This window comes from Frondihabitans australicus, assembly GCF_003634555.1.
GTDB classification, from domain to species: domain Bacteria; phylum Actinomycetota; class Actinomycetes; order Actinomycetales; family Microbacteriaceae; genus Frondihabitans; species Frondihabitans australicus.
On sequence record NZ_RBKS01000001.1, the window covers coordinates 2155859 to 2209318 of the forward strand.

At 70.8% G+C, this 53460-nt stretch carries 61 protein-coding genes and 1 riboswitch (2 of these 62 only partly in view); of the genes, 26 read left to right on the forward strand and 35 right to left on the reverse strand.

Going from position 1 to position 53460, the window contains the following annotated elements; all coding sequences use genetic code 11:
- Together gcvH and gcvT are read right to left on the reverse strand one after the other, a co-directional pair.
- A protein-coding gene (gene gcvH / locus C8E83_RS10060; RefSeq protein WP_121369770.1) for a glycine cleavage system protein GcvH crosses the window boundary here: on the reverse strand, nt 1–359 show its 5' portion. Its footprint begins 16 nt before the window's first position; 359 of the gene's 375 nt are visible here — the first part of the coding sequence; its start codon is at nt 357–359; its stop codon lies beyond the left edge, outside the window.
- A 21-nt stretch (nt 360–380) separates the two neighbouring features.
- Nucleotides 381–1547 carry a glycine cleavage system aminomethyltransferase GcvT gene (gcvT, locus tag C8E83_RS10065; protein ID WP_121369771.1) on the reverse strand — a complete coding sequence of 389 codons (1167 nt, stop codon included), beginning with the start codon at nt 1545–1547 and terminating at the stop codon, nt 381–383.
- 153 nt (nt 1548–1700) lie between these two features.
- Nucleotides 1701–1813: riboswitch (glycine riboswitch) on the reverse strand.
- Nucleotides 1814–1948: 135 nt separating this feature from the next.
- Here gcvT and C8E83_RS10070 point away from each other — a divergent pair.
- Nucleotides 1949–2845, forward strand: coding sequence for a beta-1,6-N-acetylglucosaminyltransferase (locus C8E83_RS10070; RefSeq protein WP_121369772.1), 897 nt, complete (start codon nt 1949–1951; stop codon nt 2843–2845).
- A gap of 7 nt (nt 2846–2852) precedes the next feature.
- On the opposite strand, the gene C8E83_RS10075 is transcribed toward C8E83_RS10070, so the two are convergent.
- Together C8E83_RS10075 and C8E83_RS10080 are read right to left on the reverse strand one after the other, a co-directional pair.
- The gene (locus tag C8E83_RS10075; RefSeq protein WP_121369773.1) at nt 2853–3374 is read right to left on the reverse strand and encodes an SseB family protein; all 522 of its coding nucleotides are present in this window, start codon (nt 3372–3374) and stop codon (nt 2853–2855) included.
- Between the two features lie 34 nt (nt 3375–3408).
- The gene (locus C8E83_RS10080) at nt 3409–4596 is read right to left on the reverse strand and encodes a Gfo/Idh/MocA family protein (protein WP_121369774.1); all 1188 of its coding nucleotides are present in this window, start codon (nt 4594–4596) and stop codon (nt 3409–3411) included.
- 125 nt (nt 4597–4721) lie between these two features.
- Here C8E83_RS10080 and C8E83_RS10085 point away from each other — a divergent pair, with 125 nt between their 5' ends.
- Nucleotides 4722–6458, forward strand: a complete 1737-nt coding sequence (locus tag C8E83_RS10085; RefSeq protein ID WP_121369775.1) for a peroxidase family protein — start codon at nt 4722–4724, stop codon at nt 6456–6458.
- Nucleotides 6455–7516 (forward strand): patatin-like phospholipase family protein, encoded by a 1062-nt coding sequence (locus C8E83_RS10090; RefSeq protein ID WP_211331684.1) that lies wholly within the window; start codon nt 6455–6457, stop codon nt 7514–7516. Before C8E83_RS10085 ends, C8E83_RS10090 begins: the two co-directional genes overlap by 4 nt.
- Here the strand turns inward: C8E83_RS10090 and C8E83_RS10095 are convergent.
- Together C8E83_RS10095 and C8E83_RS10100 are read right to left on the reverse strand one after the other, a co-directional pair.
- Nucleotides 7513–8307, reverse strand: a complete 795-nt coding sequence (locus C8E83_RS10095; protein WP_121369776.1) for a class I SAM-dependent methyltransferase — start codon at nt 8305–8307, stop codon at nt 7513–7515. The genes C8E83_RS10090 and C8E83_RS10095 overlap by 4 nt on opposite strands.
- 94 nt (nt 8308–8401) lie before the next feature.
- Nucleotides 8402–8674: a winged helix-turn-helix domain-containing protein gene (locus C8E83_RS10100; protein WP_121369777.1), complete on the reverse strand. Its 273-nt coding sequence runs from the start codon at nt 8672–8674 to the stop codon at nt 8402–8404.
- Between the two features lie 136 nt (nt 8675–8810).
- Between C8E83_RS10100 and C8E83_RS10105 the strand changes: the two genes are divergently transcribed.
- From C8E83_RS10105 to C8E83_RS10130, 6 genes are all read left to right on the forward strand, one after another.
- A complete protein-coding gene (locus C8E83_RS10105) occupies nt 8811–9884 on the forward strand; it encodes an alkene reductase (RefSeq protein ID WP_121369778.1) in 1074 nt (357 codons plus the stop codon).
- Between the two features lie 10 nt (nt 9885–9894).
- Nucleotides 9895–10377 (forward strand): FBP domain-containing protein, encoded by a 483-nt coding sequence (locus C8E83_RS10110; RefSeq protein ID WP_121369779.1) that lies wholly within the window; start codon nt 9895–9897, stop codon nt 10375–10377.
- Between the two features lie 130 nt (nt 10378–10507).
- A complete protein-coding gene (locus C8E83_RS10115; RefSeq protein ID WP_121369780.1) occupies nt 10508–11689 on the forward strand; it encodes a LolA family protein in 1182 nt (393 codons plus the stop codon).
- Nucleotides 11686–12651 carry an ABC transporter ATP-binding protein gene (locus C8E83_RS10120; protein WP_121369781.1) on the forward strand — a complete coding sequence of 322 codons (966 nt, stop codon included), beginning with the start codon at nt 11686–11688 and terminating at the stop codon, nt 12649–12651. Before C8E83_RS10115 ends, C8E83_RS10120 begins: the two co-directional genes overlap by 4 nt.
- Complete coding sequence (locus C8E83_RS10125; protein WP_121369782.1) at nt 12638–13537, forward strand: ABC transporter permease; 900 nt, start codon at nt 12638–12640, stop codon at nt 13535–13537. The genes C8E83_RS10120 and C8E83_RS10125 overlap by 14 nt, the downstream gene beginning before the upstream one ends.
- Before the next feature lie 92 nt (nt 13538–13629).
- Nucleotides 13630–14559, forward strand: a complete 930-nt coding sequence (locus C8E83_RS10130) for a glycerophosphodiester phosphodiesterase family protein (protein WP_121369783.1) — start codon at nt 13630–13632, stop codon at nt 14557–14559.
- Nucleotides 14560–14589: 30 nt separating this feature from the next.
- Here C8E83_RS10130 and deoC read toward each other — a convergent pair whose 3' ends face one another.
- Nucleotides 14590–15279 carry a deoxyribose-phosphate aldolase gene (deoC, locus tag C8E83_RS10135; RefSeq protein WP_121371847.1) on the reverse strand — a complete coding sequence of 230 codons (690 nt, stop codon included), beginning with the start codon at nt 15277–15279 and terminating at the stop codon, nt 14590–14592.
- A 134-nt stretch (nt 15280–15413) separates the two neighbouring features.
- On the opposite strand from deoC, the gene C8E83_RS10140 reads away from it, so the two are divergent.
- On the forward strand, nt 15414–16196 hold the full coding sequence (locus C8E83_RS10140) for a hypothetical protein (protein WP_121369784.1): 783 nt from the start codon (nt 15414–15416) through the stop codon (nt 16194–16196).
- A gap of 30 nt (nt 16197–16226) precedes the next feature.
- Here the strand turns inward: C8E83_RS10140 and C8E83_RS10145 are convergent, their stop codons facing one another.
- Both C8E83_RS10145 and C8E83_RS10150 read right to left on the reverse strand, forming a co-directional pair.
- Nucleotides 16227–17132, reverse strand: a complete 906-nt coding sequence (locus C8E83_RS10145) for a LysR family transcriptional regulator (RefSeq protein ID WP_121369785.1) — start codon at nt 17130–17132, stop codon at nt 16227–16229.
- 19 nt (nt 17133–17151) lie between these two features.
- On the reverse strand, nt 17152–17985 hold the full coding sequence (locus C8E83_RS10150) for an aldo/keto reductase (protein ID WP_121369786.1): 834 nt from the start codon (nt 17983–17985) through the stop codon (nt 17152–17154).
- 138 nt (nt 17986–18123) lie between these two features.
- Between C8E83_RS10150 and C8E83_RS10155 the strand changes: the two genes are divergently transcribed.
- Nucleotides 18124–18969: an NAD-dependent epimerase/dehydratase family protein gene (locus tag C8E83_RS10155; protein WP_121369787.1), complete on the forward strand. Its 846-nt coding sequence runs from the start codon at nt 18124–18126 to the stop codon at nt 18967–18969.
- A gap of 34 nt (nt 18970–19003) precedes the next feature.
- On the opposite strand, the gene C8E83_RS10160 is transcribed toward C8E83_RS10155, so the two are convergent.
- The 7 genes from C8E83_RS10160 to C8E83_RS10190 all read right to left on the reverse strand — a co-directional run bounded on the left by C8E83_RS10160 (nt 19004) and on the right by C8E83_RS10190 (nt 24955).
- The gene (locus tag C8E83_RS10160) at nt 19004–19879 is read right to left on the reverse strand and encodes an NAD-dependent epimerase/dehydratase family protein (RefSeq protein ID WP_245981582.1); all 876 of its coding nucleotides are present in this window, start codon (nt 19877–19879) and stop codon (nt 19004–19006) included.
- Between the two features lie 40 nt (nt 19880–19919).
- Nucleotides 19920–22487, reverse strand: coding sequence for an MMPL family transporter (locus tag C8E83_RS10165; RefSeq protein WP_121369788.1), 2568 nt, complete (start codon nt 22485–22487; stop codon nt 19920–19922).
- Nucleotides 22488–22553: 66 nt separating this feature from the next.
- Nucleotides 22554–23225 carry a TetR/AcrR family transcriptional regulator gene (locus C8E83_RS10170; RefSeq protein ID WP_121369789.1) on the reverse strand — a complete coding sequence of 224 codons (672 nt, stop codon included), beginning with the start codon at nt 23223–23225 and terminating at the stop codon, nt 22554–22556.
- A gap of 50 nt (nt 23226–23275) precedes the next feature.
- Nucleotides 23276–23794, reverse strand: coding sequence for a GNAT family N-acetyltransferase (locus C8E83_RS10175; protein ID WP_121369790.1), 519 nt, complete (start codon nt 23792–23794; stop codon nt 23276–23278).
- The gene (locus C8E83_RS10180; RefSeq protein WP_147430143.1) at nt 23791–24072 is read right to left on the reverse strand and encodes a type II toxin-antitoxin system TacA family antitoxin; all 282 of its coding nucleotides are present in this window, start codon (nt 24070–24072) and stop codon (nt 23791–23793) included. The genes C8E83_RS10175 and C8E83_RS10180 overlap by 4 nt, the downstream gene beginning before the upstream one ends.
- A 72-nt stretch (nt 24073–24144) precedes the next feature.
- Nucleotides 24145–24435, reverse strand: coding sequence for a hypothetical protein (locus C8E83_RS10185; protein ID WP_121369792.1), 291 nt, complete (start codon nt 24433–24435; stop codon nt 24145–24147).
- A gap of 55 nt (nt 24436–24490) precedes the next feature.
- Nucleotides 24491–24955, reverse strand: coding sequence for a phage tail protein (locus C8E83_RS10190; RefSeq protein WP_121369793.1), 465 nt, complete (start codon nt 24953–24955; stop codon nt 24491–24493).
- A gap of 181 nt (nt 24956–25136) precedes the next feature.
- Here C8E83_RS10190 and C8E83_RS10195 point away from each other — a divergent pair, with 181 nt between their 5' ends.
- Entirely contained in the window at nt 25137–25511 is a 375-nt protein-coding gene (locus C8E83_RS10195; protein ID WP_147430144.1) for a hypothetical protein, read from the forward strand.
- Nucleotides 25508–25669, forward strand: coding sequence for a hypothetical protein (locus C8E83_RS19510; protein WP_170159909.1), 162 nt, complete (start codon nt 25508–25510; stop codon nt 25667–25669). Before C8E83_RS10195 ends, C8E83_RS19510 begins: the two co-directional genes overlap by 4 nt.
- On the opposite strand, the gene C8E83_RS10200 is transcribed toward C8E83_RS19510, so the two are convergent.
- The 5 genes from C8E83_RS10200 to C8E83_RS10220 form a co-directional block, all read right to left on the reverse strand.
- The gene (locus C8E83_RS10200) at nt 25659–26573 is read right to left on the reverse strand and encodes an aminoglycoside phosphotransferase family protein (RefSeq protein WP_121369795.1); all 915 of its coding nucleotides are present in this window, start codon (nt 26571–26573) and stop codon (nt 25659–25661) included. The genes C8E83_RS19510 and C8E83_RS10200 overlap by 11 nt on opposite strands.
- 108 nt (nt 26574–26681) lie before the next feature.
- Nucleotides 26682–27851 (reverse strand): Fic family protein, encoded by a 1170-nt coding sequence (locus C8E83_RS10205; protein WP_245981584.1) that lies wholly within the window; start codon nt 27849–27851, stop codon nt 26682–26684.
- A gap of 156 nt (nt 27852–28007) precedes the next feature.
- Nucleotides 28008–28658, reverse strand: a complete 651-nt coding sequence (locus tag C8E83_RS10210; RefSeq protein ID WP_121369797.1) for a Pr6Pr family membrane protein — start codon at nt 28656–28658, stop codon at nt 28008–28010.
- 9 nt (nt 28659–28667) lie between these two features.
- Nucleotides 28668–29765, reverse strand: a complete 1098-nt coding sequence (locus tag C8E83_RS10215) for a TDT family transporter (protein ID WP_121369798.1) — start codon at nt 29763–29765, stop codon at nt 28668–28670.
- A 50-nt stretch (nt 29766–29815) separates the two neighbouring features.
- Nucleotides 29816–30760: a LysR family transcriptional regulator gene (locus tag C8E83_RS10220; protein WP_147430145.1), complete on the reverse strand. Its 945-nt coding sequence runs from the start codon at nt 30758–30760 to the stop codon at nt 29816–29818.
- A 119-nt stretch (nt 30761–30879) separates the two neighbouring features.
- On the opposite strand from C8E83_RS10220, the gene C8E83_RS10225 reads away from it, so the two are divergent.
- The gene (locus C8E83_RS10225) at nt 30880–32397 is read left to right on the forward strand and encodes an FAD-dependent monooxygenase (protein WP_121369800.1); all 1518 of its coding nucleotides are present in this window, start codon (nt 30880–30882) and stop codon (nt 32395–32397) included.
- Nucleotides 32398–32477: 80 nt separating this feature from the next.
- On the opposite strand, the gene C8E83_RS10230 is transcribed toward C8E83_RS10225, so the two are convergent.
- Nucleotides 32478–33032, reverse strand: coding sequence for a TetR/AcrR family transcriptional regulator (locus C8E83_RS10230; RefSeq protein ID WP_121369801.1), 555 nt, complete (start codon nt 33030–33032; stop codon nt 32478–32480).
- 105 nt (nt 33033–33137) lie between these two features.
- On the opposite strand from C8E83_RS10230, the gene C8E83_RS10235 reads away from it, so the two are divergent.
- Entirely contained in the window at nt 33138–34181 is a 1044-nt protein-coding gene (locus C8E83_RS10235) for an aldo/keto reductase (RefSeq protein WP_121369802.1), read from the forward strand.
- Here C8E83_RS10235 and C8E83_RS10240 read toward each other — a convergent pair.
- The 6 genes from C8E83_RS10240 to C8E83_RS10265 all read right to left on the reverse strand — a co-directional run bounded on the left by C8E83_RS10240 (nt 34160) and on the right by C8E83_RS10265 (nt 41078).
- Nucleotides 34160–35746 carry a GMC family oxidoreductase gene (locus C8E83_RS10240; protein ID WP_121369803.1) on the reverse strand — a complete coding sequence of 529 codons (1587 nt, stop codon included), beginning with the start codon at nt 35744–35746 and terminating at the stop codon, nt 34160–34162. The two genes, C8E83_RS10235 and C8E83_RS10240, sit on opposite strands and share 22 nt — an antisense overlap.
- Nucleotides 35746–36414, reverse strand: a complete 669-nt coding sequence (locus C8E83_RS10245) for a thiamine pyrophosphate-dependent enzyme (protein WP_121369804.1) — start codon at nt 36412–36414, stop codon at nt 35746–35748. Before C8E83_RS10245 ends, C8E83_RS10240 begins: the two co-directional genes overlap by 1 nt.
- Nucleotides 36411–36911, reverse strand: a complete 501-nt coding sequence (locus C8E83_RS10250; RefSeq protein ID WP_121369805.1) for a thiamine pyrophosphate-binding protein — start codon at nt 36909–36911, stop codon at nt 36411–36413. Before C8E83_RS10250 ends, C8E83_RS10245 begins: the two co-directional genes overlap by 4 nt.
- Nucleotides 36912–36979: 68 nt before the next feature.
- On the reverse strand, nt 36980–38377 hold the full coding sequence (locus C8E83_RS10255; RefSeq protein ID WP_121369806.1) for an NtaA/DmoA family FMN-dependent monooxygenase: 1398 nt from the start codon (nt 38375–38377) through the stop codon (nt 36980–36982).
- A 1-nt stretch (nt 38378) separates the two neighbouring features.
- A complete protein-coding gene (locus C8E83_RS10260; protein WP_121369807.1) occupies nt 38379–39905 on the reverse strand; it encodes an aldehyde dehydrogenase family protein in 1527 nt (508 codons plus the stop codon).
- A gap of 123 nt (nt 39906–40028) precedes the next feature.
- On the reverse strand, nt 40029–41078 hold the full coding sequence (locus C8E83_RS10265) for an adenosine deaminase family protein (protein ID WP_121369808.1): 1050 nt from the start codon (nt 41076–41078) through the stop codon (nt 40029–40031).
- Between the two features lie 77 nt (nt 41079–41155).
- Here C8E83_RS10265 and C8E83_RS10270 point away from each other — a divergent pair, with 77 nt between their 5' ends.
- From C8E83_RS10270 to C8E83_RS10285, 4 genes are all read left to right on the forward strand, one after another.
- Nucleotides 41156–41515, forward strand: a complete 360-nt coding sequence (locus C8E83_RS10270; RefSeq protein WP_121369809.1) for a hypothetical protein — start codon at nt 41156–41158, stop codon at nt 41513–41515.
- Nucleotides 41516–41554: 39 nt separating this feature from the next.
- Nucleotides 41555–42256 carry a helix-turn-helix transcriptional regulator gene (locus C8E83_RS10275; RefSeq protein WP_121369810.1) on the forward strand — a complete coding sequence of 234 codons (702 nt, stop codon included), beginning with the start codon at nt 41555–41557 and terminating at the stop codon, nt 42254–42256.
- 69 nt (nt 42257–42325) lie between these two features.
- Nucleotides 42326–42733 carry a VOC family protein gene (locus C8E83_RS10280; RefSeq protein WP_121369811.1) on the forward strand — a complete coding sequence of 136 codons (408 nt, stop codon included), beginning with the start codon at nt 42326–42328 and terminating at the stop codon, nt 42731–42733.
- A gap of 105 nt (nt 42734–42838) precedes the next feature.
- Nucleotides 42839–43630 carry a class I SAM-dependent methyltransferase gene (locus tag C8E83_RS10285; protein ID WP_121371849.1) on the forward strand — a complete coding sequence of 264 codons (792 nt, stop codon included), beginning with the start codon at nt 42839–42841 and terminating at the stop codon, nt 43628–43630.
- A 45-nt stretch (nt 43631–43675) separates the two neighbouring features.
- Here the strand turns inward: C8E83_RS10285 and C8E83_RS10290 are convergent, their stop codons facing one another.
- Nucleotides 43676–44299 (reverse strand): DUF4232 domain-containing protein, encoded by a 624-nt coding sequence (locus C8E83_RS10290; protein WP_121369812.1) that lies wholly within the window; start codon nt 44297–44299, stop codon nt 43676–43678.
- A gap of 208 nt (nt 44300–44507) precedes the next feature.
- Entirely contained in the window at nt 44508–45116 is a 609-nt protein-coding gene (locus C8E83_RS10295; RefSeq protein WP_245981586.1) for an LON peptidase substrate-binding domain-containing protein, read from the reverse strand.
- A 35-nt stretch (nt 45117–45151) separates the two neighbouring features.
- On the opposite strand from C8E83_RS10295, the gene C8E83_RS10300 reads away from it, so the two are divergent.
- Complete coding sequence (locus C8E83_RS10300; RefSeq protein WP_121369813.1) at nt 45152–45649, forward strand: DUF427 domain-containing protein; 498 nt, start codon at nt 45152–45154, stop codon at nt 45647–45649.
- 98 nt (nt 45650–45747) lie between these two features.
- On the opposite strand, the gene ychF is transcribed toward C8E83_RS10300, so the two are convergent.
- Nucleotides 45748–46821 carry a redox-regulated ATPase YchF gene (gene ychF, locus C8E83_RS10305; RefSeq protein ID WP_121371851.1) on the reverse strand — a complete coding sequence of 358 codons (1074 nt, stop codon included), beginning with the start codon at nt 46819–46821 and terminating at the stop codon, nt 45748–45750.
- 85 nt (nt 46822–46906) lie between these two features.
- On the opposite strand from ychF, the gene C8E83_RS10310 reads away from it, so the two are divergent.
- From C8E83_RS10310 to C8E83_RS10330, 5 genes are all read left to right on the forward strand, one after another.
- A complete protein-coding gene (locus C8E83_RS10310; protein ID WP_121369814.1) occupies nt 46907–47506 on the forward strand; it encodes an exonuclease domain-containing protein in 600 nt (199 codons plus the stop codon).
- Nucleotides 47507–47669: 163 nt separating this feature from the next.
- The gene (locus C8E83_RS10315) at nt 47670–48431 is read left to right on the forward strand and encodes a GntR family transcriptional regulator (protein WP_121369815.1); all 762 of its coding nucleotides are present in this window, start codon (nt 47670–47672) and stop codon (nt 48429–48431) included.
- Between the two features lie 2 nt (nt 48432–48433).
- A complete protein-coding gene (locus C8E83_RS10320) occupies nt 48434–48850 on the forward strand; it encodes a DUF6188 family protein (protein ID WP_121369816.1) in 417 nt (138 codons plus the stop codon).
- A gap of 359 nt (nt 48851–49209) precedes the next feature.
- Nucleotides 49210–49602, forward strand: a complete 393-nt coding sequence (locus C8E83_RS10325; protein ID WP_121369817.1) for a DUF2510 domain-containing protein — start codon at nt 49210–49212, stop codon at nt 49600–49602.
- Nucleotide 49603: 1 nt separating this feature from the next.
- Nucleotides 49604–49822 (forward strand): hypothetical protein, encoded by a 219-nt coding sequence (locus C8E83_RS10330; protein WP_121369818.1) that lies wholly within the window; start codon nt 49604–49606, stop codon nt 49820–49822.
- A 55-nt stretch (nt 49823–49877) separates the two neighbouring features.
- Here C8E83_RS10330 and C8E83_RS10335 read toward each other — a convergent pair whose 3' ends face one another.
- The gene (locus tag C8E83_RS10335; RefSeq protein ID WP_121369819.1) at nt 49878–51029 is read right to left on the reverse strand and encodes a transaldolase family protein; all 1152 of its coding nucleotides are present in this window, start codon (nt 51027–51029) and stop codon (nt 49878–49880) included.
- Nucleotides 51030–51189: 160 nt separating this feature from the next.
- Between C8E83_RS10335 and C8E83_RS10340 the strand changes: the two genes are divergently transcribed.
- Entirely contained in the window at nt 51190–51396 is a 207-nt protein-coding gene (locus tag C8E83_RS10340; RefSeq protein ID WP_121369820.1) for a hypothetical protein, read from the forward strand.
- A 6-nt stretch (nt 51397–51402) separates the two neighbouring features.
- On the opposite strand, the gene C8E83_RS10345 is transcribed toward C8E83_RS10340, so the two are convergent.
- The 3 genes in view from C8E83_RS10345 to C8E83_RS10355 are tightly spaced (at most 30 nt apart) and all read right to left on the reverse strand, a layout consistent with a single transcriptional unit that may run on beyond the window.
- Nucleotides 51403–52281 (reverse strand): sugar phosphate isomerase/epimerase family protein, encoded by an 879-nt coding sequence (locus C8E83_RS10345; RefSeq protein WP_121371852.1) that lies wholly within the window; start codon nt 52279–52281, stop codon nt 51403–51405.
- 19 nt (nt 52282–52300) lie between these two features.
- Nucleotides 52301–53371: a Gfo/Idh/MocA family protein gene (locus C8E83_RS10350; protein WP_121369821.1), complete on the reverse strand. Its 1071-nt coding sequence runs from the start codon at nt 53369–53371 to the stop codon at nt 52301–52303.
- A gap of 30 nt (nt 53372–53401) precedes the next feature.
- A protein-coding gene (locus C8E83_RS10355) for a sugar phosphate isomerase/epimerase family protein (protein WP_121369822.1) crosses the window boundary here: on the reverse strand, nt 53402–53460 show its 3' end. 871 nt of this gene lie beyond the right edge of the window; the window shows 59 of its 930 coding nt (coding positions 872–930); its start codon lies beyond the right edge, outside the window; its stop codon occupies nt 53402–53404.

Sequence of the window (53460 nt, forward strand, 5' to 3'; positions counted from 1 at the left end):
GCGACGTACTCGTCGCGCGAGAGGAGGGTCGGGAGGTCGCCGGAGAGCGTGATCTTCACCAGCCAGCCGTCGCCGAACGGCGACGAGTTGACGAGGTCGGGGCTGTCGACGACGGCGTCGTTGATCTCGGAGACGGTGCCGAGCACGGGGGCGAAGAGCTCGCCGACCGACTTCGTCGACTCGATCTCGCCGACGACGGTGCCCGCCTCGACGGTGCTGCCGACCGCGGGCAGGTCGACGTAGACGACGTCGCCCAGCTTGTCGGCGGCGTAGTCGGTGATGCCGACGGTGGCGGTGTCGCCGTCGATCAGGAGCCACTCGTGCTCCGCGGTGTACTTCAGGGTGGTGAGGTCGGTCACGGATATGCCTTTCGCAGGGGCCTAGGAGCGCTTGTAGAACGGGAGGGCGACGACGGTCGCCGGGATCACGGTGCCGCGCACGTCGACGCCGAGCGACGTGCCCGCGTCGGCGACGCCCGGGTCGACGTAGGCCATCGCCACCGGGTGGCCGAGCGTGGGCGACAGGGCGCCGCTCGTGACGACGCCGACGACGGCCCCGGCGGAGTCGACGACGTCGTACTCGGCGCGGGCGGCGCGACGGCCCTCGAGGGCGAGGCCGACGAGCACGCGGGCGTCAGGAGCAGGCGTCACGCCCTCGCGGCCGGCGAACGACGGCTTCGTCATGTCGACCACGCGCCCGAGGCCGGCCTGGACCGGCTTCGTGTCGAGGCCGAGTTCGTGGCCGTAGAGCGGCATGCCCGCCTCGAGGCGCAGCGTGTCGCGGCTCGCGAGCCCCGCGGGCACGACGCCGCGGGGCGCGCCGGCCTCGGCCAGGGCCTCCCAGAGCGCAGGAGCCGAGTCGGGCTCGATGTACAGCTCGAAGCCGTCCTCGCCGGTGTACCCGGTGCGCGCGATGAGAAGCGGCACGTCGTCGAAGGTCGCCCGCAGCACGCGGTAGTAGCGGAGGTCGTCGACCGGCGAGTCGGGAGCGAGGCGGTCGGAGGCGACGAGCTCGTCGAGCACGCCCGCCGACTCGGGGCCCTGGATCGCGATGAGCGCGGTGTCGTCGCTCTCGTCGTCGACGGTGACGTCGAAGCCGTCGGCGCGGCGCGCGAGCAGGGCGAAGGCGGCCTCGCGATTGGCGGCGTTCGCCACCACGAGGTAGTCGTGCTCGTCGAGGCGGTAGACCACGAGGTCGTCCACGATCCCGCCGTCCGTCGACAGCAGCAGCGAGTACTTCGCCCGCCCCACGGCGATGGTCGAGAGGGTGCCGGCCAGGGCGTGGTCGAGGAAGTCGCCCGCCTCGTCGCCCACGACGGCGATCTCGGCCATGTGCGACAGGTCGAACAGCCCGGCCGCGGTGCGGACGGCGTGGTGCTCCTGCAGGTCGGAGGAGTAGCGGACGGGCATCTGCCAGCCGGCGAAGTCGGTGAAGGAGGCGCCGGCGGCGACGTGGACCTCGTGGAGGGGGCTGTGCCGCGGCTCCTGCGCCCCCTCCGCCAGCAGCAGCTCGGACGGTTCGCCGGGAGGGGTGGGGGAATCGGACATTCGGTTGCTCCGGATGGTCGAGGGCGGGCGGTCGCGGATTCGCGAGCGTTCTCCCCCTCTGTCATAGGCCTGAGAGCTTCACCCGGGCCACGAGGGCCGGGCTTTCACCGTGGGCGAGCCGCCGAGTGCGCGACTGCTTTTCAGAGCGGCCGAGTGGTCGTCGCGGTTCTGTGACCTGAGAGATTGGCGGGGATGCTTGCTCCTTCGGTGGCCGACCGCGGCGCCCTGGGGCGGTGCGCGGTCGTGCGCTCTCCCGCGACGGGAGGCGGCCCGATGTTCGATTGTGGCTCGAGCCTAGCAAGCGACGGCGCCCCGCTCGGCGCGCGCACCGCGGGCACGGTAGATTCGACTTCTTGAACGGCGACCTCCCTCGGACGCCGCGCACGAGAAAGCGCTCCGCTATGCCCGTCGACTCCCCCGAGCTCGCCTGCGTGGTCCTCGCCCACAGCGATCCCGCGCAGGTGCACCGCCTGATCGAGGCCCTCGACCCGTTCCCCGTGTTCCTGCACGTCGATGCGAACACGGCCGAGCCCGTGTTCGACGCGATCGTGCGCGACCTGCCCGAGCGGGTCACGATCCTGCGCCGCATCCCCACCCCGTGGGCGACCTGGGGCGCCGTCGAGGCCGAGATCGAGGGGTACCGCGCGGCTCTCGGAGTACCCGGCATCACGCACGTGGCGCTCGTCTCGGGCGCCGACTACCCGATCGCGCCGATCGACGACATCCGCAGGATGCTGCGCGAGCACCCCGGCGACTCGTTCGGGGCGACCTCTCCCCTGCCGTACAGCGAGTGGGGCCACTCCGGTGGGTTCGACCGCCTGCGCTACCGCCACTGGGCGCGAGGCAAGCGGATGCTGCGCCTGCCGATCCCGCGATCGCTGCCGAAAGGCGTGGACTTCGCCGGAGGGGCGACCTCGAAGATCCTCGCCGTCGATCACGCCCGAGCGCTCGTCGCGACCTACGACGCGCGCCCCGACCTCGTCGCGTTCTGGCGCCGCTCGTGGTCGGCGGACGAGACGTTCGTGAACTCGATCCTGAACACGCCCGCGTTCGTGCCGGGCTGGCGCGACGCGCACGTGAACACGCCGCTGTGGTGGATCGACTGGGGCGGACCCCGGAAGAAGAGTCCGCCGTGGCTCACGCTCGTCGACCTGCCGCGCCTCGAGACGCGCCACGTCGACGACGCCCAGCTGGTGCCGTGCACCTTCGCCCGGAAGTTCTCGACGCAGGCGTCGACCGACCTGATGGACGCGCTCGATGCGAAGCTCGGGCTGCGCCCCGGGGCCGCCGCGCGCTAGAGAAGAACTAGAAGTTCGGGATCGCGCTCGGGTCGACCTTGGTCGACGCCGGCGGCTGGTCGCTCGAGGACGCGTCGTCCTGGTTGACACCCTGCGCCGCCGCCATGGCCGCGATCATGCCGCGGACGTCGTTGGCGAGCTGCTGGACGCCCTCGGGCAGCATCTCGAACCCCTCCTCGTTGCCGGGGTTGACGACGAGTCCGGCCTCGGCCGGGATGGCCTGCACGAACTCGGCGGCGGGCAGCTCGACCGCGTAGCCGGCGACCTCGGCGACCTGCTGCGGCACCCGGTCGATGTGCGTGAACACGGCGAGCATCTGCGTGCCCTCGCGGTCGAAGAGCACGGGCTGGAGCTCGTTCATGTCGTCTTTCACCTCGGTCGCCGTGGGCACGACGATGGTCGAGTTGACGAACTGCGAGATGACCTCCTGCATGTCGGAGGCCCCGGCCTGACCCTGGCGGATCGCCGCCTCGAGGGCGGTGGGCTCGCGGGTCTCGTCAGACGTGGGGGTGGGCTCTGGGGATGTCATCGCTCCAGACTGCCTGGGAAACCTCCGTGTGCGCTCAATCGCGCGTCACCCGGTGCCAGGCGCCGTCCGCTGCCGAGGCCTCCGCGGCCTCCACGACGCGGGCCGCGGCGAGCGCGTCGGCGACCGACGGCGCGACCTGCTCGCCGGTGACGACCGACTGCAGGAACTGGTACGCCTCGATGGTCTTGAGGTCGTCGAAGCTCATCGAGATGCCGGCGCCCGGCTGGAAGTGCGAGTAGTCGCCGTCGCCGGGGCCCGCGAGCACGGTCGTGTAGCCGTGGGTGTCGCCGCCGCGACCGAGGCAGACCTCGAGCTCGTTCATCCTGGCGAAGGTCCACTTCAGAGACCCCTCGGTGCCGAAGACCTCGATGGAGTAGTCGCTGCGCGGGCCGACCGCGACGCGGCTGGCCTCGAAGAAGCCGACGGCCTTCGAGTCGCGGAAGCGCACGAGAAGCGAGGCGTAGTCCTCGTTCTCGACGGCGCGCTTCGGGTCGTCGTCGCTCGCGAGCTGGTGTCCGACGGTGGCGTGCTGAGGCACCGGACGCTCGCCGATGACGGTCTGGGTGAGCGCGGTGACGCTGTCGGCCTCCCCGACGATCTGCGAGGCGAGGTCGACGCCGTGGCTGAGCAGGTCGCCGAGCACACCTGATCCTGCCCTCGCCGTCTCGTAGCGCCAGGTGAACGCGCCCAGCGGGTCGGCCGAGTAGTCGGCGAGCAGCGACACCTTCACGTTGGTGATCTCGCCCAGAGCCCCGTCGCGCACGAGACGCTTCGCGTGCTGGATCGCAGGAGCCTGCCGATACGTGAACCCGACCCCCGTCACCAGGCCCGCGGCCGCCGCCGCCCCCACGATGTCGGCGGTCTCCTCGGCGTTCCGGCCGGTCGGCTTCTCGATCCAGAACGGCTTGCCGGCCTCGGCGGCGGCGAGCGCGAACTCGCGGTGGAGGAAGTTCGGGGCGCAGATCGACACGACGTCGACCTCGGGGTCGGCCAGCACGTCGCGGTAGTCGAGGGTGGAGCGCTCGTAGCCGAGGACGTCGACGGCGTAGTCGGCGTTTGCCTGCACGGCGTCGGCGGCGACGACGAGACGGGGGCGGAAGGTCGCCTCGGGGTAGGCGAAGCGGATCGATTCGTACGCCTTGGAGTGCAGGCGGCCCATCCAGCCGACGCTGATGAGTCCTACGCCGAGGGTGCGGTGGGCCGGGTGCGACGATGCAGTCATGCGTAAATGATAGGACAAACGGACATGCAGCGGGTGCGGACTACGCACAATCGCTTATCGACGTCGGGTACAGCCGCCTTCTAGCGTGTGGCGCGATCACACACCCACGCTCGAAGGAGAGCACCATGACCGCTTCGCACTCCACGTCGGCCAATCCGGCCGGCGGTCACGGCGGCGGTGTCCGCGGCGACCTCGTCGCACACCGCTCGAGCCAGTTCGAAGGCCGCTACGGCCGCCTGTTCCGCTCCCTCCCGGCGGCCTCCTGGCCGATGTCCGCGCTCAACGCGCTCGGGCACGCCATGACCGCCGATCCCGAGACGGACCCCGCCGACCCGACGATGCCGGCGGCCTCGCCCGAGACCGACGCGATCCTCCAGGACGACGAGGAGAACGCCGGGATCCCGGCCGGGTACACCTACTTCGGCCAGTTCATCGATCACGACATCACGTTCGATCCTGCCTCCAGCATGATGAAGGCGAACGACCCGGACGCCCTGATCGACTTCCGCACGCCTCGCCTCGACCTCGACAACGTCTACGGGCGGGGGCCCGACGACCAGCCGTACCTCTACGTCGGCAACAAGCTGCGCCTCGGCCGCCACCTCACCGAGGGCGTGGGCAGCGCCACGCCGGGCCGAGGTCACGCGGTGAACCTGCGCGACGTGCCGCGGTACGCAGACGTCGACGACCCGACGCTGCCCAAGCGAGCCCTGATCGGCGACAAGCGCAACGACGAGAACGTCATCGTCTCGCAGCTGCAGTCGTCGATCCTGCAGTTCCACAACCGCCTCGTCGACCTGCACCCGACGTCGACGTTCGCCGAGGTCCAGCAGCTGGTGCGCTGGCACTACCAGTGGCTCGTCATCAACGACTTCCTGGTCAGGATCTGCGGGAAGGACCTCGTGGACGAGATCTTCCCGCACCGCCTCGACTCCGTGCCGGCAGCGGAGAAGCGCCCGACGCTCAGCCTCTACCGCTTCAAGAACGACCCGTTCATGCCGATCGAGTTCTCGGTCGCGGCCTACCGCTTCGGCCACTCCATGGTGCGGCCGATCTACCGCCTCAACACGGTGCTCGACGGCGGCGACGACCCGCTGCACGCGACCGCGCACGAGAAGGCGATCGGCCTCGCCGGGCGGTTCTTCATCTTCGCCGGCGTGCAGATCCGCGGCCTCGACGGGTTCGACGAGTTCCCCTCGCCGTGGGCGATCGACTGGAGCCTGTTCTTCGACATCCCGGGCGTCGCGCCGGTGGGCGGCAAGCGCCGCGTGCAGCCGGCCTACAAGATCGACACGTCGCTGGTGAACCCGCTCGGCTTCCTGCCCGAGTTCTCGACGCTCCTCAAGCCGCCGGTGTCGCCGCCGATCACCGTCGAGAAGCTGCAGGCGAAGCCGGTCGACCCGACCAACGACCCGGCGAACCTCGCGATCCGCAACCTGCTGCGCGGCATGGCCCTGCAGCTGCCGAGCGGCCAGGCCGTCGCCGACGCGCTCGGCATCGACCGGATACCCGACGACCAGCTCACCGTGCAGAAGGCGACCCTCGCCGACACCGCAGCGAGCCCGCAGAAGCTCGTCGACCTCGATACGTCCTTCGCCGGCAACGCGCCGCTCTGGTACTACGTCCTGGCCGAGGCTCAGGTGGAATGGCTGAAGAAGGCGAAGGGGGTCAACGGCAAGGGCGACGCCGAGCCGCTCCACCTCGGGCCCGTGGGCGGCAGGATCGTGGCGGAGACCCTCATCGGCCTGATCCAGGGCGACAGCGAGTCGTACCTCAACCAGCGGCCGAACTTCGAGCCCGTCGTCGACGGCAAGCGCCTCGACACCGTGGGCGCCCTCCTCCAGTGGGCGGTGCGCTCATGAGCGACACGATGCTCGACCCGGTCGAGGCGAAGGAGAAGGACGCCGGCGCGAAGTTCGCCGACCTCGTCCTCGAAGGCGGCGGCGTCAAGGGCATCGGGCTCGCAGGAGCCGTGACCACCCTCGCGCGGGACGGCTACCGGTTCCCGCGCATCGGCGGCACGTCGGCCGGCGCGATCGTCGCCTGTCTCGTCGCCGTCTTCGAGCAGAAGAACGTCGGGCTCGACACGCTCGAGGAGGTCATGAAGTCGATGACGTTCTCGAACTTCGAGGGCCGGTCGTGGGCGCAGCGGGTCTTCGGGCCGGTGGGGAACGCCGCGGCCGTGCTCGCTCACCAGGGCGTGTACTCGTCGGACTACCTCGAGACCTGGCTGGGCGGGATCCTGAAGGAGCACGGCGTCGAGACCTTCGGCGACCTGCGCCTCGACGACCCCGGCGCCGACGCGAACCTCCCCGACGAGCGCAAGTACCGGCTCGTCGTGCACGCCTCCGACCTCACGCGCAAGTGCCTGGTGCGGATCCCGTGGGACCTCCCGCAGTACCTCTGCGCGCCCGACGCCTCGCCCGAGGAACGGAGGGCCGCGATCGACTCGTATCGGCTCGTCGACGCGGTCCGCGCCTCCATGTCGATCCCGTGGTTCTTCCGGCCGTTCCTGCAGCGCACGGCGACCGGGTCGTGCACGTGGGTCGACGGCGGGCTCCTGGAGAACTTCCCGGTCACCGTGTTCGACCGCACCGACGGACGGCCGAACCGCTGGCCCACGTTCGGCGTGAAGCTGTCGAGCCGGCCGGGGCCCGCGTCGAACGACCGCACCGTGCTCGGCAACATCGCCGAGCTCAAGGCCGTGGCGTCGACGACGCTCGGCCAGTGGAACCGCTACGTCCTCACCGACGACGGCGTGGACGCCCGCACCGTCTGGGTCGACACCGACGGGATCTCGGCGACCGAGTTCCACCTCAGCGGCGCGCAGCAGGACACCCTGTACGCCAACGGCACGGCGGCCGCCGACAGGTTCCTCACCGAGTGGCGGCAGATGCAGGCGCCGAAGGTGACCGCCTAGGGGAGCCCGACGAGCAGCCGGAGGGAGCCGTCGAACTCCGGCTGCTCGCGGAGGTGCCCGTGGGCGGCGTCCCACGCCCCGGAGGCGAGGTCGGCCGAGAGGGTGTCGACGAAGCGGGCCTCCACATCCTGCGCCACGAAGCTCCAGGCCGAGTTGGCGAGCCGGGCCCCGGGCTCCAGCAGCCGCTCGGGGCGCCCGTAGTACGCCTCGCCGAAGCCGTCGGTGCAGTCGAGCGGGATGCCGACGTGCTCGATGCGCACCTGCCCGCCGAGCGCCCGGGCGACACGCTCCGGTTCGGGGTAGCGCGACGCCTCGGTGGCGATGACCTCCGGCGCGTAGTCGACCAGCCAGAAGCGGTCGAGGGCCGCAGGATCGCACGACAGCAGCACGACAGGGCCCCGGGTGACGCGACGCATCTCGGCGAGACCCCGCTCGAGGGCGGACCACTGGTGGATCGAGAACGTGGCCATCGACGCGTCGAAGGAATCGTCGGCGAACGGCAGGCTCTCGGCCGTGGCGTCGATCGCCGGTGCCAGGTCGGCGGGCCGCTGGGCGCGCATGGAGGCGCTGGGCTCGACCGGCGTGACCGTGCGGTCGCGCGGCTCGTACGACCCCGCGCCCGCGCCCACGTTCAGCACGGTGACCGCGTCGCCGAGGGCGCGCTCGATCGCGGCGGCGATGCGCGGGTCTGGCTGCCGGTAGTCGGTGTAGCCGCGGCCGATGGTGCCGTAGTCGGCGTCGCCGGCGCTGCCGTCGAGGTGGCGCCCGTCAGGCGCGGTGTCGGTGCTCATGACTCGACCCTACGGTCGGTCGCGAGCGCGCAGCGCTCGACGCGTCGGCTTCGGCCGAGGAGCGCTGCGCCTCGGCCGAGACGGAGCGCCGACCTCAGACCAGGTAGTAGAGGTCGTCGATGGCGTCGCGACCGCGCGCGGGCGACCCGCTGATGCCGCGGATGATGTCGCGTCGCGCGAGGATCCGCAGGTGCGCGTGCAGGGCTCGCGGCGAGCACGGGATCAGCGTGAGCATCTCGGCGGGCGCCAACGCGGCCCGCCCGGAGAGGGCCGTCACGATGCGCGCCCGGATCGGCGACACCGCGACGATCTGAGCGTCGGTGAGGCCGCGGGTGGGCTCCATCGGGCAGAATGTCGGGTTCGTCATACTGAAATTCTATCATTTCTGTCTGTCATGGAGGAAGAGTCAGGGCTGAGAGCATCCTGTGCAGGGGAATGCGAGCGCGCCGGATGAGGTCGCACTCTGGGTACGTCGGGTGCAGGATCCGGCGGAAAGGACACCCGTGGATCTCTTCTCCCCGCTCACCCTCGGCGACCTCGACCTCGCGAACCGCGTCGTCATGGCCCCGCTCACCCGCACCCGCTCCGGGCAGTCGGGCGTGCCGAACGATCTCAACGTCGAGCACTACGCGCAGCGCGCCGGAGCCGGCCTGATCATCACCGAGGGCACCTGGCCGAGCGCGGAGGGCCGCTCCTACCCCGGGCAGCCGGGCATCGTCACGGACGAGCAGGAGGCCGGCTGGAAGCGGGTCGCCGACGCCGTCCACGCCCGAGGCGGGCGACTCGTCATGCAGGTCATGCACGGCGGCCGCGTGTCGCACACCGACATCACCGGCACCGACCGCATCGTCGGGCCCAGTGCCGTCGCCATCGAGGGCGAGACGCACGTGCCCGACGGCAAGAAGGCGTTCCCCGTGCCGCACGAGCTCACCGTCCACGAGCTCGACGACGTGAGGGCCGAATTCGTCGAGGCGTCGAAGCGCGCCGTCCGCGCCGGGCTCGACGGCGTCGAGATGCACTCCGCCAACGGCTACCTCCTGCACGAGTTCCTCTCCCCCGCGTCGAACCGGCGCACCGACGACTTCGGCGGGAGCCCGGAGAACCGCATCCGCTTCGTCGTCTCCGTCGTCGAGGCCGTCGCCGCCTCGGTGGGGGCCGGGCGCGTGGGCATCCGGATCTCGCCGTCGCACAACATCCAGGACGTCGCCGAGACCGACGCCGACGACGTGCAGGCGACCTACAGCGGCCTCATGAAGGCGCTGGCCCCGCTCGGGCTCGCCTACGTGAGCATCCTGCACGCCGACCCCACGGGCGACTTCATCCAGGGCCTGCGCCGGGACTTCGGCGGCGGCTTCATCGTGAACTCCGGATTCTCGCACGTGACCACGCGCGAGGAGGCCATCTCGCTCGTCGAGGGCGCGCACGCCGACGCCGTCGCGGTCGGCCGGGCGATCATCGCCAACCCCGACCTCGTCGAGCGCTGGCGCACCTCGGCTCCCGAGAACGAGCTCGACCCCACGACGCTCTACGGCGCGACCGCGAAGGGCTACATCGACTACCCCGCGCTCGGCGCGTAAGGTCGACGGCGTGAAGCCGTTGACCGAGGACGACATCCGTTCGTCGTTCGTGAACGCCCAGCCGGGCGACCTCGACCGCCTCCCGATCCCCGGGCTGCACGAGATGCTCTGGAACGAGAGGGAGTACCTCGGCTGGCGCGACAGCCAGGCGCACCTGCGCGGCTACATCGTGCACTGGATGGACGGCCGGCCCACGGGCCTCGTCGTGCGGACGTCGTCGACCCCGCTGCGACCCGGCATCGCGGCGATGTGCTCGCTGTGCCACTCCCCTCAGCCGGCGACGCAGGTGCGGCTGTTCACCGCGCCGCGCGCCGGCGAGGCGGGGCTCAACGGCAACACGCTCGGCACGTACATCTGCGAAGACCTCGCCTGCTCGATCCTCATCCGGGTCGCGCCGCCGCACCTCAACCCGCCCGAGCGGATCGCCGAGCGGGCGGAGGGCCTGCTCCAGCGGGTGCAGAACTTCACCGCCAGCGTGATGAAGACCGCCTGACCTCGACGGTTCCGGCCCCACGTCATCCCCTGGTCTGATTTCCGGCCCGAACGCAGGATTCGAGGGCGCTTTGCAGACAGCGGAGGTACCGTTCCGGCACGGCCCACACCACACCGAAAGCTGGCCTGCCATGACTCTCGAATCCCCGACCTCCAAGGCGCGGCTGCGCTGGATCCCCGCGCTCGCCGTGCCCGCCGCGGTCGTCGCCGCCGTGATCGCCGTGCCGCAGATGGCGAACGCCGACGTGAAGCTCCCGTCGAAGACGCCCGCGGCCATCGTTGCACTCGCCGAGTCGAGCCAGGGCGTCTCGTTCTCCGGCACCGTCAGCGAGACCGCGAACCTCGGCCTGCCCGACATCTCGTCGTCCGCCCTCGGCGGCGGCAGCGACTCCGACAGCGTCTCGAGCGCTCTCTCGCAGCTCACCGGAACCCACACCGCGAAGGTCTACGTGTCCGGCACCACGGCGTCGCGCATCCAGACGCTCGACAACCTCGCCGAGCGCGACGTGATCCGCAACGGCGACTCCATCTGGACCTACGACTCGAAGTCCAACAGCGCCGTCCACATCACGTTGCCCGCGAAGGGCGTCCACGCGACGCCGCAGACCGACACCGGCCAGGCTTCCATGACGCCGCAGAGCGTCACGGCCGAGGTGCTGAAGAACGTGAAGAAGTACTCGACGGTGTCGACCAGCGAGAACGTCAAGGTCGCCGGCCGCACCGCCTACGGCCTCACCGTGACCCCGAAGACGTCGAAGACGCTCGTCAAGTCGGTCACTCTCGACATCGACTCCGCCACCGGCGTGCCGCTGCGCGCGACGATCCTGGCGAAAGGCCAGACGAAGCCGGCCTTCGAGGTCGGATTCACCGACATCTCGTTCTCGAACCCGTCGGCCTCCGTGTTCTCGTTCACACCCCCGAAGGGCGCAAGCGTCAAAAACGTGAGCCCCGCGGAGCACTCCGGCCTCGCCCACGGCGTCCAGCCGGGCGTGCAGACGCAGAGCGGCGAGGCCGCGACGGCGCAGCAGAAGGCCCAGGCCAAGTACAAGTCAGCGCTGGCCAAGTACGACCCGCAGGTGCTGGGCTCGGGCTGGACCACGATCCTCAGCGCGACGCTGCCGAACGGCGCCGCCGGGCTCTCGGCGGGCGGCGGCCAGTCGTCTCAGCTCCTGAACCAGGTGCTCACCCGCGTCGACGGCGGCCGCGTGCTCCAGACGGCGCTCGTCTCCGTCTACATCAGCGACTCCGGGAAGGTCTACGTGGGGGCCGTGAGTGCGGCGACGCTGGAGGCCGAGGCAGCGTCGCAGAAGTGACCTCCGCGGCTCCTGCGCCCCTCGCCATCGAGACGACGGGGCTGACGAAGCGGTTCTCGAAGCAGCTCGCCGTGCAGGGGCTCGACCTGGCGGTGCCGCGCGGCAGCGTGTTCGGGTTCCTCGGGCCGAACGGCTCGGGCAAGACCACCACGATCCGCATGCTGCTGGGCCTCACGCGCGCCACGAGCGGTGACATCCGCCTTCTCGACGGCGACATGCCCGGGCAGCTCGCCGCCGTGCTGCCTCGCGTCGGCGCGCTCGTCGAGGGGCCGGCCTTCTACCCGTTCCTCACCGGCCGACAGAACCTGCATCGGCTCGACACCGCCGACCGGTCCGCGCCGACCGCCACGCGCTCCGAGCGGGTCGCCGCCGCCCTCGACCGCGTCGGGCTCTCGCACGCCGCCGACAAGAAGGCCCACGCCTACTCGCTCGGCATGAAGCAGCGGCTCGGCATCGCGAACGCGCTGCTCATGCCACGTGACCTGCTCGTGCTCGACGAGCCGTCGAACGGCCTCGACCCGCAGGGCACCCGCGAGGTGCGATCGCTGATCGGCTCGCTCGCCGACGACGGCACGACCGTGTTCGTGTCGAGCCACCTGCTCAGCGAGATCGAGCAGATGTGCTCGCACGCGGCGGTCATGAGCGCGGGGCGCCTCGTCACCCAGGGCACCCTGGAGGAGCTGCGGGCGGCCGGGCGACAGCGCGTCAGCGTGACCACGCCCGACGTCGACGCGGCGCTCGGCGTCCTCGGCCGACTCGGGCTCGACCCCGAGCCTCGGGGTCACGGCGAGCACGTCACGGGCGTGGCGGCCGACGTGCCCGCCGACGGGCCAGCCGCCGAGATCGTGGCGAAAGCCCTCGTCGACGCAGGCGTCAGGCTTCGCGGCTTCGAGGTCGCCGGCGCCAGCCTCGAAGACCGCTTCGTCGACCTGACCGGGGAGGGCTTCGATGTCGCAGGCTGACGAGACCACGGCCGCACCGATCCGGGCGCAGGAGCAGGCGACAGCCCCCCGCGCCTCCGTCTCCGGCCCCGGCCCCGGCCCGGCCCTCCTCCTCTCCGAGATCCGCACGCTCTTCCGCCGCGCGCGCACGATCGCGATGCTCGGAGCGCTCGCCGCGATCCCGATCCTGCTCGCCGTCGCGGTGCGCATCACGACGCGGGGCGACGCCGGTCGCGGTCCGGCCTTCCTCGGCTCGATCGCCGGCAACGGCCTGTTCGTCTCGCTGACGTCGCTCGTCGTGGCGATCCCGCTATTCCTGCCGCTCACGGTCGGAGTGGTCGCCGGCGACACGATCGCGGGCGAGGCCGGCCACGGCACGCTCCGGTACCTGCTGGTGGCACCTGCCGGCCGCGTGCGCCTCTTGGTCACGAAATACCTCGGAGCGGCGCTGTTCTGCCTCGTCGGCGTCGTCGTGATCGTCGTCGTCGGCGGCATCATCGGCGCGATCCTCTTCCCGGTCGGTCCCGTGACCCTTCTCTCGGGGCAGACGGTCGGCTTCGCCGCCTACGCCGGCCGGATGGCCCTGCTGGTGCTTTACGTCACCATCTCGCTGCTCGGCCTCACGGCCATCGGCCTGTTCATCTCGACGCTCACCAGCGTGCCGGTCGGGGCGATGGCGGCGACGATCGTGCTCTCGACCGTCGCCCAGATCATCGGGCAGCTGCCGCAGCTGTCGTTCCTCGACCCGTTCCTGTTCACGAACTACTGGCTGGGCTTCGCCGACTTCCTCCGGTCGCCGATCTCCTGGGACAACCTCCAGGCGAACGCCGTGCTGCAGGGCTGCTACATCGTCATCTTCGGCTTCCTGGCCTGGGGTCGCTTCACCACGAAGGACATCCTCAGCTGAACTGCCGCGCTGCCCGCTGCGGACCGACCGCGGTGTGAGCGCGGACCGGACTGGGGGTCGCGCGAGCCCTCGGCGCCATTCATACTGAGGCGATGCCGACGTCGCCCGAATCGACGCCGAGCGGCCCCGCCCGGCACCGTCCGTCGCGCCGCACGGTGATCCTCGGCGCGGGTGCGGCCGCCGTCCTGATCGCCGGCGGCGCCACGGCGGCCGCGATCTCCTCCCGCCGCCCCGCCCCGACCACGCCGGGCAAGCTCGTCTCGCCCCTCCTCGCCTCCGAGCGCTTCACCGTCGCGCACCACGGCTCCGACCTCGACTGGCCCGAGGAGTCCGGCTACGCCTACCGCCGCAGCGTCGAGGCCGGCGTGGACGCCCTCGAGGTGTCGCTCGCGCGCACCTCCGACGGCATCTGGTTCGGCCTGCACGACGCCACCCTCGACCGCACCTCCGGCACGAAGGACTTCGTGGCCGCCGACCACACCTGGAGCGAGGTGCTGCAGCACCGGATCACGAGCGCGGGCACCTCGGACCGTGCTCAGCCGGCCCGGCCGTACGTGCGGTTCGTCGACCTGCTCGACGCTTACGGGGCGACGCACACGTTCTTCGTCGACCCGAAGGTCGTCGACGCGACGCACTTCGACGAGCTGCTCGACCTCATCGGGAAGCACGTTCCGCACCCCGCCGACACGGTCATCGCGAAGGGCTACTGCACCGCCACCGCGTGGGGATCGTTCGCGCGCAAGCACGGCCTCGAGACGTGGGGGTTCTACTACGGCAACGAGATCGAGGGGCAGAAGAACCTCCTCGCGTCGACGCAGGAGACCTGGAGCACCGTCGGTCTCAACTACACCGCGACGGCCGCGCAGTGGGCGATGATGCAGGCCCTCGGCAAGACGATGATCGGCCACGTGCTGCCGTCGGCCGAGGCCGCTCGCGAGAGCCTCGACCGCGGTGCGACGGGGCTCATGATCGCGAGCCTCGAGAAGACCCTCGGCGGGCTGCCGTCGCCGAGCCCGTCGTAGACCCCAGAAGGTCGCAGCGAGCGGCGCTCGTCAGTAGGACGAGGAGGCGGCGCCGGCCGGGGTGGTGTCGGCGAGGAGCGCCCTCGATCCTGACACCCCGAGGCGGCTGGCCCCGGCTGCGATCATGCGGCGGGCGTCGTCGAGGGTGCGGACGCCACCGGAGGCCTTGACGCCGAGGGCGTCGCCGACGGTCTCGCGCATGAGCCGGACGGCGTGCTCGGTCGCCCCGCCCGCGGGGTGGAAGCCCGTGGACGTCTTGACGAAGTCGGCGCCCGCCGCGACGGCGGCCCGGCAGACCGCGACGATCTCGTCGTCGTCGAGCACGGCCGACTCGATGATGACCTTCAGCACGGTGGGCGACGGAACGGCCTCGCGCACGGCGCGGATGTCGGCCTCGACGTCGGCGAAGCGCTTCTCTCTCGCGGCGCCCACGTCGATGACCATGTCGATCTCGTCGGCACCGCGCTCGACGCTCTCGCGGGCCTCGGCCGCCTTGATCGCGGAGGTGTGCTTGCCGCTGGGGAACCCGCACACGGCGGCGACCTTGAGGCCGGCAGCAGGAGCCGACAGGGGCAGCATCGACGGCGACACGCAGACCGAGTACGTGGCGAGCTCGACGGCCTCCCGCACGAGCGCCTCGACATCGTCTCGGGTCGCCTCGGGCTTCAGCAGGGTGTGGTCGATGATGCCCGCGATCTCGCGGCGTTCGGCGTCGTTCATGGCCTTCACACTACGCGGGTGCCGTGGCCGAACGAGCCCGTGCGGTCTCGTGGTCTAGGGTCGTCTCAGGGGGTTCTCGATGAGCGCTCTCTGAGGCGCCGAGGAAGGCGCTCCGCGAATACGAGGGGGATCCCATGAAGTTCCGTTCCGCTGCCGTCATCGCCGTCGCCGCCGGCGTCCTGGTCGCCACCGCCGCCTGCTCGTCGGGTTCGGGCGCAGGATCCGGGTCGGGTGCGTCGGGGTCGAGCTCGACGCCCGCCGCGTCGAAGGCCGCGAGCGCCAAGACCTGGACCGCCGACGAGCTCCCGCCGCTCCTGCAGACCGCGGCGAAGCAGGTCGGAGTCACCGGCACCGTCCTCGACAACGCGCAGGTGCAGTCGAAGATCTCGTCCGCCGGCGGCGCCAACGGCATCTCGTCGCTGCTGTCGCAGTCGGGGATCACGATCTCGCCGGCGTCGTGCAAGCAGATCATCACCGACAACCTGTCGACGACTCCTCCGGCGGGCACCGTCAACAGCATGCTCACGTACGGGTCGAACGCGGTCTTCGTGACGACTGAGGCCGGCAAGAGCCTGCCCGCGTCGCTCACCACCGACGCGCAGAAGAAGCAGGAGCAGGCGCTCTCCGAGTGCGGCTCGATGAAGCTGTCGCTCACCGAGAGCGGGCAGACGATCAGCATCCCGCTGACGATCAAGAAGGTCGACGTCTCGACCGACGCCGACCAGACCTACGCCTACCAGGAGACCGTGACGCTCCCCGCCGCGGCCGGCGGGACCTCGACGGCGATCGAGATCGTCAGCGCGATCTCGGGCAACCTCGTCATCACCTCCGAGGCGGCCTCGGGCTCGACGGCGACTGCGTCGGCGGTCTCGCCCGCGGCCATCATCAACGCGGTGATCGCGGCCTCGAAGAAGTAGCTCGCTGCGTCCCCGCCGGCGCGAGGCGCGTCAGGCGGGGACGAGCAGGGGGACCATCTCGAGGAGGTGACCCGCGATGGTGCCGACCCCGTCGGCTCCTGCGGGCACGGCCACACCCACGGCCCAGCGCGGCGCCGACGGATCGGCCAGAGGGATCTGCGCGAGGCCCTGCGCCTGGGGCTTCTGCGCGATCGGACGAGGCACGAGGGCCGAGCCGAGACGGCGCTGCACGAAGTCGAGCAGGGTGTGCACGTCGTTGACGACGAACGCCACGCGCCGGTCGAGGTCGCGGGCGCGGAAGGCGGCGTCGGTGATCGCCCGCACGCCCCAGCTCTCGTGGAAGTCGACGAAGGTCTCTCCCTCGAGCTCGTCCCAGGCGACCTGGGCGTGCCCCGCGAGACGCGAGCCGGGCGGGCACACGAACACCAGCGGCTCGACCGCGATGGGGTGGATCACGGGGGCCTGGGGCCGAGTGTCGAGCGCGCCGTCGGCGCCCGCCACGAAGGCGATGTCGAGGAGGCCCGAGCGGACCTCCGAGAGCAGCTGCCCGGACCCTGCCTGCTCGAACGACACGACCACCTTCGGGTAGCGCTGGTGGAAGCGCGCCAGGAGGTCGGGCACGTCGATCGCGCCGAGGCACTGCTCGCCGCCCACCCGGAGCGTGCCGATGACCTCGCCGCGCGCCGCGATCACCGCGTCGCGGCCGGCGACCGCCTGCGCGAGCAGGGCTCGGGCGTGCGGCAGCAGAGCGCGCCCGGCCCCGGTCAGCTCGACCCGCCGGGTCGTGCGCGTGAACAGCGGCGTGCGCAGTTCGTCCTCGAGGGTGCGGATCGCAGCCGACAGGCCCGACTGCGACACCCTCGTGGCCTCCGCGGCACGGGTGAACTGGCCTTCGTCTGCAAGGGCGACGAAGTACTCCATCTGGCGAAGGTCCACGGTATCGGGCCGCCTGCCGCTAGTTGACCTCGAGCGGGTTGCCGCCGACTCGACGGTTCTCGTCGAGGGCGTCGATCGCGGCCATCTCGTCGGCCGACAGCTCGAAGCCGAACACGTCGAGGTTCTGCGCCATGCGCTCGCGGTGGTTCGACTTGGGGATCACGACGAGCCCGGTCTGCAGGTGCCAGCGCAGCACGACCTGGGCCGGCGTCACGCCGTGCGCGGCCGCGGCGACCTGGATCGACGCCATGCCGAAGAGGTCGTACTTGCCCTGGCCGAGCGGCCCCCACGACTCCGTGACGATGGAGTGCTTCGCGTGGAACTCGCGGAGCGCCCGCTGCTGGAAGATCGGGTGCAGCTCGACCTGATTGACCGCAGGAGCCTGCCCGGTCGCGTCGATGATCCGCTCGAGGTGGTCGATCTCGAAGTTGCTCACGCCGATCGCCCGGGCGCGGCCGTCGGCGGCGAACGAGGTGAACGTCTTCCAGGTGTCGACGTAGAAGTCGTTGGCCGGCATCGGCCAGTGGATCAGGTACAGGTCGAGGCTGTCGAGCCCCAGCGCCTCGAGGCTGCGCTCGAACGCGCCCTCGACGTCGCGCGCCTTGTGGTGGTCGTTGCGGAGCTTCGTCGTGACGAAGACCTCGTCGCGGGCCAGCCCGGAGGCCTTGAGCGCCGCGCCGACCTCCTTCTCGTTGTTGTAGCCGGTCGCCGTGTCGATGTGGCGGTAGCCGACCTCGAGGGCGTCCTCGACGACGCGCTGAGTGTCGGCCGGGTCGACGAGGAAGACGCCGAAGCCGAGCTGCGGGATCGAGGTGCCGGACGAGAGGGCGAGCGAGGGCGCTGAAGCGGTCATGCGTCGAACCTATCTCGCGGCGACCCTACAGGTCGAACAGCCAATCCTTCTGCGATTGACAACCTGCGCTTCTGAACAGCCGCCGCTGGTTGACTGGGGCGCACGATCCGAATCCCCCACGTTCGAAGGAGAACCGCAGTGAAGATCGCTCTCACCGGAGGCAGCGGCAAGCTCGGCCGCAGCGTCCTCACCCGCCTGCGCGCCGACGGCCACGACGTCACCAACTTCGACCGGTTCGGGGAGCGCGGGCCCGGCTTCCTCCGCGTCGACCTCACCGACTACGGCCAGGTGCTCGACGCCGTCCTCGGCCTCGACGAGCGCCAGGGCTCGTTCGACGCGATCGTGCACCTCGGCGCCATCCCCGCGCCGGGGATCCTGCCCGACGCCGAGACGTTCCACAACAACATGCTCTCGACCTACAACGTCTTCCAGTCGGCCCGTCGCGCCGGCATCAAGAAGATCGTCTACGCATCGAGCGAGACCGTGCTCGGCCTGCCGTTCGACGTCGACCCGCCGTACATCCCGGTGGACGAGGAGTACCCGGCGCGCCCCGAGAGCACCTACTCGCTCGTGAAGCACCTCGAGGAGACGATGGCGAAAGAGCTCGTGCGCTGGGATCCTTCGCTGTCGATCACCGGCTTCCGCTTCTCGAACGTGATGAACCCCGACGACTACGCCGAGTTCCCGTCGTTCGACGACGACGCGATGAAGCGCAAGTGGAACCTCTGGGGCTACATCGACGGGCGCGACGGCGCGCAGGCCGTGGCTCTCGCGCTGCAGAAGGCCGAGCCCGGCTTCGAGGCGATGATCATCGCCGCGGCCGACACCGTGATGTCACGACCGAGCGCCGAGCTGGCGCGCGAGGTGTTCCCGAACGTCACGATCACGCGCGACGTGCAGGGCACCGAGACGCTGCTGTCGATCGAGAAGGCGCGGCGGCTGCTCGGCTACGAGCCGGAGCACTCCTGGCACGACCACGTGTGACGCGCGCGCGGGCGGGCGGCGGGGCCGGGCGCCGCTACGGGTGCCGGATGCCCTCCCCCGCCAGCACGGCGGCGTAGCCCTCCCGGTACGACGGATAGCGGAAGCGGAACCCGGTGGAGCGGAGCAGGTCGTTGGCGAGGCGGCGGTCGCCGGTGGGCTTGCGGCCTGCTCCTGCGCCCTGGTTGCGCCCTGACGGCGGCTCGCGCACGTCGAGTGAGCGGGCGAGGAAGCCCAGCACGTCGCCGAGTTGCGCCGGCTCGTCGTCGACCCCGATCAGCACGGGCGGCGGCGCCGAGCGCAGCAGAGCCAGGTGCACGAGCGCGCGGGCGGCGTCGTCGCGGTGGATGCGGTTCGTCATGTGCGAGCCGCGCGGCACACGGCAGTCGCCTGCCCGCACCTGGTCGATGAGGCGGGTGCGCCCTGGACCGTAGACACCGCCGAGTCGCAGGATCGACGACTCGCCCTCGTACCGCTCGACGATCGTCTCGGCCTCCCGCAGCACCTTCGCCGTCGGCGTGTTCGGGTCGGTCGGAGTCCGCTCGTCGACCCAGGAGCCGTCGTCGACGCCGTACACGGCGGTCGACGACACGAGCAGGAGCCGCGGGGTCGCCCGGGCACTCGCCGCTCCCTCGAGCACGTGGCGGAGCCCGTCGACGTAGACCGCCCGGTAGGCCTCCGCCGTGCGCTCGGTCGCGGCCAGCGCGACGATGACGACGTCGACGTCGGCGGGCACGTGGGGTGCGTCGTGCGTCAGATCGATGCTCTGCCGCGCGAACGCCGCCGGCAGCACGTCGGCGGAGCGTCGCACGCCGATCACGCGGTGGCCGCGGGCAGCGAGAAGCAGGCCGGTCTCGGTGCCGAGGTCGCCGCAGCCCGCGATCAGGACCGTGATGGTGCTCTCCCCCGGCATGCCACCACGCTAGCGCGCCGACCGGCCCGTCGGTGCTGCGCTACTGCGCGGCGCGGTGCGACGGCGGGCCCTCGTGGTGCACGGCGGGCTCGGCGTCGACGGGCACGGGCGCCGCGTGCGACTGGTGGTGCGAGCCGTCGACCGGGTGGGTTCGCTCCAGCTTCGCGCCCTCGACGTCGACGTCCGGCAGGATCCGGTCGAGCCACTTCGGGAACCACCACGCCGACCGCCCGAGCAGGTGCATGACGGCCGGGATGAGCAGCATGCGCACGACGAACGCGTCGACGAGCACTCCGAAGCCGAGGCCGAAGCCGATCGGGCGGATGGTCGAGGAGTCGGAGAAGATGAAGCCCGAGAACACCGAGATCATGATGATCGCGGCCGCGGCGACCACGTTCCGCCCGGCGTGGAGGCCCCGCTGCACGGCGACCTTCGCCGACGCCCCGTGGGCGAACGCCTCGCGCATGCCCGACACGAGGAACAGCTGGTAGTCCATCGCGAGCCCGAACAGCACGCCGACCTCGATGATCGGCAGGAAGCTCAGGATCGGCGCCGGGTCGTGCACCCCGAAGATGAACGACAGCCAGCCGAACTGGTAGATCGCGGTGAGACCGCCGAACGCGGCCAGCAGCGAGAGCACGAACCCGGCCGTCGCGGTGAGCGGCACAAGCAGCGACCGGAACACGATGATGAGGATGATCAGCGAGAGGCCGACGACCACCACGAGGTAGAGCGGCAGCACGTCGGCGAGCTTCTCGGAGACGTCGATGTTCGCGCTCGCGTTTCCGGCCACGCCGATCGTCGCCTTGCCGTCGTCGGTAGAGATCGGCGACAGGGCGCGCAGGTCGTGCACGAGGTTCTCGGTCGAGACGCTCGACGGGCCGCCCGTGGGGATCACCTGGTAGGCGACGACCGTGCCGTCCTTCGAGGCGCCGATCGGCGCGACGGCCGACACGTTCTTCTGCGACGAGATCTTGGCGCCGATCGTGACCTCCTGCTGCAGCAGGTCGGTTCCGGTCGCCTTCTTCGGCAGGTCGGCCACGACGAGCAGCGGCCCGTTCTGGCCCTCGCCGAACTTCGACGCGAGCGTCTCGAACGCCTTGTACTGGCTCGAGTCGGTCGCCTCGGACGAGCCGTCGGGCAGGCCGAAGCGCATCTGCATGGCGGGCAGGGCGATCGTGCCGAGCACGGCGACGCCGACGATCAGCGTCACGATGGCCCGCCAGGTCTTCATCGGGGCGTTGGGGATCCGGGTGGAGGCCGTGTTGCCGATGGCCTCGCGCTCCTTCCGGCGCAGGATCCTCATGCCGACGATCGAGAGCATCGCGGGAGTGAAGCTGATCGCCACGAGGATCGACACGGCCACGGCGACCGCGCCGACGGTGCCCATGAGGCCGAGGAACGGGATGCCCGTGATGTTGAGGGCGAGGAGCGCGATGATCACCGTGGATCCTGCGAACAGGACGGCGTTGCCCGAGGTGCCGTTCGCGAGCCCGATCGACTCCTGCAGCTCCATGCCCTGCTTCAGCTGCCTGCGGTGCCGGTTGAGGATGAACAGCGAGTAGTCGATGCCGACCGCGAGCCCCAGCATGACGCCGAGCACGGTCGTGACCGAGTTGAACTGCACTAGCCCCGAGAACGCCGTCGCGCCGAGCACGGAGACGCCGATGCCGACGATCGCGGCGAGCAGCGGGAGGCCGGCGCCGATGATGGTGCCGAGCATGATGAGCAGGACGATCAGGGCGACGACGAGGCCGATGACCTCGCCCGGGCCCAGGATCGAGGGCACCGCCTGGGCGATGTCGTCCGTCACGTAGACGTGCACGCCGTCGAGGCCCTTCGCGGCCGTGGAGACGATCGACGACTTCACGTCGGCGTCGACCTCGTAGAGGGACTTCGTGAAGCTGACCGATCCCACGGCGGTGGAGCCGTCCTTCGACACGAAGCGGATGTTCTTCGACTGGTCGAGGAGGTCCGCGCCGAGCTCGAGTTTCGTCTCCTGCGTCTTCAGGGTCTTCGTCGACGAGTCGATCTTGGCCTGCTGGGCCTTGAGCTGCGCGGTGCCGGCGTCGATGGTGGCCTGCTGCGAGGCGAGCGCCGAGGCGGGGGTTCCGGCGGCCTTCGCGGCGTCGAGCTGCTTCTGGCCGGCGTCGAGCTGCTTCTGCGCGGCGTCGAGCTGAGCCTGGCCCGCGGCGAGCTGCTTCTTGGCGTTCGCGATCTGCGTGCGGCCGGTCGTCACCTGCGCCTTCTGCTTGTCGAGCTCGGCCTGCGTCGTGAACGGGTCGGTGACGCCCTTGACCTGGTGCTTGCCCTTGATCGAGGTGAGGAAGTCGGAGACCTCGGTCTTCTCGCTCGCGGTGAAGGCCTTGCCGTCCGTCGTCTCGAACACGATGCTGCCCGATCCGCCCGAGGCCGACGGGAACTTCTTCGCCAGCTCGTCCGTGACCTTCTGGGTCGCCGTGCCGGGAATGGTGATCGACGACGACGGCGTGCCCTTGAAGAGCGCGTAGCCGGTGCCGGCGAGGGCGATGATCACCACCCACGCGATGATCACCGTCCAGTGGCGGCGTGCGGCGAACCGCCCGAGACGGTAGAGGAGACCGGCCATGGGATCCCTGTTTCTTTCTCTGCTGTGGTGGTGGGTGGAGGGGGTGCGCCGGTGGACCCCCGGTGGTCAGTCGCGCGGGCGGTAGCCTGCGCGCACGCTGTCGATGAGTCGTTCGAGGAGGTCGCTCCAGGCGCCGCGACCCTGCGCGTCGAGGGCGACCCCGCAGTGCAGGATCCAGTGCTTCGCGATGACGATCACGCCGCCCATGAGGGACGAGACGAGCAGCTCGGCCTCCAGTGCGTCGGCGCCCGGGTGGCGGCGGTTCACCTCGCCGAGCAGGCGCGTGGCCGCACGCGAGAACGCCTCGTCGCTGAGGGCGCGCCCACGGGCGTCATCGGGGTCGGGTTCGCCGAGGATCTGCCCGATCCTGTCGATGGCGAGGGGAAGGTCGGTCGTGCGCAGGACGACGGCGAGCTCGTCGAACATCGAGGCGCGCGAGTCGTCGCCGACCGGTGCCGCGGCGACCGCGGCGATGAAGTCGTCGACGATGACGTCGAGTTCTTCGGCGCACAGCGTGAGGAGGATCTCGTCGAGCGAGGCGAAGTGGTTGAAGATGGTGCGACGCGCGATGTCGGCGCGTTCCGCGAGTTCGTCGACCGAGAAGCGCGGGCCCGAGCGTTCGTCGACGAGGCCGCGTGCGGCGCGCAGGATCGCTGCGCGGTGGCGGGCCTTCAGCGCGGCGCGGCGATCGGGCGCGGCGTGCCGGTCGGGAGCCGTGGCCGAGGAAGCGGAGAGCACCCGTTCACACTAAGTGCATGGATGCACTCGGTGCACACTTCTCGGGGAATTCACACGATCACCGCGGCGAGCAGTGTCGCCTCGGCGTCCGCCAGGAGCATGTACAGGCACCGAGCCGAGCCTGGCATGAGCGCGAAGCCGAAGTGCTCGTAGAAGGCGACGGCCGCGTCGTCGACGGCGTGGACGATGATCGCCCGGGCGCCGACGAGGCGGGAGGCTTCGATGCTTTTGAGCACGGCATCCTGCAGCAGGGATGCTCCCAAGCCGAGGCCGCGGAACCGGAGATCGGTCGCCGCTCGGCCGATCAGGATGACCGGGATCGGGTCGGGCATGTTCCGGCGCAGGGCGCCCACGGCGTCGTCGGGGCGAAGCGAGCTCGCAGCCAGGCAGTAGTACCCCGCGATGTCCCCCGACTCGGCATCGACCGAGACGAACGTGCGCGAGGCACCGCCCTTCTCGTTGCGGATGGCTCGGATCTGAAGCCAGCTCGTGAGAGAGGTGTTGCCGCAGTCGAAGCTGCTCGTGTCGTCGGCGGCCGTGACGGGCCTGGGTCGCCGGAAAGCCGTCACTCGTCCTCGACGAAGATCGAGGGGCGTGCGAGGAGGCCTGCGAGCTTGTCGACAGACTTGGCCGGGCGGTCGAGGAGGGCGGAGAACGCCTCGAAGCTCCTCCGCGACATGGCGATCTCGCGCTCGCGCCGAATGGTGTCTTCCGCCTTCTCGACGAGGGCCGTCACCGAGAAATCGCTGACCGATCGGCCGGAGATCGCGGCAGCCTGCTCGATCTCGCGTTTCTGGGCGGTTGTCAGGCGGAGATCGAGCCGGTCGCTTTTCGTGGTGGCTGGCATGAGGTCAGTGTACGGCACATCGCCGTACACTGCACGACGCGATCGCCGCCGTGAGCAGTGTCGCCTCTGCAGTCAGAAGCCGACGCGACGTGGGGGTGTGGGCGGCTCGCCGGGGAATCCCGGGAGGCCGAGCGCTGAGAAGTCGGGCAGCGGGAACTCCGGCATGGAGGGAACGTCGGTGTCGCTGATGACGATGGGCGCGCCCGGTGTCCAGAGCAACCAGACCGCGCGGCCCTCCGGGCCCATCAGCGTGAACTCGAGCGGCTCTGCGCTGAGGGCTGCCTCTTTGAGGCGGGCTTTGAGGTCGACGGCCTGCGCGGCGGTGAGGCCGAGGCGCGCCCCGGCGAAGACGATGTGCGGCATGCCGTCACGCTACGCGCGGCCGCCTCGCAGGGGCTGGGATCGGCCAGGCGACGGCCTAGTACTCGCCCTTGACGACGAAGAACGAGCCACGGATCTCGCCGGCGAGCTTCGACTTCTGGCGCGCGAACTTGAACGTGGAGGCCAGCTCGGCCGGAACCTCCATGCCCTGCGACAGCTTGAAGCCGACCGCGCGCTTGCCGGCGTCGGCCAGCGTGTAGAGCAGGTTGACGACGAGGCCCGACTCGTAGATGACGTAGGTCCAGCGGATGCCGTCGACGTGCATCTCGGCGACCTCGAGGGGCTTCGATGCGAACTCGAGGTCGCGCTCGACCTTCAGCACCTTCTCGACGAGCTCGAGGTACTCCGGCTTCTCCTCCGGCGTGTAGACGACGAAGGGCGCCTTGTACTTCGTGTTGAAGTAGCGTGCCTCGTTGGCACGCAGGCCGGCGAGGGCGTCGGCGACGGGCGACGATTCGAGCCCCTCGGTGGAGACGTTCACGAAGTCGACGGTGCTGGGCATGATTCCTCCTGGTGCGGCGTTTCTCGCGTTTCTCACACGCTAGCGTGCGGCGGCGGCCGTGCTCTTCTCGGATCCTGCTCGATGGCTGTCCTCTCCCCCACAGGCGTCGTCTCGAACGATGCGGTGACCCGAATCTGTGGACAGCCGCCGCAGGATTCTCGCAGCGCGCCAGGCTCTCGGCATGGGAATCCGTCACTCCGCCTACGCCGTCCGCCCTCACGAGATCGACCTCGCCCGCGAAGATCCGCGGCATTACATCCACTGCGCCGCCCCGGTCAACGACCCCGAATACGACTGGGAGTACGCGGAGACTGCACCCGACACAAGCGCGGTCTTCCTTTACCTCATGCAGGCGTGGAAGGAACTCCAAGAGCTGTTCAGCTATGTAGAGACCGCCTCGGGAAGACCGACTCACCCTTCCGTGTGCTACTCATCGATGGCTCCAGACCGCGCCGACGGCTCTGGACTCGACTTCGTCGGCCGGGGTGCCAGAGAGAACGTCGTCTGGGCCGTTGGGTTCGGTATCGCGTGCTCTCACCCGAGGAGGTCCAAGTGATCGGCAACGGCTTGGCCGGGATCGACCAGGCTGACGTCCACGCTGCAGGCTTCGACGAGGTTCACCGCGACTACGTCATGGAGCATCTCAGCAAGCTCCAGGCCTTCTTGACTGCATGCAAGACGAGCGGCGCAGGAATCCTCTACATCATGGGGTGAGCGCAGTGAGGTCGGCGTCGGCGAGGAGCCGCGCGAGCGTCGACCTCCCGAGCGCACTCATGCCGGGATTCGACTCGCGGTAGTACCAGACGAGGCCCATCGACTGCTGCAGGGCCCACGCGGCGCCGCGCAGCCACTCCGTGTCGGTGCAGGCCAGGCGAGCCCTCATGATCCTGCGCCCTTCGGCTTCGAGAAGGTGCCACGCGCAGACGAGGTCGAGGGCAGGATCGGCAGGCCCGAACGACCCGCCGTCGATCACCCCGACGAGCCGTCCGCCCGACACCAGGAGGTTCGCCGGCGTGAGGTCGCGGTGCGACATCACGTCGGGCCCCGACGGCGGCACCTCGCGCAGCCCCTCCCACAGCGCCCGCAGGCGCTCGACCGGCAGCAGCCCCTCGCTCTCGGCGAAGCACACGGCCATCCACTCGTCGGAGTCACGGAGGTCGCCGCCGCGCCCCTTGCCGTCGAACGAGCGCCCGAGAGTGTCGGCCGAACGGAGCGCCGCGACCAGCGCGGCGAGGTCGTCGGCGAACGGCGCCGACCCCGCAAGACCGTCCGGGGTGGCCACGTCGCCGTCGACCCAGGTCTGCACCGACCACGGCAGGGGATAGACGGGGCCGGGGGCGCCGATCGCGACGGGCCGGGGCGTGGGGAACGGGCAGGTGTCACCGAGCTCCTGCATCGCTGTGGCCTCGTTCTCGAGGTCGGCGCGGACGGCGGCCGGGTCGACGCCCTGAAGAGGGAACCGCGCCGCGAGCCCGGTGCCGACGCGGTAGATCGCGTTGACCGTGCCGTCGGTGGCGAGCGCTCGAACAGGCTCGGCGGCCCACTCGGGGAACTGCGTCGCGATCAGCCGTGACGCCGTCGCGAGGTCGATCGGCACCTCGTCGTCGTGCATCGCCATGCGCCAAGTCTGGCGTGCGCGCGCGCTGCGCCTCCCGAAAACGACTCTGCGCACCGGGAATCGCGTGCGCAGAGTCGTTTTCGGGAGGGGAGGCGCGGCCTGGACCCGTCACGCTCCGTCGTGGAGCCGCCCGACGACCGCCTCGTCGGGGGCGGGCGGCCCGAGTCTCGGTCGGACCCGAGCGGTGTCGCCGCCGCCGACGCGATTGCTTCGCTCGGTCAACGCCACGAGCGCGAGGTGACGGTCGGCCGTCCACGCCGAGGTCTGACCCCGGTGGTTGCGGACGCGCGACAGGATCGCCGCGTCCGTCAACTGGGTCAGAGCGTTCGTCGCCGCGGTGGCCGAGATGCGGTAGCGCGAGGACACCCCCTGGATGGTCAGAACCGGCTCGGAGGCCAGCGCCCCGAGGATCTTCGCGGCCACCGAGTCGCGTCGCGGGCTCGCCGGAGACAGGCCGGCCCGGTGGCGGTGCACGGTCAGGTCGACGAGTGCTTCGTGGTCGAGTTGTTCGACCCTCTGCGAGAGACGGACGGCGTTCGCGGCGGCGAGTTCGGTCGCCTCGCAGAACCTGTCGACCCAGGAGTCGACATCGCCGTCGCGGAACGCCGTGAGGCCGTCGATGTAGCCGTCGACTGCCCCGGCGAACACGGTGCTGATGGGAACGAGCAGGTTGCGCAGTGCATCGGCCCGACGGAGGACGGTGTGGATGAGCGCGCGCCCCGTTCGCCCGTTGCCGTCGATGAACGGGTGAATGGTTTCGAATTGGGCGTGCGCTAGGGCCGCTCTGACGACGGGATTGCCCGACGTGGCTGTGACGAAGTCTGCGAGGTTGTCGAGCAGACGCGGCACCTCGCCCTCGGGCGGCGGCACGAAGTCCGCCCGCAGCGGCGACCACCCGGGGCCACCCACCCAGTTCTGCTCCTGCCGAACGCCGAAGGGCAACCCCGGCTCGATCACGTGCTGGAGCGCTTCGATGTCTGCCGCCGTGATGGGACGATCGCGATCGGCGAGATCGGCGATGGCTTCCTCCGTCGCGCGAACATTCGCCACGACGTCGAGCGCGACCCGGTCGCCTCGTCGAAGCGCCTCCGCCACCGCGAGCTTCTTCGGCGACACCCGATTGCCCTCGATCCACGACGAGGAGATGCTCTCCGACCGGATGAGCAGATGGTTGAGATATCCGCCCCGCTCGCCGATCCGCTCGTCGGCGCGGGCGAGAACGACCAGCGCGTCGGCCGCGGCCGATTCCGTCGACGCTGATAACTGCGGCAGGTCCACGCTCAGCTCGTCGGGAACGAAGGCGCGGTAACGACCTGCCGCGCGGTCTCTTCTGGTCAGGTGCGCGCTTTCGTCCGGTCGCCAGACGAGGTCGACATAGTGCATTGCCGGCTGCCTTAGGTTGGATGCCCGATGTTCGACACAACCTTAGTCACACTAGAGTGTTGTCGCATCCGCCTCGCGCACGGCCGAGCGCCCACGGCCCGACAGAGCATTCCCGACGGCGCGCACGGCGATCGCCAGCACGATGAACGCGGCGAGCAGCACGACGCAGTACAGCGCCACTCCCCCGTAGCCGCCGACACGCGCCGGGTTGAAGAACGGGTAGCAGTAGAAGTCGACGATCGCGCCGCGCACCACCGAGTACACCGTGTACGCGACGGGCACGATCACCCAGAGCCAGGCCGTCCGCCACCGCACCCGGGTCGCGGGCGGCAGCAGAAGCCAGTCGATCACGACGACGAGCGGCATCACCATGTGGTGCACGACGTTGACCCACGGCTTCAGCCCGCCGAGGTCGGCGTTCGCCAGCAGGGTGTTGAACACGATGCCGACGAAGGCGAGGTAGACGACCGACGCCCCGCGGATCGCCTCCCAGCGCGGGCCGAGAGGGCGAGATCGCAGGATCGCGACAGCCCCGACCACGAACACGACACTCCCGAACAGATTGCTGAGCGTGGTGAAGTAGCTGAAGAAGTCCACCAGGCCGAAGTGGGTCTGCACGGCGATGACGAGCTGGGTGATGACGCCGGCGACGGAGGCCGCGGCAGCGGCGAGGCGCAGGACGACGGCCAGGGTGTGCCTCATGGGCTCACTCTAGTGATGCACTGCGATCGGCGGGGCGAAGACCGCCGCCGTCACCACGCTCGCGCGGAACGTCCGCACGGACACGACCGCCCAGGCGACCACGAGGCCCGCGTAGGCGACGCACGCGAGCACGGCGAACAGCCCGAGCCCGGTGTGAAGAGCCAGCCCGTTGAGTCCTGTGACGCACGTGCCCACGGGAAACGTGAACGACCACCAGGTGAGCGAGAACGGCAGGCCGTCGCGAGCCGTGCGGAGCGTCACGAGCGCGGCGAGCGCGGCCCACAGCAGTCCGAAGCCGATCATCGGCACGCCGTAGACCAGCCCGAAGACCTGCAGCCCGTCCGCGATCGGCGCCGCGACGACCCCGTGCGCGACGCCGCCGAGCAGGTTGGCGGCCGTCACAGACTGGCCGACCGGACCCAGCACGATCCACAGGGTCGGCACGAGTCTCGCCCCGCCGATCGACCGCTGCGACAGGCGCGCCCAGAGCTGCGCGATGACGAGCAGCGACGGCACGAGGGCGAGCCCGAACATCGCGTAGCAGCCCCAGAGCAGCGTCTCGCGCGGCTGGCCCGCCGGCGCGTACGGCACGAGCAGCGCCCCGGTCGACGCCGACACCATCGGCGGTACGATCGGCATCAGCCAGCCGCCGAACGGGCTGTCGGCGGTCACGTCTGCTCGTACGAACGTGCGGTACGGCAGGGCGACGACGGTCACGAGGCCGAGGGCCGTGCCGAGCGACCAGAGCACCCAGTCGACGGCGACGGCCGCGGGTTCGCCGATCACCGTCCGCCCGACGAGCAGCGTGCCAGCGCCCACGGTCAGCAGCGCCATGGCCGGGGCGCCCCAGAAGTGCGACACGACGGGGTCGACGAGGTGGCGGAGCGCCGCACGCCCCGCGACCGCCCAGTGGGCGACTGTGGCGACCACGAGCGCGACCAGCAGCGCCGCGGCGAGCGCCCAGACGACGGTGGCGAACGGCAGGAGCCCCGGCACCGCCACCGGCAGGCTCGCCGCCGCGGTCGCCACGATCCCCGTGCCCATCACCGAGGCGAACCAGTTGGGCGGGAGGTCGGAGAGCACGTGGCGGGGGCGGAGGGCGATCATGCTCTCAGCGTGCCGGGGCGACGATCGTGCCTGCTACGGGAGGACTCTGGTCACGTCACAGCCTCCCCTTGTGACGATGCGCGCAGGATCGCGAACAGCGTCTCGGCGGCCGCGGGCAGCGCCACCCCGTTCTTCCACAGGGCGGTGAACGGCCGCTCGAGCGAGAGCCCGGCCACCGGCACCGTCGCGAGTGCTCCCCGGGCCACGTCGTCGCGCACGGCCGCCTCGCTCAGCACCGACGGACCGATGCCGGTGGCGACGGCCGCGCGGATGGCGCCCGTCGTGGCGAGGACGGCGGCGGGCTCGGCGAGGACGAGCGGCGCCGGGGTGCCGTCGGGCGACGTGTGCGAGGAGAGGGCGAGTTCGAGGGTGCGGCGGGTGCCGGATCCTGCTTCGCGAAGGACCAGCCCGGTCTCGGTCAGGTCGCGCGCGGTCAGGGGCCGATCGAGGCTCGCCCACGGGTGGTCGGGGGCGACCACGACGACGAGGCGGTCGGTGCGGATCGGCGCCGAGCCGAGGTCGGCGGGCACCTCGGGCGTCTCGACGAGGCCGACGGCGGCGCGGCCCGAGCGGACCTCGTCGACGACGAAGGCGCTGTTGCCCGAGGTGAGGCGGCAGGCGGCGCCGTCCGTCGCGGCGCGGAAGGCGGCCATCCACGCCGGGGCGAACGCCTCCGCGAGGGTCTGGCTGGCCGCGACCGCGAGCACGGCCACGGTATCGGCGCGGAGGGCGCGGATCGACAGGGCGAGGGCGTCCGCCTCGGCGAGGAGACGACCCGACCACTCGACGACGAGGCGCCCGTGGTCGGTCAGCGACGACCCCTGCCGGGTGCGGCGCACGAGGCTCAGCCCGAGGTCTCGCTCGACGTCGGCGATGCGGGCCGACGCGGCCTGCTGCGAGAGCCCGACGGCCGTGGCCGCCGCCCCGACGGTGCCGGTGTCGTCGATGGCGCGCAGGATCCGCAGCGTCACCAGGTCGGGCACGGTCTCTCGCACACGACCAGTCTGCCCTGCATCTCCAGGGTACCGGCCACCCCGGGGCTTGCCGCAAGGGCCCCTCAGCACGGCAGAATGACGGGCCGCGCGGCACAGGCGGCGGGGTTGAGAGGGAGTACATGCACGACGTGATCATCGTGGGCGCGGGCCCGACCGGAATGATGCTGGCGAGTGAGCTGAGACTTCACGGGATCGAGGTGCTCGTCGTCGAGCGCCAGGCCGAGCCGAGCCTCCTCGTGCGGTCGCTCGGGCTGCACGCGCGGAGCATCGAGATCCTCGACCAGCGCGGGCTGCTCGGCCGCTTCCTCAAGGTCGGGCGGCTGTACCCGGGCGCGGCGAGGTTCGCGGGGCTGTCGGCGCCCGTGCGCGAGGGTGCCGCGTCGCCGTACGGCGACGTCCTCGGCATCCCGCAGCCGCTCACCGATCGCCTGCTGACCGCCCGCGCCCTGGAGCTCGGCGCGATCGTCCGTCGGGGCGTCGCGGTCACGGGCCTCGAGCAAGGCACCGACGAGGTCGCCGTGACGCTCGACGACGGCACGGTCGAGCGGGCGCGGTGGGTGGTCGGCTGCGACGGAGGGCGAAGCACAGTGCGCAGGATCCTGGACATCGCCTTCCCTGGCGAGCCCGCCGCCACCGAATGGCTGCTCGCGGAACTCCACGTGACGTCGGCGGCAGACGAGGTCGCCCGGGTGTCAGAGGAGGTGCGGCGCACCCACCGCGGCTTCGGCATCGGGCCGGCACCGGAGGTCCGGCTGCCGGGTGACGGAGACCACAGCGCGCGGGACGACCACGCGGGCGAGGCGAGCCCGCTCTACCGGGCCGTCGTGCCGGCGGCGTCCGTGTCGGAGGATCGCACGACCCCGCCGACGCTCGACGAGTTCCGGGCGCAGCTCATCGCGTACGCCGGGACGGACTTCGGGGCTCACTCGCCGCGCTCGCTGACCCGCTTCACCGATGCCACGCGGCTGGCGGAACGGTACCGGGTGGGCCGGATCCTGCTGGCCGGAGACGCCTGCCACGTGCACCCGCCTCTCGGCGGCCAGGGCCTCAATCTCGGGCTTCACGACGCCGTCAACCTCGGGTGGAAGCTCGCGGCGGCGATCGCCGGGTGGGCTCCCGAGGGGCTCGTCGACACGTACGAGGCGGAGCGCCGGCCCGTCGCCGACGAGGTGCTGTCGCTCACTCGCGCGCAGAGTGTGCTGATGCTGCCGGAGCCGGGGCCGAGGGCGGTGCAGCGGCTCCTGCGGCGGTTGGTGGAGTTCGCCGACGTCGATCGGTTCCTGGCGGAGAGCGTGTCGGGCATCGGCGTGCGCTACGACCTCGAGGGGCCTGACTCGGCCGAGGTCGGGCGACCGGACGTCGTCGGGCGTCGCCTCGGCGACCTCGTGCTGGCCGACGGCAGCAGGCTGTTCGAGCGGCAGCGGGCGGCGCGCGGCGTGCTCGTCGACTCGACGGGCGCACTCGACGCCTCACGGTGGGCCGATCGGGTCGACGTGGTGGCGGCGCCGGTGGCCGAGCTTCCGGCGCCCGCCGTGCTCGTCCGCCCCGACGGCCATGTCGCCTGGGCCGGCGACGCCGACGCTCGCCCCGCCCTCGACGCCGCGCTCGCCCGCTGGTTCGGCGCGCGCCTTCCGTAGCCGCGCCCGGCCCCACGACAAAACGCGACGATCGCGACGCGTTTGTATGTCGCGGCAGTCGCGTTTTGTCGCAGCTGGGGTCAGGCGGCGATCGAGCGCAGGATCAGAGACATCAGCCGCTCCCCCTGCTCGTCCCCCTCCGCCCCCGGCGGCACCCGCCAGAGCGCGCCGAGCAGCAGCAGCACGTCGTCGACATCGAGCCCCGGCCGTACCTCACCGGTCGCCTCGCCCGCGTCGAGCAGTGCCCGGATCGCTCCGACGACCGGGCCGTAGCTCTCGCTCGTCACCGTCTGCTTCGTCGACCCGGTGAGGGCGTCGCCGAGCCCCTGCTTCGTCTTCATCGCCTCGGCGAGCGCCTCGAACCACATCCGCGTGGCCACGAGCGGCGGGTGCTCCGCGAGCAGGGGCGCGACCTGGTCGACGAGGTCGCGGATCTCCTCGCGGTACACCTCGATGAGCAGCGCGTCGCGGTTCGCGAAGTGCCGGTAGAGGGTGCCGGATCCGACTCCCGCCGTCTTGGCGATCGCGTTCAGCGAGACGTCGCCGGTGGTGCGCAGAGCCTCACGGGCGACCTGCACGATCCGGTCGCGATTGCGCTTCGCGTCGGCGCGGAGGGCCTGGTCGGGTGGGGTCACGGAAAGCCGATCTGACGACGGGGTGGATTAACCGGGGAACTCTCCGGTACTGTGTCGAACGAAGCGGAGAACTCTCCGCAACTGCCAGAGTACGGGAGAGAGACCATGAAGTACATCAAGCTCGGCGCGACCGGCCTCGACGTGTCGCCCATCGCGATCGGCGCCATGACCTACGGCGAGCCCGACCGCGGCCACCCCGTCTGGTCGAAGCCCGAGGAGGAGAGCCGGCCCCTCATCCGTCACGCCCTCGAGAAGGGCATCACGTTCTTTGACACGGCGAACATGTACTCGTACGGCTCGAGCGAGGAGATCCTCGGGCGTGCGCTCCGCGACTTCGCCGATCGCGACGAGGTCGTCGTCGCGACGAAGCTCCGCCACCCGATGCGACAGGGCCCGAACGCGAGCGGCCTGTCGCGGAAGGCCATCATGACCGAGATCGATCACAGCCTACGTCGCCTCGGCACCGACTACGTCGACCTCTACCAGATCCACCGCGCCGACCACGGCACTCCGTGGGAGGAGACCCTCGACGCCCTCAACGACCTCGTGAAGGCCGGCAAGGTCCGCTACCTCGGCGCCTCGTCGATGCACGCCTGGGAGTTCGCGAAGGCTCTCCACCTCCAGGAGCGCCACGGCTGGGCGCGCTTCGTCTCGATGCAGGACCACTACAACCTGCTCGCCCGCGAAGAGGAGCGCGAGATGCTGCCCCTGTGCGCCGACGAGGGGGTGAGCACGCTCGTGTGGAGCCCTCTGGCGCGCGGTCGTCTCGCCCGGGAGTGGAACGAGACCTCCGAGCGGTCGGCGACCGACGGCTCCTACGCCGACCTGCTCTACACGAGCGTCGACAGCGACCGCGCGATCGTCGACGCGGTCGGGCAGGTGGCGCAGGAGCACGGCGTGCCGCGCGCGCAGATCGCCCTGGCCTGGCTTCGGCACAATCCCGTCGTGGCGGCACCGCTCGTCGGCGCGAACACGACGCAGCAGATCGACGACGCCGTGGCCTCGCTCGACGTCGAGCTGAGCGACGACGAGATCGCGCGGCTCGAGGCGCCGTACACGCCGCGGCACGACTTCCAGGGTGTGTCTGACGAAGCGGAGATGGAGGCGCTGCGGCGGCGGATCCCCGGCTACGCCGAGAACGCCGCCTGACCGGGGATGAGGGCGGCGGCGCGCTCGGCGATCGCGATGACGGGCGCCTGGGTGTTGCAGGTCGGGATCACCGGGATCACCGACGCGTCGGCCACCCAGAGCCCGTCGACCCCGTGCACGTCGAGCGACGGCGACACCACCGAGAGCGGGTCGGTGCCCATGCGCGCGGTGCCGCAGGAGTGGAAGAACGTGTCGACGCCGCGGCGCACGAAGTCCTCGATCGCGGCGCGCGACGACGATCCCGCCCCGAACGAGACGAGCGGTCGAGCCCCGAGCGCACGGAAGGGCGAGGTGCCCAGGAGCCCGAGCACACCCTCCACGCCCTCGACGAGCCGGTCGAGGTCCTCCTTCTCGCGCAGGAAGTTCGGCTGAATGACGGGCGCCTCGAACGGCGACGCCGACCTCAGCCGCACGTGTCCGACGGAGGAGGAGCGCATGAGGCCGGGCGAGATCGCGAAGACGTCTCCGCTCAGATCCTGCTCCAGGGCCGCCGCGGGCCTCGACTCCTGCACGACGAACGCGTGGAGGTCGGCGCCGTCGCCCGCCGCCGACGACCGCCAGTTCATCATCGAGCCGCCGCCGTTGTCGCGCATCGGGCCAAGGCTCACGCCCGCCGCGACGTTCATGCCCGACACGAGCGGGTGATCCTGGTAGTTCTCGCCGACCCCGGGCAGGTCGTGCAGCACCGGCAGTCCGAGCGCCGCGAGAGCCGAGGCGGCCCCGATGCCCGAGAGGTTCAGGAGCTGCGGAGTGCCGATCGCCCCCAGCGTCAGCACCACCCCCGACGTCGCCCGCGTCTCGACCGGCACGCCGTCGACGAGGTGCGAGACGCCCACGCAGCGCGAGCCCTCCAGCACGAGTCGGAGCGCCTGCGAGTCGGTGATCACGGTGAGGTTCGGCCGAGCCAGCGCGGGCAGGAGGTACCCGCGCACGGTGCTCCAGCGCTCCATCCGCGACGAACCGGTCGCAGGATCGCGGACAGTCGTGGCGGTGAAGTTCGCCAGCGCCGCCCCCACGTTCGACTCCCCGTTCGAGTCGTCGATCGTCGGGACGCCGATTTCGGGGGCGCCGTCGAGCATCGCCTCGGCGATCGGGTGCGGGTCGGGCGACGTCTCGATTCGCATCGGCCCGCCCGCGCCGCGGAGGGCGGTGGCGCCGCGCTCCCAGTCCTCCGACGCGCGGAAGGCGGGCAGCATCGACTCCCAGTTCCAGCCGGTGGCGCCCGCGGCCTCCCAGGCGTCGTAGTCGTCGGGGTGGCCGCGGTACCAGAGCATCGCGTTGATGCTCGACGAGCCGCCGAGCACTTTCCCGCGCGGGATCCCGATGACGCGCCCCAGCACCTCGGGCGTCGGCTCGTAGTCGTATCCCCAGTCGTACTCCGACCGCATCAGCGAGACCCACTGCGCCGCGTCGCGGATCGCCTCCACGCCGGTGTCGCTCGGCCCCGCCTCGATCAGCAGGACACGGGCGGCAGGATCGGCGGAGAGTCGGTTCGCGAGGACGCAGCCCGCTGCTCCTGCGCCCACGACGATCCAGTCGTACGACGCCTCGAGACCCGCCGGCACTAGTTGTGCTCGCTCGGGCCCATGATGACGATGCCCTCGGTCTCCTCGACGTGGCGCACGAAGATGTACTTGTCTTCGCGCCCGTCGGAGTGCTTGCGCTTGATGCCGGGCTGCAGGATCCCGTCGGTCTTCACGACGACGAGGTACGGCACGTCGGCGGCGAGGCCCGCGGCGCAGTGCTCGTCGAAGGCCTCGAGCGTGTCGACGGTGTACGCGTGCTCGACGCCGCAGCCGCGGGCGATCGCGGCGAGGTCGACGCGGCCGGACGCGGTGTGCGTCGCCGGGCCGCCGATCGACTGGTACTGCTCGTTGTCCCACACCACGATGAAGAGGTTCGCAGGCTGCTCGTTGCCGACCGTCGCGAGGATTCCGAGATTGAACAGGAGCCCGCCGTCGGTGTCGAGCGACACGATCCGGCGATGCGGCAGCCCCACGGCCAGCCCGAGGGCCTCGCCGGTGACGCAGCCGAGCTGCTGCTGGAAGAGGCTCGCCTCGCGCATGTGCGGGGCGGCGTTGTACCACTCGTCGACGGCGCCGCCGAGGGAGAGGATCACGAGGGCGTCGTCGAGACGGCGGCCGAGGGCCTCCATCGCCGAGTAGCGGCTGATCGTGGCGTGCGGCGTCTTCTCGAAGGCGGTCGTGGGGCGGGCGTCGGGCGTGGTGGTCATCGGACGATCTCTCCCGAGAGGGCGACTGCGGAGTGGTAGTAGGCGGTGTGCGACCAGGTCGACGCGTCGACGATGGCCTGCTCGATCTCGTCGGCGTGACGCACGACCCGGTACGGCGTGCGGAGGGCGTCGAGCACGGGCTCCATGGTGATGCCGTGCGGAATGGCCCACCAGTTGTTCTCGCCGAGGTCGCCGCGGTAGCTCATGAGCATGAAGACCGGGATCCCGGCGCCGAGCCCCATCCGCGCCAGGTGCTCGACCGAGGCGCGGAGGCCGGAGTTCTCCATGACGAGGGCGGCGCGCTTGCCCGACAGGAAGACGCCGCCGGCGATCGCCGCGCCCTCGCCTTCGTTCGTCACCTGGATCGTGCGGATCTCGGGATCGGCGTCGAGCGCCGGGTACAGCTCTTTGAAGAGGGAGTCGGGCAGGTAGCAGACGACCGAGATGCCGGCTCGCTTGAGCCCGCGGACCACGGCGTCGACAGCGTGCTGCTGCATGGGTGCCTTTCGGGTGAGGGGTGGGTGAAGATCAAGGGCGCAGGATCAGGAGGTTCGTGCGGCTCCGGTCAACCGGCCACGGGCTCGGTCTCGTGCCGGAACCGCGCGCCGGGGTGGCCGCCGGGCAGGCGCCGCGACGCCGCCCCGGTGACGCGCTCACGGAGGCTCGTGGGCTCCGGCGCCGCAGGCAACGGGGCGAGCATGCCCCTCTCGCGCAGGATCGGCGCCACGAGCTCGAGGAACTCCTCGAACGCCTCGGGCCCGCCGAACGTCGGCTCGAGCATGATTCCGTCGACGTCCGAGCCGTCGACGATGCGCTGGAGCTCGTCGGCGACCTCGACCGGGTCGCCGGTGATCTGGAAGCCGCGGTTGGCCCGCATCCGGAAGTCGTCGAGCACGTCGCCCACGGTCGGCACCGGCTCACCCGGGCGCACGAAGCGGTCGACGAGGGTCTGCCCCTGGTCGCTCGTGATCGCGGTGAGCGGCGACGCCGGGTCGAAGCCGGTGAGGTCTACTCCGGTGAAGCCTGCGAAGATGACGGCCGCGTCGTCCACCGTGTAGAGGTTCTCGAGCTCCTGCCGCTTCGCGACCGCCTCGTCGTGCGTGGGTGCGACGGTGATGGTGACGCCCGTGACGACCTTCACGTCGTGCGGCTCGCGCCCGTGCGCGACGGCCTGCTCGCGGATGTCGAGCACGTGCGCCGCGGCTTTCGCGACGGTCTGGCCCTGGATCAGCACGGCCTCGGCGTTGCGCGCGGCGAAGGCGCGGCCCCTCTCGGAGGTGCCGGCTTGGAACAGCACCGGCGAGCGCTGCGGCCCCGGCGGGATCGCGAAGACGCCGCGGGCCCGGAAGTGCGCGCCCTCGTGGTCGATGGGGTGGAGCTTCGCCGGGTCGGCGAACGTGTTCGTCGACGCATCGCGCACGAGCGCGTCGTCCTCCCACACCCCCTCCCACAGCTCGAGGCAGACGTCGACGAACTCGTCGGCGACGTCGTAGCGCTCGTCGTGGGTGGTCGTCTCGGAGACGCCGAAGAGGTCGTCGGTGGTGGCCTGGCTGGAGCCCGTAACGATGTTCCACCCGATCCTGCCGCCGGTGTAGTGGTCGAGAGTGGCGAACCGGCGCGCGGTCGCATAGGGCCGCTCGACCGTCGTCGGCGACGTGAGGACGAAGCCGAGGCCGGTGGTCTCGCGGGCGAGGGCCGAGATGAGCAGCATCGGGTCGAAGCCCGGGAACTGGATGCCGTGCTTCGCGACGAGGTCGGGCATGACTCCGTCGATGGTGGCGTAGCCGTAGGTGTCGGCGAAGAAGAGGAAGTCGACGCCGTTGGCGTCGAGCGTCTTCGCCACCCCGACCCAGTAGTCGACGGTGTCGTAGCGGTCTCCCTTGCCCAGCGGGTGGGTCCAGGTGGGCATGCCGTTGTTCGGGTTCATCATCTCGAAGACGCCGAGGCTGATCTGCTTCGTCATCTCAGTACACCGCCACCACGGTCTTGGTCTCGAGGTAGTTCTCCAGGCCGTTCGCGCCGTTCTCGTAGCCCCAGCCCGACTCGCGATGGCCGCCCTTCGGCAGCTCGGGGCCGAAGTACGAGTGGCAGTTGATCCACACGGTGCCAGAGTCGATGCCCTCCGAGACGCGGTGGGCGTTGCTCAGGCCTTCCGTCCAGACGCTGGCGGCGAGGCCGTAGACGCTGTCGTTGGCCCAGGCGAGCACCTCGTCGAGGTCGTCGAACGGGGTGACGGTGACGACCGGGCCGAACACCTCCTCCTGCATGATCCGCATGCCCTGCGTCGCGCCGGTGAGCACGGTCGGGCGGTAGAACGTGCCGAGCTCGCCGTCCTGCACGCCGCCCGCGACGACGTCGACGCCCTCGCTCTCGGCCTCGCGCACGAACGTGTCGACGCGGTCGGCCTGCACGCGGCTGACCAGCGGGCCGAGGTCGGTGCCCTCGGCGAGGCCGTGGCCGAGGCTCAGCCCGCGGCTGTGGGCGGCGAGGCGGTCGACGAGCTCCTCGTAGACGTCGCGGTGCGCGTAGACGCGCGAGCCGGCGACGCACACCTGGCCGCCGTTGTCGAAGATGCCGGCGGCGACTCCGGGCACGGTGCGGTCGAGGTCGGCGTCGGGCATCACGATCACCGGGCTCTTGCCGCCGAGCTCGAGGGTGAGGCGCTTGAGGTTGCCGGTCGAGGCCGCGACGAGGCGCTTGCCGACGGCCGTCGAGCCGGTGAACGCGACCTTGTCGACGCCGGGGTGGTCGGCGAGGGCCTGGCCGGCCTCGGCTCCGAAGCCGGTGACGACGTTGACGACGCCGGCGGGCAGGCCGGCCTCGACGAGGATCTCGCCTAGTCTCACGGCGGTCAGGCTGGTGTTCTCCGCCGGCTTCAGGATCACCGTGCAGCCCGCGGCGAGCGCCGGCGCGACCTTCATCGCCGCCATGAGAAGCGGTGAGTTCCACGGCACGATGGCCGCCACGACTCCGACCGGCTCGCGCGTCGTGTACGCGAAGACCTGCCTGTCGGGCCCCTGGCGGCGCAGGCTCGTGGGGATGGTCGTGCCGAGGATCTTCGTCGCGAACCCCGAGTAGTAGCGGAACTGCGCGATCGCGGCCGGCACCTCGCCGAACCGCGCGGTGCCCCAGGCCTTGCCCTGGTCGAGGGTCTCGAGCTGTGCCAGCTCGTCGAGGTCCTGCTCGAGGAGGTCGGCGATGCGCCACAGGAGCGCGGCACGCTCGGCCGGGGTCATGCCCTTCCACGCCGGGCTCGTCAGCGCGCGGCGGGCCGAGGCCACGGCGTCGTCGACGTCCGGCTGGCCGGCGCGGGCGAGCTCGGCGAGGTGTTCTCCGGTCGCAGGATCGTGAGCCCCGAACGTCTCACCGCTCGCGGCCGGCACCCACTCCCCGTCGATCAGCAGTCGCTTCGGCGAAGTCGTGGTCGCATGCGCGAGAAACGGTGCGATGCGGTCGTCGCGGCGGGTCTGGGGGCCCAGGGTCACTGTCATCAACATCCTCCAATGTTGATCACGGTAACAATCGCGTGTTTCGCCCCTGTAACTCCTGCGTTTCGGAGTGAGTGTCCTCGTTCTGCTGATGCCGGCCGCGTCACATCAGCAGAACGTGGCCCCTCACGCCTCCGAGGAGGAGACCAGGGCGGTGCGGAGAGACAGGAGCTGGCGGCGGAAGTCTCGGCGCATGCGGGCTTTCGCGGGCTCCTGCGCCCAGGTCGCCTCGACGGAGTCGAGAACGATGCGCTCGATCGTGTCGGGGCCGAAGCCCATGCCCAGCCCGACGTGCTCGAACTCCTCGCGGAGGGTCGTGCGGAAGAACACCTGGTCGTCGGTGGCGAGCGTGACGGTGAGCCCGGCGCGGAGCATGTCGGCGATCGGGTGCTTCTCGTCGAGCGGCCAGCCCGAGAGGAACTTCGTCGAGCGCGGCGTGCAGGTGAAGGGGATGCGGCGGTCGCGGGCCTCGGCGACGAGCGCCTCGTCGTCGACGATGTGGTAGCCGTGGTCGACCCGGTCGAGCTTCAGGACGTTCCACGCCTCGATGACATCGGCGGCCTGCGAGTTCGGCAGCTCACCGACGTGCGCGGAGACCCTGATGCCGAGCTCGTGCGCCCGGTCGTAGGCGGCCTGCCAGTCGAGGGGCGACTCGTGGGCGTCGGCGCGGAGGTCGTCCTGGCCGAGCCCGACGACTTCGGGCCGCGGGTTCGCGGCGATCGACTCGACGAGGGCGAGGGCGGTGTCGAGGTCGAAGCCGCGGTTGATCGCCGGGATGATGCCGAAGCCGACGCCCCACTCCTCCTCGGCACGGCGCAGTCCCTCGATGAGGCCGTCGATCACGTCGACGTACGAGAAGCCGAGGTGGGCGAAGTTGTCGGGGTTGATGAAGTACTCGCGGTAGCAGAGGTTGCCGTCGGCGACCGCGTCGGCGACGCCCTCGTAAGCGAGCGTCGCGAAGTCGTCGCGGGTGCGGAAGACCTCGTGGGCGGCGTTGAACACCTTGAGGAAGTCGACGATGTTGTCGTAGTCGAAGAGGGTGTCGGGGTCGTCGCTCGGCAGCTCGACGCCGCGCTCATTCGCCCAGCCGATGAGGCGCTCGGCGCGGATGGTCGACACGATGTGGCAGTGCAGCTCGATCTTGGGGACGAGGCGCAGGTAGTCGCGGTACTCCATGGGCGTCACCGTAGCGGACGCGTGTTTCGCGAAGGTGCACGTCGCGCCAGGGGGCCGAACGGGTCTAGGTTCGGACGATGGAGCGCGACGTGGCGAGCGGCGAGCTGACGGCCGACGGGCTGACGGCCCTCGGCAAGGGTGCCCGGCGCCGGGCCGCCGACGTCGCCGTGCACTTCGACACGCTCGGCCCCGACCCGATCGACGGCTTCGACCTCGCCGTGCTCGACCCGTCGGGCGGCGTGCTCGGAGCCGAGAGATTCGTGTTCGCCGAGCCGCACGTGCCCGCGCTGAGCGAGATCATGTCCGACATCGAGGACCGCCTCGGCGACCTCGACCTCGTCGTCGAGATGCCGACGTTCCGCCTCGGCGACGACGGCCACGCCCTCGCGGCGCACGTGCACGCCCGGGCGCGCGGCGAGGGGCTGCACGGCGAGTAGTGCCGGGTGGGTGTCGCAGGCCCGCCCTAGGCTCGGCGTGTGAACCGAACCGACCGGCTCTACGCCATCGTCGAAGAGCTCCGGGCCGTCGCGCCCCGACCCCGCTCGGCGACCTGGCTGGCGAGCCGGTTCGAGGTCTCCGCGCGGACGATCGAGCGCGACGTGTCGGCGCTGCAGCAGGCGGGCACGCCGATCTGGGCCGAGCCCGGGCGTACCGGCGGGTACTGCCTCGACGCGGCGCGCACCCTCCCCCCGATCAACCTGACCGCCTCCGAGGCCGCGGCGATGGCCGTCGCCCTCGAGTCCGTCGCCGGCACCCCCTTCGCGCAGGCCGCCCTGTCGGCATCGCGGAAGCTCGTCGCGGCGATGCACGAGACCGATTCCGCGGCGGCCCGAGAGCTCGTTCGCCGGGTGCACGTCATCGAGGCGGCAGAGCCTGTCGATCCTGCGCCCCTGCCGTCGGTGATAGCTGACGCGTTGTCGGCCGGTCGGGTGCTCAGGATCGGCTACCGCGACAAGCACGGAACCATCACGTCGCGCGACGTCGAGCCCGCCGGGTACGTCACGAAGGAGGGCCAGTGGTACCTCGTCGGCTGGTGCCGTCTGCGGTCAGCGGTGCGGGCGTTCCGGCTCGACCGGATCGACTCGTGCGTGGCGACGGCGGAGACTCCCCCGGCGCGAGATCTCGTCGACGCCGACTTCACGCTGCAGTACGGGGTGGTGCGGCGGCTGTCGCTGTGACCTCGTCACTTTCGGTCGCGTCGTAAACACCGACAGGGGGCTGTCGCAGCCGAGCGTCAGGCTGGTCGCATGAACCTCGTCTCGACTCGCCTCATCACCTCCGACGTCTCCCGGCTCGCCTCGTTCTACGAGACGCTGACCGGCGTCACCGCCGACCGCCCCGTCGACGCGTTCGCCGAGATCCGCACCCCCTCGGGCACGCTCGCCATCGGCCACGTCTCGACCACGGCGCTCTTCGGCCCCGCCTACGCCTCGGTCGCCGACAACCGGTCGTCGATCGTCGAGTTCCTCGTCGACGACGTCGACGCGCGATTCGCCGCGCTGACGGCGGGCTCGCTCGACCTCGACGTGGTCCTGGAGCCGACGACCATGCCGTGGGGCAACCGCTCGCTGCTCGTGCGCGACCCCGACGGCAACCTCGTCAACTTCTTCACGCCCGTGACCGACGCGGCGCGCGCGAAGTTCGGGGTGGAGTAGGGCGCGGGCCTCTAGATCGCACTTCGGCCGATCGCGACCGTGTCGCCCCGGACGAACTGCGATCTCACCCTCGCGCTGGCCCTCCGACCGGGCCACACTGTCGGCATGAGCGACCTCTTCGTCGACGCCGACGCTTACGACCGGTTCATGGGCCGGTTCTCGTCGCTGCTGGCGGCGCCGTTCGTCGAGTTCGCGGGTGTGGGCTCGCCGGGAGGCCTCGCCCCGGCCGTCGCCGCGCCCGCGCGCGTGCTCGACGTCGGCTGCGGCACGGGCATGCTCACGCGCGAGCTCGTCGCCCGCGGGCTGACGGTCGCGGCCGTCGATCCGTCGGAGCCGCTGGTGTCGGCCGTACGGGCGTCCCTCCCGGGCGTCGACGCACGGGTGGCCGGCGCCCAGCGGCTGCCCTTCGCCGACGGCGTGTTCGATGGCGCGCTGGCTCAGCTGGTGGTGAACTTTCTGCCGGATCCTGCGGCCGGAGTCCGCGAGATGGCACGCGTCACCCGCCCCGGCGGCGTGCTCGCGGCGAACGTGTGGGACTTCGCCGGCGGCCGGGGCCCTCTCGGCGTCTTCGAGCAGGCGCGGCGCGAGACCGATCCGTCGGCCGCGACCGAGGAACAGGCCGCAGGAGCAGCCGAGGGCTACCTCGCCTCACTGTTCACGGCGGCCGGCCTCGCCGACGTGCGCACCGCCGCGCTGACCGTCTCACGGACCTTCGCGTCGTTCGACGAGTGGTGGACCCCCTTCACGCTCGGGGTGGGGCCAGCGGGGGCGTACGTAGCGTCGCTGTCGCCCGCGGCGCGCGCGTCGCTGCGTGGGCGGGCGGAGTCGCTCGCCGGGCCGGGGCCGTTCACGGTGGAGGCCGTGGCGTGGGCCGTGGCGGGGACGGTTCGCGCCTGACGCGTGCACGGAGGGCCGCCGCGTGTCGTTGCGGTGCCTTCCGCGTCAGGCCTTACGAAGCGGGTCGAGCTGCAGCAGCTTGTTCGACGTGTTGGAGCATCCGTCGAGGCCGCTGTACGCCGCGAAGAGCGATGCCTTCTGGCCGGGAGGGTAGATGCGGAAGCCGTCGGCGGCGACGGCCTGACACTGCGGGAGGTCGGCCGCGCTGAAGTACGACATCGGGGCGAACGCGGTCTGGCCCACCGCGAGCGTGACAGTCGGCCCGACCGGGTCCTGGTTGAAGATCGCGGCGGCGCCGATCTGCTTCCCGTCGCCGCCCCCCACGAACGACACACCGGGGAAGCCCTGCAGGGTGCAGGTTCCCGGGCCGATGTTCGTCAGGTTCACGTCGAGTTCTTTGCTGTCGGCTCCGACTCCGGCCTGGTCTGCGGCCACGGTCACCGTGCCCTTGAGATGCGCGGTCGTGCACATGCCGACGGCGGTCGCGCCGGGCGAGGGCGTGCTGGTCGCGGTCGGTCCGGTGGTCGCAGGAGTGGTGTTTGCAGGAGCCGTGGCGATCACGGTCTTCGTCGCGGTGGGCTCGGGTGCTGGCGACCCCGTGCATCCTGCCAGTGTGGCTACGGCTAGGAGCGGCACCGCGATGGCGGCCGCCCAGGTCTTCTTGTTCATGTCGTGCTCCCCCGGCCGTCGCCCCACGGCGGCCCGTCTCGGACGATACGCCTCTGCGGTTCGCGGCGCCTCGGCCGTGTTTCGGTAGGGCTTTCTCCCTCCCGAACGTCCGTCCGCGCACGCGCGCGCCGCGTTCGGGAGGACTTGCGCCCTCCCGTTCCTCCTCCGGAGCCGTTCGACGCGCGCCCCGCGGAACGGCCACGTCGGCTCACTCCGCCGACCACAGCTCCTCGGCCTCACGCGTCAGGTCGATCGTCCGACGCAGCAGCACCTCCACCGACGTCGACCGCAGCAGGGTGTACCGGTCGTACTCGCCCAGTGGGGCGATCGCGGCCAGCTGCCACGCGGCCGCGATCGGATCGTCCGACAGCTCGACCGCGGTGTCAGGCTCCTGCTCTCTCTCCTCCGCGCGAGCGATCGCACTCCGGACGACGTCCTCGGCCTCGACCCGCAGGAGCTCGAGATCGCCGGACCACTCCAGATCCGGCAGCATCGTGATCTCGGCCCGGGGATACGGGTCGTCGTCGAGCCAGCGTTCGACGGTGAACCGCTTCGTCCCCTGACCGACGATGAACACGTCGCGGGTGCCCGCTACGGCTTTCACGAGACGCGCCATCGTCCCGACCGATTCACGCTGGTCTCCGCCGCCGGCCTCGGAGCCGCGCTCGATGAGCACCACGCCGAACTCGAACCCCGGCTCATCGCCGTCGAGCAGACGACCGACCATCGTGAGGTACCGGGGCTCGAACACTCGCAGCGGGATGGCCACGTGCGGAAACAGCACGGAGCCGAGCGGGAACATCGGGGTCACGGCCATGCCCCAGTGAAGCACCCGAGGCCTACAGTGAACGGATGTTGCGACCCCGACCCGAGACTCCGGCTCCGGGGCAGGAGTCGGTCTGGGACTACCCGAGGCCACCGCGCGTCGAGCCAGTCGGGGCGCGCGTCACGATCCGTCTGGGCGGGCAGCTCGTCGTCGACACGACCGACGCCGTCCGGGTGCTCGAGACCAGCCATCCCCCCGTGTACTACCTGCCGACGGCCGACTTCGCGGTTGGCGCCCTGGCCGACGCCGAGGGGTCGTCGTTCTGCGAGTTCAAGGGCGCCGCACGGTACCTCGACCTGCGCGGTGGGGGCGAAGTCCGGTCGGCCTGCGCGTGGAACTACCCGGACCCCTCTCCCGGGTACGAGCTACTCCGAGACCGAGTCGCCGTCTACGCCGCGCCGATGGACGAGTGCACCGTCGGCGGCGAGGTCGTCACGCCGCAGCCCGGCGGCTTCTACGGCGGCTGGATCACGAAGGCCGTCGTCGGCCCGTTCAAGGGAGTGCCCGGCTCGATGGGCTGGTGAGCGCTCGCGGTGCCCGCACGCAAGGAGCGGCGTTTCACGGAAGGAGTGGCACCGTGTCGCCACTCCTTGCGTCAACCGGCACTTCTTTCCCGGTCAAGTCAGTTGTTGAAGCGGAACTCCACCACGTCGCCGTCCTGCATCACATACTCTTTGCCCTCGATGCGAGCGACGCCGTGCGCACGCGCCTCGGCGATCGAACCCGTGTCGACGAGGTCCTGGAACGAGATGACCTCGGCCTTGATGAACCCCTTCTCGAAGTCCGAGTGGATCACGCCGGCGGCCTGCGGAGCCTTCCAACCCTTGCCGATGGTCCACGCGCGCGACTCCTTGGGGCCGGCGGTGAGGTAGGTCTGCAGCCCGAGCGTGTCGAAGCCGATGCGGGCGAGCTGATCGAGACCCGACTCCTCCTGCCCGGTGGAGGCGAGCAGCTCGGCGGCGTCGGCGGGGTCGAGGTCGATCAGCTCGGACTCGATCTTCGCGTCGAGGAAGACCGCCTCGGCCGGCGCGACGAGCGCGGCGAGGGCGGCCTTGCGAGCAGGATCCGTGAGCACCGACTCATCGACGTTGAACACGTAGATGAAGGGCTTGGCCGTGAGCAGCCCGAGCTCCTTGATCGGGGCGAGGTCGAGTGACGTCGCCGACAGGGCCTCCCCGCGCTGCAGCGCGTCGCGCGCCGCGACGGCGGTCTCGTAGACGGTCGGCTCGACCTTCTTCAGCCGCAGCTCTTTCTCGTACCGGGTGAGGGCCTTCTCGACGGTCTCGAGGTCGGCGAGGATCAGCTCGGTGTTGATGGTGCCCATGTCGGCCTCAGGATCGACGACACCGTCCACGTGCACCACGTCGGGGTCGGCGAACCCGCGCACGACCTCCGCGATCGCGTCGGCCTCGCGGATGTTGGCGAGGAACTTGTTGCCGAGCCCCTCGCCCTCGGCGGCACCCTTCACGATGCCGGCGATGTCGACGAACGACACGGGAGCGGGCAGCACCTTCTCGCTGGCGAACATCGTGGCCAGCACGTCGAGTCGCGGGTCGGGGAGGTTCACGACGCCGACGTTGGGCTCGATGGTGGCGAACGGGTAGTTCGCCGCCAGCACCTGGTTCTTGGTCAGGGCGTTGAACAGGGTGGACTTGCCCACGTTGGGGAGTCCGACGATCGCGATAGTGAGAGCCACGGGAGACAAGCCTAACTTGCGCGGCCGGACGCCGACGCGGAGCGCCGCCCCGGCTCTGTCGGCCCCCTGTGCGAGCATGGCGTGCATGTCGCTCGACTACACCGCCATCGACTTCGAGACCGCGAACTCGTCCAGCGCCTCGGCCTGCAGCGTGGGCCTCGTGAAGGTCCGGGGCGGCAAGGTCGTCGAGACGGCGGGGTGGCTGATCCGACCGCCCTTCGGGCACGACTTCTTCTCCGAGTGGAACACCCGCATCCACGGCATCGTCGAGTCCGACGTCGTCGACGCCCTCGAGTGGCACGAGCAGCTGATCGACCTCACCACGTTCGTCGCCGACGACGTCCTGGTCGCCCACAACGCAGGATTCGACATGGGCGTCATCCGCAGCGCCTGCGCCGTGACGAACTCCGAGACCCCGGCGAACCGCTACCTCTGCAGCCTCCAGGTGGCGCGCAAGACCTACACGCTCGACTCCTACCGCCTGCCGATGGCCGCCATGGCCGCGGGGTTCGAGGGCTTCAACCACCACGAGGCCCTGGCCGACGCCGAGGCCTGCGCCGCGATCATCGCCCACGCGGCGAAGCGTCACGGCGCGTTCACGATCGACGAGCTCGCGGCCAACTCGGGTGTGCGCGTGAACGCCCTGCGCCCGGCTGCGGCGGCGACGAGCGTCGTGTTCCGCTAGCAGGATCCAGCGGTCGGCACTCGCGATCCTGCCCCACCGGCTCTGCCTGCGCGCGGAACGGCGCGACGCCCGTCGTCGATCGTGCCGTGGTGATATTGTTCGGACAATCGTGCGGCGGCCCGACGGGGCAGTCCGGCCGCCCGAACCGTACCGGGAAGCTTCGATGACCACTCACGACGGCGTGCTGCCGGCCGACCTCTTCATGGACCTCGATCGTTCGGGGCCGATGCCGCTGTACTTCCAGGTGTCGTCGCGCATCGAGAACGCGATCACGTCGGGCGAACTGCCCGCCGGGTCGCGGCTCGAGAACGAGGTGGCGCTGGGCGAGCGGCTCGGGCTGTCGCGCCCCACGATCAGGCGGGCGATCCAGGAGCTCGTCGACAAGGGCCTCCTCGTACGTCGCCGCGGCATCGGCACCCAGGTCGTGCACGGACCGGTGTCTCGCAAGGTCGAGCTCACAAGCCTCTTCGACGACCTCAAGTCGGGCGACCAGCATCCGACGACGCGCGTGCTGGCGCACGAGGTGATCCCCGCCGACGAGCACATCGCCGACGACCTCGGCATCGCCGTCGGCGACCCCGTGACGCACCTGCGCCGCCTCCGCCTCGCCGACGACGTGCCGGTCGCGCTGCTGCAGAACTATCTGCCCACGGCCGTCGCCGATCTGTCGGGCGACGACTTCGAGGAGTTCGGGCTCTACCAGCTCCTGCGCGGTCGGGGTGTGACGATGCGCGTCGCCAAGCAGCGCATCGGCGCCCGTGCCGCTCGCGACGACGAGGCCTCGCTGCTGGAGATCGAGCCGCGCGGCGCCGTGCTCACGATGAGCCGCACGGCCTACGACGCCTCCGGTCGCGCCGTCGAGGTCGGGTACCACTGCTACCGGCCCGACCTCTACTCGTTCAGTGTGACGCTCGTCGAGAAGTAGCGGTGCGCCCCGACGAGCACCGGGTGGCGCGGGGCTGGCGCTTTGACGTGACCGAGGGCACGGTGACTCTCGTGGCCATCGACTTCGCGCTGAGTCTCGATGTCTTCGTCGACCTGGAGGCGACCCTCAGGGTGCGAATCGAATCGGCCTTCGAGATCGAGAGCGGTGGCACCGTCGAGCGCGTGGAGTGGTCCACGCCCGCAGGTCTCGGGCGCTTCGCAGACCTGTACGGAGTGAGCGTCAGTCGTATCGACGTCGACGACGTCGGGGTGCTCGGTGTGGCCCTCGGTGACGGACGAGTGCTTCGCGTGATCGCCGACGGCGAATACGAGGCTTTCGAAGTGGGGCCGACGGACGGTTCCTGGCTGCTCGTCGGCTCACCCGGCGGAGGCGTCGCCCAGTGGAGCCTGTCCGACTGAAGGTGCCTTGGCCGCAGGGACGTTCAGGAGGACGTGCGCGCCGTTCGGGAGGAAAACCCTCTCTCAGGAGGACTCCCCCGACTCGAGGCGCACCGCCGTCGGGAGGAACTTTCTTGCCCACGGGAGGATCTCGACGCAATCCCCGACACTCGGGAGGAAAGAGCGCCCACGTCCACGACCTCGGGAGGGCCGCGCAGCGGTACTTCCTCCCGCACGACGGGCGTCGTTGGCAGCTCACACCTCCCGGTGGCGCGAACTCCTCCCGAACGTGGGGCCGAGCGGCGACGGCCGGTCGTGAGACAGTGGCTGAAAGCGAGAGCGTCCGACGACGGGCGCCGCACAGCACCGAGGGGGAATGCATGACGGGGACGACACCGGCCGGATGGTACGACGACGGATCGGGCACTACACGGTGGTGGGACGGCTCGGGGTGGACCGAGAGCGTTCAGCCGGTCGGGGCTCCCCCGGCTCCTGCGCCCCAGCCTGTCGCAGCGGCGGCACCGGCGCCGGTCGTGCCCGCGGCGGCACACCCGTCCTCGGCCGGCCCGGCCTACGTGGTGATGCAGACGGTGCTCAAGGAGAAGTTCATCGGCACCGGCTCGGGCAACCTCACCGAGCTCGAGAACGCGATCAACGCCCAGGCCGCCCGCGGCTACCGCTTGCACACGATCACGACGGCGACCGGCGGCAGCAAGGGCCTGGCCGGTGGCGACCGCATCCAGGCGACGATGGTCTTTGAGCGGATCGGCTGACATGACCGCAGGAGCCGCCGACACCGTCACGCTGTGGCGCCCGACGGGGCCCGAAGAGCTCGATCTGGTGCGCGAGTCGGGCTGGACGGCCTGGCCGCCCCGTCTGCTCGATCAGATCCCCGCCGAGCGGCTCGACGACCTCAACGCGGCGATCGTCGGCCCGATCGAGGTCGTCCGCACCTTCCGCCCTGGCCCCGACGGCGCCCCCGTCGAAACTTGACTCGATCGCGTCGCGCGAGCGTCCGCGCGGGCGACGGAGATGAGGGTGCAGGAGCCTACGCAGCCGGCACGATGATGTCGCGCACCAGGGCGTCGAGCTGAGCGTCGGCATCGAGGAACTGCCGCAGCGTGGTGACCGTCGCACCGAACCGCTCGAACTCGTCCACGGTCATGCCGTCGACGTCGTAGCCCCGCGAGAAGTCGGGGATCGCGTCGCGCAGCGCCTGGATGATCGCCGGGTCGACCGGCACGTCGATGCGGTTGTCCACGGGGACGCGCGCGGCGTTGATGTCGACGATCCACTGGAACGGCGGCGACACGACGAGGTCGCCCCCGACGAGCTCGGACCACTGCATGTGGTTGCGGAAGGCCGCCGACAGGATGCGCGATCGGAAGCCCCGCGACACGAAGATGTGGTGCGCCTTCTTCAGCGCCGCAACGCCGGCCCACTCGAGGATCCCGGGGTCGACCATGAGGTGGTCGCGCTTGACGACGGTCTTCAGCCAGTCGTCGAAGCGGCCGCCCATGATCGTGACGACGTTGCCGAACTCGGTCTTCTCCGGCCGGTACGACGCCGGCAGACCGGAATCCGACGCGAGAGCCGCGGCACGGCGGTCCAGCCCGCGCTCGAGGGCCTCGGCGACGGCGACGGCCTGCGGCACGGTGAACGACACGGTGGCATTGATCGAGACGCCGCGGAACACGGCCTCCTCCATCGCCTCGATGCCGGTCTTCGTGGCGGGGATCTTCACGATGATGTTCTCAGCGAGGCCCGAGAAGTACTCCGCCTGCGCGACGAGCGCATCGCGATCGCGGTGGAACCGCGGGTCGGTCTGCATCGACAGGCGCCCGTCACGGCCGCCCGTGGCGGCGAAGGCGGGCTCGAGCAGCTTGGCGGCGCCGATCGACAGCTCTTCGACGGCCATCCAGCCGAGCTCGGACTCGCCTGCGGTCGGGTGGAGGGCGGCGAGCTCTCGGATCCTGGGCACCCAGGTGTCGGGGTCGCTCTTGATGCAGGTGAGCGCGATGACAGGGTTGCAGGTCGCACCGACGGCGCCGAACTCGGCGATCGCGCGAGAGAGCTCGCGGGGGTCGGCGGAGTCGTTCCAGAGACTGGTCGGTGTCTCCCGAGCCGCACGGAGGGTGCTCGGGCGGGGGTCGAGGGCCGCGTCGTCGGTGACAGCGGAGGTGTCGACGGTCGTTGTCATGGGATCTCCAATCTCCGCCGCCAGTCTACGACGGCGAAGTCATAATGTCCTAACAAAGTTGCCGAGCGTCCCAAGAGTTTGCTTGCCACCGAGAGACCGTCGTCGCTAGCGTGCGGTCAGGGGCTCAGCCCGTGGGCCCCCTCGATCAAGGAGGACCGCCATGGCCGGAATCGCCGACAAGCTCGACAAGGCATACGAAGAGACCCCGATCGACGACCTGGCGAAGCTGCCGGTCGCCGCGCTGCAGGGCGTCAGCGACAGCGACGCCGAGCACCTCAAGGCCGCGTTCAACATCACCACGATCGGCGATCTGGGCACCAACAAGTACTTCCTCTGGGCCCACGCGATCGCCACTCTGAGCGAGTAGCCCCCGCTACTGGCCGGTGGTCGCGTCGATGCGTCGGCGAATCTCGCCCAGCTGATACCGCGACACCTCGTCCGCGTTCTCGTCCTCGGCGAAGACGCTCGACACGACCACCGCGTCGTCGCGGTCGAAGAATCCCTGCCCGGCGAGCCCGGAGAAGAACTCGTCCCAGTCGACGTCTCCCCGCCCGATCGGCAGGTGCTGGTGGACCCGCACGGGGTTGCCGGGCGGATTCGTGATGTACCTCAGGCCGTGCGAGCGGTGGTGGTCGAAGGTGTCCGCGATGTGCAGCAGGCCGATCCTGCGCCCTGCCGCCTCGAAGATCGCCGGGCTCTGGTCGCCGTAGTGGAAGGTGTGGCAGGCGACGAACGCCATGCCCACGAGCGGGGAGTTGAGGCCGCGGATCACCCGCAGCGCCTCGAGACCGTCCTCGACGAAGTCGTCGGGGTGCGGGTCGATGAGCACGCGGATGCCCTCGCGCTCGAACAGCGGCAGCAGCTCTTCCATCGACCAGTAGAACGCGCGCTCGCTCTCTTCGGAGAGCTCGGGGCGGCCCGAGAACTCGGTGTTGATCGTGTCGACGCCGAGCCGGGCGGTGATCTCGATGACGCGCTTCCACTGCTTCACCGCGGCGCGACGCTCGTCTTCGGACGGACCCGACCAGCGCAGCACTGGCAGCACCGACGCGACGCTCACGCCCGCGTTGCGGCAGGCACGCGCGAAGTCGTCGACGAGGTCGTCGTCGGCCTTCGGGTGCCGGAAGAACGGGATGAAGTCCTTGTGCGGCGTCAGCTGCAGGTGGTCGTAGCCGAGGTCGCGCACCCTCTGCGGGAACTCCAGCAGCGTCAGGTCGTGATGGAACGGAGTGGGGTCGAGGGCGATCTTCACCATGGTCGCAGGAGCCCGCTCACGCCGTCGCGAGCGAGGCCGCGGCGCCGGTCCCGGCCGTCGCACCACCGTAGAACGCCGGCTTCTCGAGCGCGTAGGTCACCGGCTCGCGGCGACCCGACTGCTGCGCGAGGACGCCCGCGTCGGCGACGACCGAGGCGAGGTAGCCGTCCCACGCCGAGGGCCCGTCGATCTCGCCGCGGTGGGCGGCGTCGACCCAGCGCTGGATCTCGACGTCGTAGGCGGCGCCGAAGCGCTCCTTGAACGACGGCGTCACCGACTGCCCGATCTGGCCTGCGGCTGCGACCTGGATGGTCTCGGCGCGGCCGATCGACGCGACGCCCGACTCGAAGACGGCGTCGGTGGTGACCTGGTAGCCGAACTGGATGTTGACGTTGATCTCGACGATCGCGAGGGTGCCCGAGGCCGTCTCGAGCAGGACGAACTGCGGCTCCGGCAGCCCCTCGGGGGCGAGCGAGTTGCGGCGCGGCTTCTTCACCTCGACCGACACGATCGGCTCGCCGACGATGAACGGCACGATGTCGATCTCGTGGATCACCGAGTCGGTGATGAGCGCCGACTCCGAGTAGTTCGGCGGCGTGGACGGGTTGCGGTGCGCGCAGTGGAGGGCGAGGAGCGCGCCCTGCTCGCCCGACTCGACGAGCTGCCGGAGCTGCTGGTAGCCGGCGTCGAAGCGGCGCATGAAGCCGACCTGGATGTGCGGGCGGTCGAGCTTCTGCTCGGCCTCGATGATCCGCAGGCTCGACTCGACCGTGTCGGAGAGCGGCTTCTCGGAGAGGATCGCAAGGCCCTTCTCGAGGGCGGGCAGGATCACCGGCTCGTGCAGGAACCCGGGCGTCGCGATGATCACGGCGTCGAGCTCGACGCCCGCGAGCGCCTCCTCGAACGAGGCGAAGGTCTGCGAGCCGGGCGCGAGGGCGGCGGCGGCCTGGGCGCGGGCGGTGTCGGGGTCGACGACGGCGACGACCTCGGCTCCGGAGATCCGCTTCGTGATGCGCGAGACGTGGTCGGCGCCCATCATGCCGGCGCCGACGACGGCTGTGCGCAGGGGTGCGGGTGAGGTGCTCATGTGCTTCTGCTTTCTCAGAGACGTCGGTGCCTAGTGGATTCGGGCGTACGGCGAGGTCGCGAAGATGTGCTCGCGCGTGCGCGTCGCGA

What these genes read in the sequence shown, in the direction of transcription:
- C8E83_RS10260 (WP_121369807.1), bottom strand. Translation starts at nt 39,905, where the DNA reads ATGACAGTGACCCTGGGCCCCCAGACCCGCCGCGACGACCGCATCGCA.
- gcvT (WP_121369771.1), bottom strand. Translation starts at nt 1,547, where the DNA reads ATGTCCGATTCCCCCACCCCTCCCGGCGAACCGTCCGAGCTGCTGCTG.
- C8E83_RS10290 (WP_121369812.1), bottom strand. Translation starts at nt 44,299, where the DNA reads ATGAACAAGAAGACCTGGGCGGCCGCCATCGCGGTGCCGCTCCTAGCC.
- C8E83_RS10115 (WP_121369780.1), top strand. Translation starts at nt 10,508, where the DNA reads ATGACTCTCGAATCCCCGACCTCCAAGGCGCGGCTGCGCTGGATCCCC.
- C8E83_RS10165 (WP_121369788.1), bottom strand. Translation starts at nt 22,487, where the DNA reads ATGGCCGGTCTCCTCTACCGTCTCGGGCGGTTCGCCGCACGCCGCCAC.
- deoC (WP_121371847.1), bottom strand. Translation starts at nt 15,279, where the DNA reads ATGAACGACGCCGAACGCCGCGAGATCGCGGGCATCATCGACCACACC.
- C8E83_RS10140 (WP_121369784.1), top strand. Translation starts at nt 15,414, where the DNA reads ATGAAGTTCCGTTCCGCTGCCGTCATCGCCGTCGCCGCCGGCGTCCTG.
- C8E83_RS10095 (WP_121369776.1), bottom strand. Translation starts at nt 8,307, where the DNA reads ATGAGCACCGACACCGCGCCTGACGGGCGCCACCTCGACGGCAGCGCC.
- C8E83_RS10090 (WP_211331684.1), top strand. Translation starts at nt 6,455, where the DNA reads ATGAGCGACACGATGCTCGACCCGGTCGAGGCGAAGGAGAAGGACGCC.
- C8E83_RS10070 (WP_121369772.1), top strand. Translation starts at nt 1,949, where the DNA reads ATGCCCGTCGACTCCCCCGAGCTCGCCTGCGTGGTCCTCGCCCACAGC.
- C8E83_RS10280 (WP_121369811.1), top strand. Translation starts at nt 42,326, where the DNA reads ATGAACCTCGTCTCGACTCGCCTCATCACCTCCGACGTCTCCCGGCTC.
- C8E83_RS10340 (WP_121369820.1), top strand. Translation starts at nt 51,190, where the DNA reads ATGGCCGGAATCGCCGACAAGCTCGACAAGGCATACGAAGAGACCCCG.
- C8E83_RS10200 (WP_121369795.1), bottom strand. Translation starts at nt 26,573, where the DNA reads ATGGCGATGCACGACGACGAGGTGCCGATCGACCTCGCGACGGCGTCA.
- C8E83_RS10250 (WP_121369805.1), bottom strand. Translation starts at nt 36,911, where the DNA reads ATGCAGCAGCACGCTGTCGACGCCGTGGTCCGCGGGCTCAAGCGAGCC.
- C8E83_RS10295 (WP_245981586.1), bottom strand. Translation starts at nt 45,116, where the DNA reads ATGGCCGTGACCCCGATGTTCCCGCTCGGCTCCGTGCTGTTTCCGCAC.
- C8E83_RS10235 (WP_121369802.1), top strand. Translation starts at nt 33,138, where the DNA reads ATGAAGTACATCAAGCTCGGCGCGACCGGCCTCGACGTGTCGCCCATC.
- C8E83_RS10330 (WP_121369818.1), top strand. Translation starts at nt 49,604, where the DNA reads ATGACCGCAGGAGCCGCCGACACCGTCACGCTGTGGCGCCCGACGGGG.
- C8E83_RS10265 (WP_121369808.1), bottom strand. Translation starts at nt 41,078, where the DNA reads ATGGAGTACCGCGACTACCTGCGCCTCGTCCCCAAGATCGAGCTGCAC.
- C8E83_RS10085 (WP_121369775.1), top strand. Translation starts at nt 4,722, where the DNA reads ATGACCGCTTCGCACTCCACGTCGGCCAATCCGGCCGGCGGTCACGGC.
- C8E83_RS10335 (WP_121369819.1), bottom strand. Translation starts at nt 51,029, where the DNA reads ATGACAACGACCGTCGACACCTCCGCTGTCACCGACGACGCGGCCCTC.
- C8E83_RS10125 (WP_121369782.1), top strand. Translation starts at nt 12,638, where the DNA reads ATGTCGCAGGCTGACGAGACCACGGCCGCACCGATCCGGGCGCAGGAG.
- C8E83_RS10195 (WP_147430144.1), top strand. Translation starts at nt 25,137, where the DNA reads ATGGGAATCCGTCACTCCGCCTACGCCGTCCGCCCTCACGAGATCGAC.
- C8E83_RS10350 (WP_121369821.1), bottom strand. Translation starts at nt 53,371, where the DNA reads ATGAGCACCTCACCCGCACCCCTGCGCACAGCCGTCGTCGGCGCCGGC.
- C8E83_RS10245 (WP_121369804.1), bottom strand. Translation starts at nt 36,414, where the DNA reads ATGACCACCACGCCCGACGCCCGCCCCACGACCGCCTTCGAGAAGACG.
- C8E83_RS10100 (WP_121369777.1), bottom strand. Translation starts at nt 8,674, where the DNA reads ATGACGAACCCGACATTCTGCCCGATGGAGCCCACCCGCGGCCTCACC.
- C8E83_RS10080 (WP_121369774.1), bottom strand. Translation starts at nt 4,596, where the DNA reads ATGACTGCATCGTCGCACCCGGCCCACCGCACCCTCGGCGTAGGACTC.
- C8E83_RS10185 (WP_121369792.1), bottom strand. Translation starts at nt 24,435, where the DNA reads ATGCCGCACATCGTCTTCGCCGGGGCGCGCCTCGGCCTCACCGCCGCG.
- C8E83_RS10315 (WP_121369815.1), top strand. Translation starts at nt 47,670, where the DNA reads ATGACCACTCACGACGGCGTGCTGCCGGCCGACCTCTTCATGGACCTC.
- C8E83_RS10180 (WP_147430143.1), bottom strand. Translation starts at nt 24,072, where the DNA reads ATGCCAGCCACCACGAAAAGCGACCGGCTCGATCTCCGCCTGACAACC.
- C8E83_RS10130 (WP_121369783.1), top strand. Translation starts at nt 13,630, where the DNA reads ATGCCGACGTCGCCCGAATCGACGCCGAGCGGCCCCGCCCGGCACCGT.
- C8E83_RS10310 (WP_121369814.1), top strand. Translation starts at nt 46,907, where the DNA reads ATGTCGCTCGACTACACCGCCATCGACTTCGAGACCGCGAACTCGTCC.
- C8E83_RS10255 (WP_121369806.1), bottom strand. Translation starts at nt 38,377, where the DNA reads ATGACGAAGCAGATCAGCCTCGGCGTCTTCGAGATGATGAACCCGAAC.
- C8E83_RS10215 (WP_121369798.1), bottom strand. Translation starts at nt 29,765, where the DNA reads ATGATCGCCCTCCGCCCCCGCCACGTGCTCTCCGACCTCCCGCCCAAC.
- C8E83_RS10150 (WP_121369786.1), bottom strand. Translation starts at nt 17,985, where the DNA reads ATGACCGCTTCAGCGCCCTCGCTCGCCCTCTCGTCCGGCACCTCGATC.
- C8E83_RS10270 (WP_121369809.1), top strand. Translation starts at nt 41,156, where the DNA reads ATGGAGCGCGACGTGGCGAGCGGCGAGCTGACGGCCGACGGGCTGACG.
- C8E83_RS10300 (WP_121369813.1), top strand. Translation starts at nt 45,152, where the DNA reads ATGTTGCGACCCCGACCCGAGACTCCGGCTCCGGGGCAGGAGTCGGTC.
- C8E83_RS10075 (WP_121369773.1), bottom strand. Translation starts at nt 3,374, where the DNA reads ATGACATCCCCAGAGCCCACCCCCACGTCTGACGAGACCCGCGAGCCC.
- C8E83_RS10325 (WP_121369817.1), top strand. Translation starts at nt 49,210, where the DNA reads ATGACGGGGACGACACCGGCCGGATGGTACGACGACGGATCGGGCACT.
- C8E83_RS10190 (WP_121369793.1), bottom strand. Translation starts at nt 24,955, where the DNA reads ATGCCCAGCACCGTCGACTTCGTGAACGTCTCCACCGAGGGGCTCGAA.
- C8E83_RS10225 (WP_121369800.1), top strand. Translation starts at nt 30,880, where the DNA reads ATGCACGACGTGATCATCGTGGGCGCGGGCCCGACCGGAATGATGCTG.
- C8E83_RS10210 (WP_121369797.1), bottom strand. Translation starts at nt 28,658, where the DNA reads ATGAGGCACACCCTGGCCGTCGTCCTGCGCCTCGCCGCTGCCGCGGCC.
- C8E83_RS10285 (WP_121371849.1), top strand. Translation starts at nt 42,839, where the DNA reads ATGAGCGACCTCTTCGTCGACGCCGACGCTTACGACCGGTTCATGGGC.
- C8E83_RS10160 (WP_245981582.1), bottom strand. Translation starts at nt 19,879, where the DNA reads ATGCCGGGGGAGAGCACCATCACGGTCCTGATCGCGGGCTGCGGCGAC.